Source organism: Parabacteroides sp. AM08-6 (assembly GCF_003473295.1).
GTDB lineage: Bacteria > Bacteroidota > Bacteroidia > Bacteroidales > Tannerellaceae > Parabacteroides.
Genome location: NZ_QRMP01000032.1, coordinates 1 through 47,976, shown reverse-complemented (window position 1 = coordinate 47,976; position 47,976 = coordinate 1). Strand labels below are relative to the sequence as shown.

Annotated in this window: 53 protein-coding genes, 1 tRNA gene and 2 pseudogenes; 26 read left to right on the top strand and 30 right to left on the bottom strand. The window is 38.4% G+C overall.

The window, feature by feature from the left end; translation table 11 throughout:
- Nucleotides 1-164: 164 nt before the first annotated feature.
- From DW103_RS15510 to DW103_RS15500, 3 genes are read right to left on the bottom strand one after another with little or no spacing between them, the layout of a single operon-like run.
- On the bottom strand, nt 165-689 hold the full coding sequence (locus DW103_RS15510) for a hypothetical protein (protein ID WP_122277762.1): 525 nt from the start codon (nt 687-689) through the stop codon (nt 165-167).
- Nucleotides 690-691: 2 nt separating this feature from the next.
- Nucleotides 692-1,177, bottom strand: coding sequence for a hypothetical protein (locus DW103_RS15505; protein WP_122277760.1), 486 nt, complete (start codon nt 1,175-1,177; stop codon nt 692-694).
- Nucleotides 1,165-1,704, bottom strand: coding sequence for a hypothetical protein (locus DW103_RS15500; protein ID WP_122277758.1), 540 nt, complete (start codon nt 1,702-1,704; stop codon nt 1,165-1,167). Before DW103_RS15500 ends, DW103_RS15505 begins: the two co-directional genes overlap by 13 nt.
- A 329-nt stretch (nt 1,705-2,033) precedes the next feature.
- Between DW103_RS15500 and DW103_RS18665 the strand changes: the two are divergent.
- A pseudogene (locus tag DW103_RS18665) lies at nt 2,034-2,612 on the top strand (site-specific integrase).
- 363 nt (nt 2,613-2,975) lie between these two features.
- On the opposite strand, the pseudogene DW103_RS15490 reads toward DW103_RS18665, so the two are convergent.
- From DW103_RS15490 to nusB, 6 genes and pseudogenes are all read right to left on the bottom strand, one after another.
- Nucleotides 2,976-4,208, bottom strand: a pseudogene (locus tag DW103_RS15490) (IS1182 family transposase); the annotation flags it as partial.
- Between the two features lie 201 nt (nt 4,209-4,409).
- The gene (locus DW103_RS15485) at nt 4,410-4,859 is read right to left on the bottom strand and encodes a DUF5606 domain-containing protein (RefSeq protein WP_122277757.1); all 450 of its coding nucleotides are present in this window, start codon (nt 4,857-4,859) and stop codon (nt 4,410-4,412) included.
- A gap of 108 nt (nt 4,860-4,967) precedes the next feature.
- Nucleotides 4,968-5,546 carry a dephospho-CoA kinase gene (gene coaE / locus DW103_RS15480; RefSeq protein ID WP_122277755.1) on the bottom strand — a complete coding sequence of 193 codons (579 nt, stop codon included), beginning with the start codon at nt 5,544-5,546 and terminating at the stop codon, nt 4,968-4,970.
- Nucleotides 5,539-6,552, bottom strand: a complete 1,014-nt coding sequence (locus DW103_RS15475; RefSeq protein ID WP_122277753.1) for a YbbR-like domain-containing protein — start codon at nt 6,550-6,552, stop codon at nt 5,539-5,541. Before DW103_RS15475 ends, coaE begins: the two co-directional genes overlap by 8 nt.
- 12 nt (nt 6,553-6,564) lie before the next feature.
- Complete coding sequence (gene yajC, locus DW103_RS15470) at nt 6,565-6,876, bottom strand: preprotein translocase subunit YajC (RefSeq protein WP_122277751.1); 312 nt, start codon at nt 6,874-6,876, stop codon at nt 6,565-6,567.
- Between the two features lie 63 nt (nt 6,877-6,939).
- Nucleotides 6,940-7,866, bottom strand: coding sequence for a transcription antitermination factor NusB (nusB, locus tag DW103_RS15465; protein WP_122277749.1), 927 nt, complete (start codon nt 7,864-7,866; stop codon nt 6,940-6,942).
- A 225-nt stretch (nt 7,867-8,091) separates the two neighbouring features.
- Here nusB and DW103_RS15460 point away from each other — a divergent pair, with 225 nt between their 5' ends.
- A complete protein-coding gene (locus DW103_RS15460; RefSeq protein WP_122277747.1) occupies nt 8,092-8,451 on the top strand; it encodes a DUF3276 family protein in 360 nt (119 codons plus the stop codon).
- 97 nt (nt 8,452-8,548) lie between these two features.
- Here DW103_RS15460 and DW103_RS15455 read toward each other — a convergent pair whose 3' ends face one another.
- On the bottom strand, nt 8,549-8,719 hold the full coding sequence (locus DW103_RS15455; protein WP_005640945.1) for a DUF362 domain-containing protein: 171 nt from the start codon (nt 8,717-8,719) through the stop codon (nt 8,549-8,551).
- A gap of 152 nt (nt 8,720-8,871) precedes the next feature.
- Here DW103_RS15455 and DW103_RS15450 point away from each other — a divergent pair, with 152 nt between their 5' ends.
- Complete coding sequence (locus tag DW103_RS15450) at nt 8,872-9,579, top strand: porin family protein (RefSeq protein WP_122277745.1); 708 nt, start codon at nt 8,872-8,874, stop codon at nt 9,577-9,579.
- Here the strand turns inward: DW103_RS15450 and DW103_RS15445 are convergent.
- From DW103_RS15445 to rsfS, 3 genes are all read right to left on the bottom strand, one after another.
- Nucleotides 9,566-10,399: a phosphatidate cytidylyltransferase gene (locus tag DW103_RS15445; protein ID WP_122277770.1), complete on the bottom strand. Its 834-nt coding sequence runs from the start codon at nt 10,397-10,399 to the stop codon at nt 9,566-9,568. The genes DW103_RS15450 and DW103_RS15445 overlap by 14 nt on opposite strands.
- 143 nt (nt 10,400-10,542) lie before the next feature.
- Entirely contained in the window at nt 10,543-12,591 is a 2,049-nt protein-coding gene (ftsH, locus tag DW103_RS15440) for an ATP-dependent zinc metalloprotease FtsH (protein WP_122277743.1), read from the bottom strand.
- Between the two features lie 35 nt (nt 12,592-12,626).
- Complete coding sequence (gene rsfS, locus DW103_RS15435; RefSeq protein ID WP_122277741.1) at nt 12,627-12,986, bottom strand: ribosome silencing factor; 360 nt, start codon at nt 12,984-12,986, stop codon at nt 12,627-12,629.
- A 225-nt stretch (nt 12,987-13,211) separates the two neighbouring features.
- Here rsfS and DW103_RS15430 point away from each other — a divergent pair.
- Nucleotides 13,212-13,282, top strand: a tRNA-Gln gene (locus DW103_RS15430).
- A gap of 162 nt (nt 13,283-13,444) precedes the next feature.
- Here DW103_RS15430 and DW103_RS15420 read toward each other — a convergent pair.
- On the bottom strand, nt 13,445-14,839 hold the full coding sequence (locus DW103_RS15420) for a DUF1080 domain-containing protein (RefSeq protein ID WP_122277739.1): 1,395 nt from the start codon (nt 14,837-14,839) through the stop codon (nt 13,445-13,447).
- Between the two features lie 192 nt (nt 14,840-15,031).
- Here DW103_RS15420 and DW103_RS15415 point away from each other — a divergent pair, with 192 nt between their 5' ends.
- Complete coding sequence (locus tag DW103_RS15415; protein WP_122277737.1) at nt 15,032-15,808, top strand: threonine/serine exporter ThrE family protein; 777 nt, start codon at nt 15,032-15,034, stop codon at nt 15,806-15,808.
- Nucleotides 15,802-16,314, top strand: a complete 513-nt coding sequence (locus tag DW103_RS15410; protein WP_199653042.1) for a threonine/serine exporter family protein — start codon at nt 15,802-15,804, stop codon at nt 16,312-16,314. The genes DW103_RS15415 and DW103_RS15410 overlap by 7 nt, the downstream gene beginning before the upstream one ends.
- A gap of 67 nt (nt 16,315-16,381) precedes the next feature.
- Here the strand turns inward: DW103_RS15410 and DW103_RS15405 are convergent, their stop codons facing one another.
- Nucleotides 16,382-17,128, bottom strand: a complete 747-nt coding sequence (locus DW103_RS15405) for an HAD family phosphatase (protein WP_122277733.1) — start codon at nt 17,126-17,128, stop codon at nt 16,382-16,384.
- A 118-nt stretch (nt 17,129-17,246) separates the two neighbouring features.
- Here DW103_RS15405 and DW103_RS15400 point away from each other — a divergent pair, with 118 nt between their 5' ends.
- Complete coding sequence (locus tag DW103_RS15400; protein WP_147381224.1) at nt 17,247-17,852, top strand: hypothetical protein; 606 nt, start codon at nt 17,247-17,249, stop codon at nt 17,850-17,852.
- Nucleotides 17,853-18,230: 378 nt separating this feature from the next.
- Nucleotides 18,231-18,527 carry an HU family DNA-binding protein gene (locus tag DW103_RS15395; protein ID WP_122277729.1) on the top strand — a complete coding sequence of 99 codons (297 nt, stop codon included), beginning with the start codon at nt 18,231-18,233 and terminating at the stop codon, nt 18,525-18,527.
- A 71-nt stretch (nt 18,528-18,598) separates the two neighbouring features.
- Here DW103_RS15395 and DW103_RS15390 read toward each other — a convergent pair whose 3' ends face one another.
- Genes DW103_RS15390 through lysS form a run of 3 tightly spaced genes read right to left on the bottom strand, consistent with a single transcriptional unit; the run spans nt 18,599 to nt 22,721 of the window.
- Nucleotides 18,599-19,942 carry a glucose-6-phosphate isomerase gene (locus tag DW103_RS15390; RefSeq protein WP_122277727.1) on the bottom strand — a complete coding sequence of 448 codons (1,344 nt, stop codon included), beginning with the start codon at nt 19,940-19,942 and terminating at the stop codon, nt 18,599-18,601.
- A gap of 43 nt (nt 19,943-19,985) precedes the next feature.
- A complete protein-coding gene (locus DW103_RS15385) occupies nt 19,986-20,981 on the bottom strand; it encodes an NAD(P)H-dependent glycerol-3-phosphate dehydrogenase (RefSeq protein ID WP_122277725.1) in 996 nt (331 codons plus the stop codon).
- 9 nt (nt 20,982-20,990) lie between these two features.
- The gene (gene lysS / locus DW103_RS15380; protein ID WP_122277723.1) at nt 20,991-22,721 is read right to left on the bottom strand and encodes a lysine--tRNA ligase; all 1,731 of its coding nucleotides are present in this window, start codon (nt 22,719-22,721) and stop codon (nt 20,991-20,993) included.
- A gap of 205 nt (nt 22,722-22,926) precedes the next feature.
- On the opposite strand from lysS, the gene DW103_RS15375 reads away from it, so the two are divergent.
- Nucleotides 22,927-26,040: an ATP-binding protein gene (locus DW103_RS15375; RefSeq protein ID WP_122277768.1), complete on the top strand. Its 3,114-nt coding sequence runs from the start codon at nt 22,927-22,929 to the stop codon at nt 26,038-26,040.
- Here DW103_RS15375 and nadD read toward each other — a convergent pair.
- The 3 genes from nadD to DW103_RS15360 all read right to left on the bottom strand — a co-directional run bounded on the left by nadD (nt 26,029) and on the right by DW103_RS15360 (nt 28,236).
- The gene (gene nadD, locus DW103_RS15370; protein WP_122277721.1) at nt 26,029-26,622 is read right to left on the bottom strand and encodes a nicotinate (nicotinamide) nucleotide adenylyltransferase; all 594 of its coding nucleotides are present in this window, start codon (nt 26,620-26,622) and stop codon (nt 26,029-26,031) included. The genes DW103_RS15375 and nadD overlap by 12 nt on opposite strands.
- Before the next feature lie 132 nt (nt 26,623-26,754).
- On the bottom strand, nt 26,755-27,345 hold the full coding sequence (gene gmk / locus DW103_RS15365) for a guanylate kinase (RefSeq protein WP_122277719.1): 591 nt from the start codon (nt 27,343-27,345) through the stop codon (nt 26,755-26,757).
- Nucleotides 27,346-27,363: 18 nt separating this feature from the next.
- Nucleotides 27,364-28,236 carry a YicC/YloC family endoribonuclease gene (locus tag DW103_RS15360; RefSeq protein WP_199653040.1) on the bottom strand — a complete coding sequence of 291 codons (873 nt, stop codon included), beginning with the start codon at nt 28,234-28,236 and terminating at the stop codon, nt 27,364-27,366.
- 317 nt (nt 28,237-28,553) lie between these two features.
- Between DW103_RS15360 and tsaB the strand changes: the two genes are divergently transcribed.
- Together tsaB and DW103_RS18290 are read left to right on the top strand one after the other, a co-directional pair.
- Nucleotides 28,554-29,252 carry a tRNA (adenosine(37)-N6)-threonylcarbamoyltransferase complex dimerization subunit type 1 TsaB gene (tsaB, locus tag DW103_RS15355; protein WP_122277715.1) on the top strand — a complete coding sequence of 233 codons (699 nt, stop codon included), beginning with the start codon at nt 28,554-28,556 and terminating at the stop codon, nt 29,250-29,252.
- Between the two features lie 98 nt (nt 29,253-29,350).
- Nucleotides 29,351-29,497, top strand: coding sequence for a hypothetical protein (locus tag DW103_RS18290; RefSeq protein ID WP_199653038.1), 147 nt, complete (start codon nt 29,351-29,353; stop codon nt 29,495-29,497).
- A 65-nt stretch (nt 29,498-29,562) separates the two neighbouring features.
- Here the strand turns inward: DW103_RS18290 and DW103_RS15345 are convergent, their stop codons facing one another.
- The 6 genes from DW103_RS15345 to DW103_RS15320 all read right to left on the bottom strand — a co-directional run bounded on the left by DW103_RS15345 (nt 29,563) and on the right by DW103_RS15320 (nt 36,759).
- Complete coding sequence (locus tag DW103_RS15345) at nt 29,563-30,756, bottom strand: sodium ion-translocating decarboxylase subunit beta (protein WP_122277711.1); 1,194 nt, start codon at nt 30,754-30,756, stop codon at nt 29,563-29,565.
- 4 nt (nt 30,757-30,760) lie between these two features.
- Nucleotides 30,761-31,192: a biotin/lipoyl-containing protein gene (locus tag DW103_RS15340; RefSeq protein ID WP_122277709.1), complete on the bottom strand. Its 432-nt coding sequence runs from the start codon at nt 31,190-31,192 to the stop codon at nt 30,761-30,763.
- Nucleotides 31,193-31,214: 22 nt separating this feature from the next.
- The gene (locus DW103_RS15335; protein WP_122277766.1) at nt 31,215-32,105 is read right to left on the bottom strand and encodes an OadG family transporter subunit; all 891 of its coding nucleotides are present in this window, start codon (nt 32,103-32,105) and stop codon (nt 31,215-31,217) included.
- Nucleotides 32,106-32,126: 21 nt separating this feature from the next.
- Nucleotides 32,127-33,680 (bottom strand): acyl-CoA carboxylase subunit beta, encoded by a 1,554-nt coding sequence (locus DW103_RS15330; RefSeq protein ID WP_122277707.1) that lies wholly within the window; start codon nt 33,678-33,680, stop codon nt 32,127-32,129.
- 120 nt (nt 33,681-33,800) lie between these two features.
- Nucleotides 33,801-34,208: a methylmalonyl-CoA epimerase gene (gene mce, locus DW103_RS15325; protein ID WP_122277705.1), complete on the bottom strand. Its 408-nt coding sequence runs from the start codon at nt 34,206-34,208 to the stop codon at nt 33,801-33,803.
- A 142-nt stretch (nt 34,209-34,350) separates the two neighbouring features.
- On the bottom strand, nt 34,351-36,759 hold the full coding sequence (locus tag DW103_RS15320) for a TonB-dependent receptor (protein ID WP_122277703.1): 2,409 nt from the start codon (nt 36,757-36,759) through the stop codon (nt 34,351-34,353).
- 162 nt (nt 36,760-36,921) lie between these two features.
- On the opposite strand from DW103_RS15320, the gene DW103_RS15315 reads away from it, so the two are divergent.
- The 7 genes from DW103_RS15315 (at nt 36,922) to DW103_RS15290 (ending at nt 41,435) form a co-directional block, all read left to right on the top strand.
- A complete protein-coding gene (locus DW103_RS15315; protein WP_122277701.1) occupies nt 36,922-37,485 on the top strand; it encodes a nitroreductase family protein in 564 nt (187 codons plus the stop codon).
- The gene (locus tag DW103_RS15310) at nt 37,482-38,249 is read left to right on the top strand and encodes a Rossmann-like and DUF2520 domain-containing protein (protein WP_122277699.1); all 768 of its coding nucleotides are present in this window, start codon (nt 37,482-37,484) and stop codon (nt 38,247-38,249) included. The genes DW103_RS15315 and DW103_RS15310 overlap by 4 nt, the downstream gene beginning before the upstream one ends.
- Entirely contained in the window at nt 38,242-38,763 is a 522-nt protein-coding gene (locus DW103_RS15305) for an HAD family hydrolase (protein ID WP_122277696.1), read from the top strand. The genes DW103_RS15310 and DW103_RS15305 overlap by 8 nt, the downstream gene beginning before the upstream one ends.
- Before the next feature lie 29 nt (nt 38,764-38,792).
- Entirely contained in the window at nt 38,793-39,380 is a 588-nt protein-coding gene (locus DW103_RS15300; RefSeq protein ID WP_122277764.1) for a Maf-like protein, read from the top strand.
- Between the two features lie 123 nt (nt 39,381-39,503).
- Nucleotides 39,504-40,766, top strand: a complete 1,263-nt coding sequence (locus tag DW103_RS15295; protein WP_122277693.1) for a site-specific integrase — start codon at nt 39,504-39,506, stop codon at nt 40,764-40,766.
- 89 nt (nt 40,767-40,855) lie between these two features.
- Entirely contained in the window at nt 40,856-41,002 is a 147-nt protein-coding gene (locus DW103_RS18285; protein ID WP_199653036.1) for a hypothetical protein, read from the top strand.
- A gap of 43 nt (nt 41,003-41,045) precedes the next feature.
- A complete protein-coding gene (locus DW103_RS15290; RefSeq protein ID WP_122277691.1) occupies nt 41,046-41,435 on the top strand; it encodes a DUF5053 domain-containing protein in 390 nt (129 codons plus the stop codon).
- 56 nt (nt 41,436-41,491) lie between these two features.
- Here the strand turns inward: DW103_RS15290 and DW103_RS15285 are convergent, their stop codons facing one another.
- Nucleotides 41,492-42,091, bottom strand: coding sequence for a hypothetical protein (locus DW103_RS15285; RefSeq protein ID WP_147381223.1), 600 nt, complete (start codon nt 42,089-42,091; stop codon nt 41,492-41,494).
- A 46-nt stretch (nt 42,092-42,137) separates the two neighbouring features.
- Complete coding sequence (locus DW103_RS15280; RefSeq protein ID WP_122277687.1) at nt 42,138-42,782, bottom strand: S24 family peptidase; 645 nt, start codon at nt 42,780-42,782, stop codon at nt 42,138-42,140.
- Between the two features lie 152 nt (nt 42,783-42,934).
- Between DW103_RS15280 and DW103_RS15275 the strand changes: the two genes are divergently transcribed.
- The 8 genes from DW103_RS15275 to DW103_RS15240 all read left to right on the top strand — a co-directional run bounded on the left by DW103_RS15275 (nt 42,935) and on the right by DW103_RS15240 (nt 47,104).
- On the top strand, nt 42,935-43,144 hold the full coding sequence (locus DW103_RS15275; RefSeq protein ID WP_122277685.1) for a hypothetical protein: 210 nt from the start codon (nt 42,935-42,937) through the stop codon (nt 43,142-43,144).
- Between the two features lie 174 nt (nt 43,145-43,318).
- Nucleotides 43,319-43,669 (top strand): hypothetical protein, encoded by a 351-nt coding sequence (locus DW103_RS15270; RefSeq protein ID WP_122277683.1) that lies wholly within the window; start codon nt 43,319-43,321, stop codon nt 43,667-43,669.
- Nucleotides 43,666-44,247 carry a SprT-like domain-containing protein gene (locus DW103_RS15265; RefSeq protein ID WP_122277681.1) on the top strand — a complete coding sequence of 194 codons (582 nt, stop codon included), beginning with the start codon at nt 43,666-43,668 and terminating at the stop codon, nt 44,245-44,247. The genes DW103_RS15270 and DW103_RS15265 overlap by 4 nt, the downstream gene beginning before the upstream one ends.
- Before the next feature lie 11 nt (nt 44,248-44,258).
- Nucleotides 44,259-44,978: a Lin1244/Lin1753 domain-containing protein gene (locus DW103_RS15260; RefSeq protein WP_122277679.1), complete on the top strand. Its 720-nt coding sequence runs from the start codon at nt 44,259-44,261 to the stop codon at nt 44,976-44,978.
- Nucleotides 44,947-46,302, top strand: a complete 1,356-nt coding sequence (gene dnaB, locus DW103_RS15255) for a replicative DNA helicase (protein WP_122277677.1) — start codon at nt 44,947-44,949, stop codon at nt 46,300-46,302. Before DW103_RS15260 ends, dnaB begins: the two co-directional genes overlap by 32 nt.
- 10 nt (nt 46,303-46,312) lie before the next feature.
- Nucleotides 46,313-46,669 carry an HNH endonuclease signature motif containing protein gene (locus DW103_RS15250; RefSeq protein ID WP_122277675.1) on the top strand — a complete coding sequence of 119 codons (357 nt, stop codon included), beginning with the start codon at nt 46,313-46,315 and terminating at the stop codon, nt 46,667-46,669.
- An 11-nt stretch (nt 46,670-46,680) separates the two neighbouring features.
- Entirely contained in the window at nt 46,681-46,911 is a 231-nt protein-coding gene (locus tag DW103_RS15245) for a hypothetical protein (RefSeq protein WP_122277673.1), read from the top strand.
- Nucleotide 46,912: 1 nt separating this feature from the next.
- Nucleotides 46,913-47,104, top strand: a complete 192-nt coding sequence (locus DW103_RS15240; RefSeq protein ID WP_122277671.1) for a hypothetical protein — start codon at nt 46,913-46,915, stop codon at nt 47,102-47,104.
- 400 nt (nt 47,105-47,504) lie between these two features.
- On the opposite strand, the gene DW103_RS15235 is transcribed toward DW103_RS15240, so the two are convergent.
- On the bottom strand, nt 47,505-47,976 hold a 472-nt coding region (locus DW103_RS15235), incomplete at its 5' end, for a hypothetical protein (protein WP_233545712.1).

Here is a 47,976-nt window from a genome sequence, read left to right as displayed (position 1 = left end):
ACAATAAAAATGGCATATGAGATGATTTTTGATTGTCATGCTCATAGGCCATCTTTGGTTTAAAGGACATTTACTGAATATCCCTATTTATAAGTATGATTGCTCTTTCCTTTGGAGATGAGTACCATAAATTGCGACCGTTATTATACTTGTATTATGTATGATTATAGTCCTAAATACTCCAAAGGAATTTCCTTGAAAAAATAGCGGCACCCAACACTTATGATATATTTTTTAACATCTCTGTATTCCTCTTTGAGGAACCAATCGCTAAGAAAATAGCAGTATTCAACCTTTATCTTTAGTGGTTGAAGAAGTTTAGTATACTGTTTCTTTTTAAAATCACAAGTTTGTAGTTTCTCATCAACACTACCCGCACAACTCTGAAATTTCTTTTCAATAATAAACAGAGTTGATGTAGAGTGTACTAGAATAGCATCATCTGGTAACATTTTCTTTGAGATATACTTTTTGTAGTCAACGCCCTTAGGTTCTAATAAATCTTTATAAAGTGAGGATTTCTGAAACAAGGTTGCTACTTTAGCATTTCCATTATAAATAGCATTACCTTTTACTGAATATTGAGGGTGGTTTGCAAAGACATCACGTAATTCAGTTGTTTGTTCGAAATGTAATCCATGTACATTTGTTTGAGACCCTCCTCCTACAGTATTGGGATTTTTAGGCATAACTAGAAACCTTTAGATAAACAAATATCATTCAACTCTCTCCATTTCTTACCTTTACTAAAGTTTGCTGCTTTATTGTAATGCATCTGCTCTTTCAGTACTTGGTAGATCCCCAATCGCTTTATCCTTTTCCCCAATTTGGTACCTTTTTTATTCTCTTCAGCGATCATCCCCATGTAAATAATGGTAAAGTCTATTGCTACATTTAGTGCATCTTCACCATATTTATTAGTTATTTCCTTTATCTTTTCTAGGACAGTCTCTTCTATCTCTTTTGTTGTTAGATTATAGATTTCAACATAATCATTATACAAAATGTCAAAACCATATTTTGCACCATAATTCGCCAACCTCTGGAAGTATTGAAAATCTTTTGGTGCATATCTTGTAACATTAGGGCGAGTTAGATACACGCACCATTCATCGAAAGCTCCTTTATCATATTCGAGTTTACTTCCATCTGAAAATGTTGTTATTATTTTTCCCATAATTCAATTATATTATTAAATAACATTTCTCTTCCACTTCTATTCCAATATGTTATGTCTTGTTCTATAAATAACCATTTAAGAACTTTCAAAATTAAATCTGTTGGCAAGCCTTTCTGAAATTGACAACTTTCATATTCACTCAACGTTACATCTTCACAATGATATATTCTTGTTATTAACATGATAAGAGTTTCAAATTTGTGAATATCCTCATCTTTTTTTAGCAGTAAATCATCAAATATATCATTGTGGCTTGGACGATTTCCTGTCGAAATAGTATTTCCATGTTTGCCATAACGGAAATTGATTCCAGAAACTCTTACCTCAAAATCAACTCCCTTATTTAATTGCGTTGGACGTTTAAGATAAATTTGGTTTCCATCTCTTAGTGTATCAACATAATAATAGTAGTATGTGACCTCCGAGCTAGACCCATGATTCTCTTTTAGAAAAAGAGATATTAATTGTTCACGATATTCTTCACGGCTATGTCCGTTAATTGAGATGGTTTCTGTGTATTCCATAACATCACTTTTCGCAAAGAAAGGAAAAAGTTCTGGAATGCCCTAATAAAACTGGAAAATATTCGTCAGTCTCGCAAAGTGAATATGTCGAACTTAATAGCTGTCAGGTTAACTATTTACCATCAATTTTCGACGCAACTGTACGGGGAAGCTACTGAAGTTTGCCAAGTTGTACTACCAGTGAACTATTAATGCACTATTGAATGAAAGGGAGATTCATTTATTTGGCAAGTTGTTGCGGGGGTAATGTTCGCTAACTTTATTTCTTATGTACGCATTGATTAGTAGAATTTTAATAAATAGATGGATTTATGGGATGCTCAAGAGTTATGATTCCAATTAAAAAGAGGATATTATGGGTTAAAAATAACTATGTGCCAGGTGATTATATTGAATGGGATATAATGTTTGCATTGGTTGGGAAGCTATATCGAGATAAAGAAGATATTGTTTGTCTTTGCTGCTTGGTTGTGGCTCTTTTGGGGGAATATAAGACCTTCTGATGTTAACGTAGGTATGTCGTTGGATAGTGAAAAGTTTATCATTAGAAATGTAAGAAAATTAAGAAAATGAGAATTTTCAAAAGCATATTGTAGACTGTTGCAGGGATCTTAATGCCATAGATAAAAATGAAAAATGCTTTATTAGTGGGAAACGAGTCGTATACAGTACTCAACATCTTATTTAAGTCCATCAAGTCAAAATATGGATTGATAATTGAGCATTTTTCTACTTACTCTATGCAAAACATTTGGACGTAAAGCTGTTGGATCAGCAAAAGGAAATTCAGAATTTGCTCTTATCAAGCTATCTGAACTATTTAATTATTCCGATGTACAAACAACAAGACGTTATTTAGGTTTACTTCAGAAGAATTATTGGAGACGTACTATTTATTAGACTTTTAACATACTGATAAGCTGATTTTTTAAAATAGAGAGCTTTCAATGAGCTTTTTTCAGACAAATGTACTATCTTTGTGACGTTGCAAATAGCAACAAGACATATTTAGAAAGCGCATTTCGCACTATTCCGTTTGAATGAACTTCGACAATTCATGAGCATAATCGGGATAAGTCTGAAAAACGCTTTCTTTGGCTTGTATTATCAATCTTGATATACAGTCAAAGTGGAGCTGTATTCTCTCTTATTCATTATGCAGGTAGTCGAAGACCTATTCAAAGGATAAGTGGAATGGAAGGAGGGCACTGAAAAAGTCCTTTTCTTTCAGCACCTCCTTCTGCTGATATGCTAAATTAAGTTCGCTAAATCTGATAACCAGATTTAATCTGTATGGAGTAAGTCTTGCTTTTGGCTCCCTCCTTGTAACAGCCCTGCCTTCTTGAGCACGTCCTGCATTTACCTGTATCAAAATAGTATACCATAGACTGGTTCTGCCCTTGCTTCTTTTTACCTTGGCAGGCCTTTCTGATTGCCATATGTCCAGCCGGGCATACAAACATTCCGGCATCCTTATTAAACTCGAACTTATCCTCTTCTTTACGTGCACCATTGCTGATGGTCGGATGTAGTTTTGCTACTAACTCAAAACCTTTTTCCTCATCTTGGGCAAGGATGATATTATCCTTTCCTGAGTAGGCTGTATCTCCTACAACACTCTCAACCTCCATGCCGTTGGTACGGCTTTGCTCAATGAGTTCAGGCAACTGGGGGCCGTCACCCTTGTCTCCCGAAGTTACCGTAGCCCGTGATAATACGTTCGTCGCTCATGGCGATATGTGTCTTATAACCAAAGAAGGAGCTGTCTTCACTTTTATGCCCCACTCGCGCATCCTCGTCTTTGGATGTGGTATAATGGTCTTCGATATCAGCCAATGTCTCTTTCAGCATATTCAGGCGTTCCTTGATTTTGGGGACATTGGAAAGTGCTTGATTGCAAGCGACAGCTTCCAGCAACCCACGGGTATAATCCAGCTCGTGCTCCATGTTGTCATCCTCGTTCTTGGCCGGAAGGCTGTCCTTTATGGTATCATCGGCATCATAAAGGCTTTTGCGTAATTGCTTGGAACGCAACTTAAGTATCTCAACGGGGGAATACGGATTGCTGCGGGAGACCGTATGTGTAGCATCAACGATTATGGTCTTGGATTTGATGATTCCCTTTTCTATGGCAATTGCCACAGTATTGCCAATAAGCAGATTCAATAAATCTTTGTCTTTCAATCTTAGTTTGCGGAACTTGCACAGGGAACTGGGATCAATTAAATCTAATTCTTCCGGTGCCTGCCAAGGAAATATTTAAAGGACATGTCGTAACGGGAACGCTCCACAACATCTACATCAGATATATCATAGACGACCTTCAGCAGAAGATACTTGAACATTCTTACGGGACATTCTGCCGTACGGCCATTGTTCAGGCAATATTTGTCTATAAGTTCGCGATGGACAAATGAAAAGTCTATAAGGTCATTTATTCGTCTCAGAAGATTCTCCTGAGGGATTATCAGATTATATAAATCTGAGTAATTACTGAATTGGATGCTCTGTTAGGTAGGTAGCATATTAAGGGGATTTATATCTATAAAGATACAAGAAAATCGGCACATATCCAAGACTTATACTGGATATGTGCCGAGAAATTTTGTAACTAAGAAGGAGAAAGGACTTTTTCAGTGCCCTCAATAGAAACAGCGGGCTTTTTTTATAAGGATTATCCTGAGCTTTGTCGGATTTAAAATTGTTTATTCTGCATTATTTTCTTTTGTTTCCTCAACCGGAGTTTCTTCCGCTGCTGCAGTTTCCTCTGGTGTGAACTCGGTGATACCTGCAGAAATCAACAGATTATACCAGTTGATTAATTTCTTTATATCGCTTGGATATACACGTTCACGGTCGAAGTTGGGCAATACTTCTGCAAAGTATTTACGCAATTCGTCTGGCTTGGCGAAAAGATTAACAGATGCCTTTTCTCCGTTTTCCTTATTTTTTACGTTTGTCAGAACTTCGTATAAGGGAACTTCTGCTTCATCTGTGTAAATGGCAATATCTCCTAAAGAGATTACTTTATCTTTTGCGTATGCCGGAATTCTCTTTTTATCTGCCAACGATTCAACAATCAGCATGTTTTTCCCATGGGAAATCAGTTTATACAATCCCGGTTTTCCCGAGATAGACAAAATCGTCTTCAACATAATACTTCGTTTTTCTAATAGTGTTTAACTTTTGAGCTGCAAATGTAGTATAAGTATAGAATATTCGAGATAGTTTTGTATATAAAATTGTATAAATCGGGTGATTTGTTATCCTACCAGCATTTGAATGAAAGCTGCTACTTGGGGGATTAATGCTTGTTTGCCATCATTGTAAATAATGTAGTCGCACTTCTCTTTTTTTATTTCATCAGATAATTGGTTGTCGATGCGCCGGATAATCTCTTCGCGGGATATATTGTCTCTGTTTTGGACACGGGAAATACGGATTTCCATGGGGGCATAAACCAGCAAAGTCGTATCAACGGAGTGATTGAAGCAGGATTCAAAGAGAATGGCAGATTCAATTGCGCATATTTTGACATTTTGTCTCTCTGTCCAATCCATAAAATGACGGTTTACTTCAGGATGAATAATGGCGTTTACCTGTTTTAAATATTCTTCGTTTTTGAATATCTTAGATGCCAGTAGTTTTTTATTCAGACCATTCGGTGTATAGAGCTCTTTTCCTAATAAATCGGTGAGTTTACGGTGTATGGCGGGAGATGTTTCTGTAAGTTTTTTACTTTCTGTATCTGCAATATACACGGGGATACCTGATAATTGTAACAACGTTGCAATCACAGACTTGCCACTACCTATTCCCCCTGTTATTCCGATTTTAATCATTTGATTTAGTTTGCTCCAATATAAATTCGATTTTGTCGGGAGTGATGGTTGTTGCATCTACCCAATTAGGTTTTTGGGTTAATTGAAGAGGTATGCTTCCCGATGTATTTTGTTCTAGGTCTGAAAATGATATGTTTACTGCAAATTCATTCGCGGAAACATCTTTAAAACGTGATAGTGGGATACTACAGTTTACTTTGACGGTAGAAGGAAAAGTCCTTAGGATGTAATGAGACGGTAAATCATTACAAACAACAGGAATATCCAATGTTTTTTCCGTAAATTCTTCAATCGGGATAGTAATCGTGATATTGGCCGGGTCGAAAGTTGCACCTTCTATTTTCTGCAATTGAATATTTCGTGTAATTGTTTTGTTTCCCTTTTTAATTTCGGTGAAAACGGTTTGTACCTCTTTTAATGTATCTAAAACAACATCACTTGCATAAACGTTAATTTTATTGGGAGAAATCATAAGTTCTCCAGATATTTTAAAACCAGCATCTGTATGTATGCTCCCATTAAAAATGACAGGTATTTCTTTTTTTACACGTGTGCTGTAAGCCACATCAATGTGTTGTGGTTCAAAACCTATTAATGAAGTTGTTGCAATTAATTGTTTTTTGATATCACTTTCGATTTCTTTTTTATCGATAATCAGTTTACCGCTTTTTTCCGGCATTGTTTTCATATTGGCTTCGATTGGCACAAAAGAACGTCCGAAAGAGTAGTTTAATAATACGCTACCCTTGTCTTTCACCCGGACAGTAATTTTCTCCGGCGGTGTTCCGGTAAAAGCAATATTCGGAGGTACATTTTTGTATCTGACCGGAATATTGATATCTATTTCATATTCCTGCTGGAGGCTTTGAAGCAGCCAGAAACCTAAAGCCAGTAATACAAAACAGAAAAAGATCAAGGCTTCTTTCCATTGCTGACGACGCAAAAAAGCCTTAATCTCTATCCGGGCAGATTTGAATGTTTGTTTTATTTGTCCAAATCCGGCCATATGTCTCTTTGTTTATTTTTGCTGCGCGTCTTCCGATGAAGCAAAAACAGAAGTTTTATCTACACGAATGCGTACACCATCGGAAATTTCAATCAACATATATATATCACCGATTTCTTTAATTTTTCCGTAGATACCTCCGGCAGTAACAACTTTGTCTCCTGTTTTCAACGCTTCGCGGGCTTTTTGTATTTCTTTCTGTTTCTTTTGTTGCGGGCGAATCATTAAGAAATAAAAAATAGCAACAATAATAACCATCATCAGAATGCCAGACCATTGTGATTGGCCAGCAGCAGCCTGGAGTAAAATAGTAAGTAAGCTCATATAACAATAATCATTAATATGTTAATATCAAATTCGATACTTGCACAAATGTAAGGATAATAATTAATCTTTGAGCAATAACTTTTCTTTTTTTAATTCGTTTACAACTGAATCTAATATACCGTTAATAAATGTACCGCTTTTAGGTGTACTGTAATATTTGGCTGTATCGATATATTCGTTCAGTGTAACATTGATGGGGATACTCGGGAATGTCATGATTTCTGCCAAGGCAACTTGCATAATGATAAGATCCATATTTGCGATACGTTCTGTTTCCCAGTTTTTCATGTGTTTGTTGATACGTTCGCGGTATTCGGAACCATTCAGGAGTGTTTGGCGGAATAATTTGATAGCGAAAGATTGGTCTTCCATATCCTTAAACATAGGCAATAATTTTTGTTGGCTACCTTCGCTCTCGTTGAATTGTTTAATTGTTTTTAGCAAGAATGTTTCGACAATTGAAATATCATCATTCCAATAGATGCTTTTATCTTGTAGATAGTCGTCGATAGCTTCGTTACTGCAAATCAGTTTTTTGAATACTGTCCGCCAGAATTCTTTGTCTGTTTCGTATGAATCGTTCTCATTGTTCAAGTATTCTCCGTACAAATCGGAAGAAAGAATAAGTTCTAACACTGTTTTAATGAAATCGTCATCGTTAGCCCATGAAACACCTTGTTCGTTAACATATTTTTGTAGGGACTCGTTTTTTTCAACTTGGGCGGCAAAACGATTGTTTATCAAACGAGTATTAGGATTCATCTCTGCTTCTGTCGGCATATACTTGTTTTTTCTGGCATCCAGTATACGTTTCTGCAGGTTGGTGACTTCGACAATTAGAAGAAGAAGATAATGATATAAATCATATGACTTCCGGAGACTGAAAAGCAATTCATTTTCCGCAACTTTTAGGTCGTTGTTTCCATTTTGATAGTATGAATATACTATCTGTAAAACTTTAATGCGGATTAAAATTCTGTTGATCATCGTTTGAAGGAACTACTTTGTTATAAATTTGGCTGCAAAGGTAGTCATTCTTTTTGTAAAAGTATCTTGCTTCGCTTAATTTTATATGCATTGGCTGTTATTTTGTAATGTTTCATTTTTGAATAGGTATTTTGACACGTTAAAATAGTTGTTGTTTAAAAAAAAATGCACATATTTGAAGCAAGTTATGATAATTGGGTGGGTGTTTAACGAAAGTTTACTATAATGGAAGACTCGGTGAAGAAAACGCAAGTTGAAGGTGGCGATAAAGAGATTTTGTACTCTAAGGCCATCAAGGCAGGGAAAAGGATTTATTACCTGGACGTAAAAAGAAATCTGAAGGATGATTTGTTCTTGGCCGTAACTGAGAGTAAAAAGGTGCAGTCGAAGAATGGAACACAGGTCTCTTTTGAAAAGCATAAGATTTTCCTGTATAAAGAGGACTTTGAAAAGTTCATGGAAGGTATGAATGATGTAATTAATTACATTAAGCAGTGTAAATCCGGAGAACAACCAGTATTGGGCTCGGAGGATGAATCTTTGTCTGAAGATTCCGATGAGATAAAGCTGGATATAGAGTTCTGATGGAGAAACGAAAGAAATAATAAGGGGCTATTTCCACGAATGGAATAGCCCCTTATCTTTATAGGTTCCTCTTGAAAGGGCCTATTTTTTGCTGCGGTTATTCTGCCGGATGGATTGCTTCTGTCGGACATGCATCTGCGCAAGTTCCACAATCTGTGCACATTTCAGGGTCAATGCTGTATTTGTCACCTTCTGAAATTGCTCCTACCGGACATTCGTCAATACAAGTACCGCAAGCGATACAATCGTCACTAATTACGTAAGCCATTTTTTAAACGTTTAAATTGATAACTATTAGTTGGTGCAAAAATAGGGCTTTCTTTGTATTTAAAAAATATCTACCGCTTTATTTTGTACAAATAAATGCATTTTTGCAATAAGTAGGGATGTTTATCGTTATTATTCAAAACTGAAGAAGATTTGAGACGTCTGTTATTTATAATATATGTATGTGTTCTGGGAACTTCTTGCGTACTGGCCCAGAAAGAGAAGGTGAAAAATCAGCCGTATGCGGATCAGAAACTCTTCCATTTAGGGTTTCATGTAGGACTTCATGCGCAGGATTTGTTATTGACGAATAATGGTGTTGCTACTGATGGTGAAATTTGGTATGCTGAAATACCGAGCTATTCACCTGGCTTTAGCGTTGGCGTAATAGGGGATATGTATTTGAATCCTTATTTTAACTTACGTTTTACCCCAACAATTCATTTTGGGGACAAGAAACTTGTTTTTCGTCAGCAAGGGGATGAAGAAGGCGATAGTTTCTCTACTTCTGTTCGTTCCAATTATCTGATGTTTCCGTTGGATGTAAAATATAGTGCTTTCCGGGTGAATAATTACCGTCCTTATCTGATAGGTGGTATTTATGGCGCATTTGATTTGGGACGTAAAAAGGGAACCCCTATATTATTGAAGGGGACAGATTTTGGTATTCAGTTCGGATTGGGTTGTGATATTTATCTGCCATTTTTTAAACTTTGTCCCGAATTGAAGTTTAGTTTTGGCTTGGTTGATTTGCTGGAAAAAAAACGGGATGATTTAGTAGATAAGGATTTGATAAAGTATTCCAATGGTTTGTCGAAGGCAACATCCCGGATGGTTTCGCTTACATTCAATTTCGAATAAAAAGTTCTATATAAATATAAGAGGCCGGAACGGCTAACATTACACTGTCGAAACGGTCGAGCATACCTCCATGTCCAGGCAGAACATTACCGGAATCTTTAACTTTTAGCGTCCGTTTAAAGAGTGATTCTATTAAATCGCCCCATGTGCCGAATAAAACGACAGTAGTTGACAGTCCTAACCAGTTTATCCGACTTATTTCAGGTACATACCAAGCGAACACTTGTGAAGATGCTAATACAAATATGAGACCCCCAAAAAATCCTTCCCATGATTTTTTAGGTGAGATACGTTCGAAAAGTTTTCTTTTCCCAATCATTGATCCTACCAGATAAGCTCCTGTATCATCCAGCCATACAAATACGAACAGAGCCATGATAAAAAGAGGAGAATAGCTCATAATCCCTGGTGTACCTGGTACTGCTCCAATAAAATTTAACATAGAAAATGTTCCAGCACAATAAATTTGAGAAAAAAGTGAAAAAGCCCAGTTGTTAATGGGGTTAGAAGCCTTATAATACAATTCGGCTATCATTGTCAGTATTACAAATAGTAAATAGGGTAGGAATATTTTTCCATCTACCAATCCATTCGCATAGACAAATGTGGAAATAAAAAGATACATTCCTCCGATGGCATTGATTGCCCTTTGTAAAGTCGCATTCTCATAATGTTGAATCAATCCGCAAAATTCCCAAACTGTTAATCCTGTAATCAATGTAAATAATATGAGAAATAAGACAGGATGGATACAGATGGCACTTACCAGTACCACGACGAATATAATGCCGGTTAACGCCCGTATGATAAGATTTTTCAAAGCAGTATTGTTTTGTTCGTTTATTGATTCTATTTTGTGCAAATATAACTATTAAATTGATATTTCATCTTTGATGCGTTTAAAAAGATAAATAAAGACAGGCACAAAGTAAGTAACTTATGCCTGCCTTTATATATTGGAAATCATTGAATACTTGTTTCAGCTTTGTTTTCTGTCGAGCTGTCATTTGAGATTTCGACATTTGTATTATCGTTCTCCTTTTTTTCTGTTTCGTTTTTTTTGCCATTGGCTTTTTCCTGAAGTTCCAGTATTTCTTCTGAACGGGAAACCCAAGCACGTTTACCGAAAATGTTCTCAACATCTTCCGTATAAATTACTTCACGTTCCAACAGAACTTGAGCCAATGTATTGTGACCGGTTGCATATTCTTTCAGGATACTTTTTGCTCGTTCATATTGTTCGTTAATGATTTTTTGAACTTCCTGGTCTATCATGCGGGCTGTCTCTTCGCTGTATGGTTTGGTAAAACCCCAATCTTGCCCGCTTGAATCATAATAATTCAGGTTAGGCAGACGGTCACTCATGCCGAAATACACAACCATTGCGTAGGCTTGCTTAGTCACACGTTCCAAATCATTAGATGCTCCGGTGGAAATTTTACCTAAGAATAATTCTTCAGCGGCACGTCCGCCTAATGTTGCACACATTTCATCTAATAACTGTTCGCGTGTAGTAATCTGTCTTTCTTCCGGTAAATACCAGGCTGCTCCTAAAGCTTTACCTCGTGGTACGATTGTCACTTTTACCAGAGGATTGGCATGTTCGAGTAACCAACTCAATGTTGCATGGCCGGCTTCATGGTTTGCTATACATTTACGTTCTTCCGTTGTTGTTATTTTTGTACGTTTTTCCAAACCGCCTACAATACGGTCGACAGCATTCATGAAATCTTCTTTTTGAACAAACTTTTTGCCACTACGGGCTGCTATCAAGGCCGCTTCATTACAAACATTAGCAATATCGGCGCCGGAGAATCCGGGCGTTTGGCGGGCTAAGAATTCAGTATCTACACTGTCATCTATTTTTATTGGACGCAAATGAACACCAAATATTTCTTTACGTTCGTTCAAATCCGGCAGTTCCACATGTATCTGACGGTCAAAACGCCCCGCACGAAGCAATGCTTTGTCCAGAATGTCGGCACGGTTTGTTGCTGCCAGAATAATCACACCACTATTGGAACCAAAACCATCCATTTCGGTAAGTAGTTGGTTTAAGGTGTTTTCTCGCTCGTCATTACTATTCATATTAACATTTTTGCCACGTGCACGCCCCACTGCATCTATTTCATCAATAAAGACGATACAAGGAGCTTTTTCTTTAGCTTGACGGAATAAGTCACGGACGCGAGAGGCTCCTACACCCACAAACATTTCTACAAAATCAGAACCGGAAAGAGAGAAAAACGGAACATCGGCTTCTCCGGCTACAGCCTTTGCCAACAGTGTCTTACCGGTTCCCGGAGGGCCTACAAGTAAAGCACCCTTAGGTATTTTACCTCCAAGTTCTGTATACTTTTCCGGATTTTTGAGGAAAGATACAATTTCTTCTACTTCTTGTTTAGCTTCAGATAGTCCGGCAACATCTTTAAATGTGACTTTTCTGTCATTATCTTTGTCAAAAAGTTGTGCTTTTGCTTTGCCGACACTGAATACTCCTCCCGGTCCTCCACCCGCGGTCCCCGACATCCGTCGCATCAGGAATATCCATACTATGATAATCAGTAATATCGGACCAAAAGAAACGAGAAAATTCCAAATGGCATCATCTCCTTCTTCAAAGCTAACTTGGGTATCAATATGATTTTGCGCTACCGCTTTATCGTAAAAGTCAGAAAACTTATCGGCTGAAGGTATTTTTACATATATTTTGGGGTTTGTACCCAGTGAAGCACTGTCTTTTCTGAATACAAGGCCTTTTTGTCCGTTTTTGACAGTAGCTTCTACTATGTTTTTTTTATTGTAGACAACCATTTTGTCGAAAACGTTATCCTGTGCCAATTTCTGGAATTCAGTCCAACCCAGCTCTTTTGATGCAGAAGAATCGTTTGTTAGGAACAAGGCGAAAAGCATCAAAAGAATGAGGCCATACATCCAGTACAAATTAAATCGGAACATCTTGGGTTTGATGTTCTTCGGTGTTTTGTTAAACTTGTCGTTTTTATTTTCCATAAGTGATATTCAATACGATTAGCACCGGTTTATTATTAGTCAAGATCAGGAATCTGGGTCACTTTGGCATCCGACCATAAATTTTCCAGATTGTAGAACTCGCGTAGTTCCGGTAAGAATATATGTACAAGAACCGTGCCATAATCCATGCCTATCCATTCGGCGTGTTGGCTTCCATCCGTTGATAACGGCTTTTCTCCGGCATTTTTATGTGCAAAATCCCATACGGAATCTGATAAGGCTGAAACCTGAGTCGGGGTATTCCCTTCACAGATTACCATATATTGGCATATAGCGCCGGATAATCGGGTTAAATCTACGGTTACAATATTTTTGCCTTTTTTTTCCTGTAGGCCTTCAATAATTGTTTTTACTAGTTCTTTTGTTTGATCCATTATTTTTAATTGAGTGATATTCGAAGTTGCAAATATACTTCTTAAATTTATTATCTACATGTTTTCTTTCCATTAATATATATGTATCCATTCTAAAATCAGAACAACAGGATGTGTGAATTGTTTATTCGCTAAATTTTTTTTACATGAATTCTTGTGGATATTGAAAAAGTATGTACCTTTGCACTCGCTAACAAGGGTGTTGGCATAGCGGATTTATTAAATTGTTCAATGGTGTAATGGTAGCACAACAGATTCTGGTCCTGTTAGTCCAGGTTCGAGCCCTGGTTGAACAACTCAAGAAGTAAATCCCTTTTTTATCTGACAAAATTGTTCAATGGTGTAATGGTAGCACAACAGATTCTGGTCCTGTTAGTCCAAGTTCGAGCCTTGGTTGAACAACATATAAAAAGTCCGTTAATCTATTTTGAATAACGGACTTTTCTTTTTTAATCATTTTATATTTTAATTTTTGGTTTATACATATCTTTAGCTGTAAGGCCACATTCTTTTTTCATACGAAGACTGTATTCCAGATTGCTGACATTGGGAGTCACGTTATTACTTCCGAAAGTGAATTTAACGCCGGCTGCTTTTGCTTTCATTATAATCGCTTTGTTTGGAATGTTATATAATTCATTTATTTCCAGAGCTTTCCCGCTTTTAGCTAATGCGTCTACGAATTTATTCATACGAGCTTCCGTCCAAAACTCATCAAACTTTTCATTCATAGGAGTAGGAAGGAAGCATGGATTAACATAAATATCAACCGGTTCGGTCAGTACGGAACAAATACGGTCAACAATCATATCCATGTACTTTTGCTGGTCTTTATCTATCCAGGTTTCTTCTGGTATCCAAAGACGGGTACGGTGTCCTTTGTCATCTGTGAAAGTTAAGGCGTCTGTGAATATATAATCAAATTCATCGCGGGCTTCCTGTGAAAAAGTAGTCAACCACTCACGTCCTTCAGCTTGCATTGCCATAATGAATGGCTGTGAACGCATTTCTTTTAAATACGCATTGATTTCATCGTCGTTTGTGATAGGGAAACCGATACCACAATTAGGAGCAATGGCATAATTAATACCTAATTTCCTGGATTGTTCGGCAGCCATTTCTTTTGTTAGTCCACCTTTTAAATGAACGTGATAATCTAAGACCGGAAAATCTTCCTGATGAAGTTTTATTATTTCATCACTTTGTTCATCTATGGCTTTTGCTTGTTGTGCCTTGATGTCAATATTTTGATTTTCAGGAATATTGACAACAATATTCCGGCATTCAATTTCATTTGGAGTATCGCTGATAATAGCGAATGTCCCTTCTGAGAGTATGGCAGCCGTATTTGGTGCTATGCGGTAAGGATCTACCGGTTCGATGTATTCGACAACCGGTTCTCCGTTTATGTCAATTGTAATAGCCTTACCGTTTACTGTTATGTGCATTTGAAACCATTCGTTTTCTTTTATAAAACTTTTAGTCAGATTGCGAACAGATTCAAGGCTTCCTGTCATTTTCCACCAAACAGGATCTGTACGGTCATTATTGATTGCTACATGATACCCTTTGCTTAGTTGAGAATCTGTATGGAACCAAACGGAACCTTTTGCTCCGGGGCTGGTTTTTAGCTCCATTGTCAGTTCAAAGTCTTTATACTTGCCATTTTTTAAAATGGCTTTTGCTTCTGCTCCAGCCAATGCAAGTGTATTATCTTTTACAGAAACGCCTTCATTGATATTCCATTTACTACAGTCTTTTCCGTCAAACAGTATTCCACTGCCCGATTGATTACAAGACGCAGTCAGAAAGACTGCGAATCCGGCTACAAGAATTGATAAAACTTTTTTCATGATAATGCTATATTAGAATTCATTTTTCTTCCTCAAAGATAATAAAAATAGAATAACATTCTAGAGGATTTTAACGGGATAATGATAGCATATAGTAAATTTTCAACTAAACTTATTTTTCTTTTCTTCTTACTTTTGTGTTTTATAGCATGTTTTTGTGTACTTTTGTACGGAAATAGGTTATCTGATTGTATGGGTGAAAAAGAAGATATACAAGAATTATTGAATTTTTTGCTGGAATATTCGACCAGCCTTATGGGAGTAGGGGTACAAACGGCTCGGGTTGTACATAATACTACTCGTATAGCGAAAGCTTTTGGTTTTAGTCTGGATATGACAATATTTCAGAAAAGTATCATTATGACAATTGTAGATGATGATGATCCATTGCATCCTAAGACCTCCGTCGATAAAATCAAACCACTTGCTCTGAATTTTGAGTTAATATCTACGTTAAGTGCTCTAAGCTGGTATATTTACGACAATCGTCCCACTCTTGATGAAGTTTGGGTAAAGTTTAGAACAATAATGGCAAAGCCTCGTATGTCGCGTTGGTGGGTGCTATTTCTGGTTTCGTGTGCAAATGCTTCATTTTGTCGTTTGTTTGGTGGTGACGGTATCGCAATGGCTGTTGTATTTTTGGCAACTTTAGTTGGTTTCCTTATCCGGCAGGAAATGATGAACCGGCACATGAACCATCTATTTATTTTTGTTGTTTCAGCTTTTGTTGCTTCCATGGTTGGTGGAATAGTTGTTATTAATCACTGGGGAAATACCCCGGAAATAGCTTTAGCTTCCAGTGTACTTTATTTAATACCTGGTGTTCCTCTGATTAATTCGGTTATAGATTTTATGGATGGACACGTATTAGCTGGTTTTTCCAGATTGATTAATGCATGTTTGTTGATTATCTGTATCGCAATAGGGTTGTCTATTACATTATTAATATTAGGAGTCAATTCATTATGAGTGTAGAGTTTCTTGAGTCAATAGTTTACGACGGGTTATTTGCAGCTGTGGCTGCAACCGGTTTTGCCGTTATTTCTAATCCTCCCCGTAAAGCTGTTGTTGTGTCTGCATTTATGGCTGCAGTTGGGCATGGTTTACGTTTTTACTTAATGAAAGGTGGAACGTTGGATATAGCCACTTCTTCTTTTATTGCAGCTTTTGTTATCGGATTGATGAGTATATTTTTTGCCCGGTTGATTCATTGTCCGGCGGAAGTTTTTTCTTTTCCATCTTTACTTCCGATGATTCCCGGAATGTTCGCTTATAAGACAATTCTTGCAATGATGAAATTCCTGCAAGGTAGGGATGAAATGATGGCTATGAGTAATCTGTTTGAGATTTTTAGAAACGGGTTAACGACCCTTCTAGTATTGTTTGCTTTAGTCGTCGGTGCTGCTATTCCGCTTTTTATTTTCTATAAACAATCTTTCCAGATGACGCGTTTAATAAAAAAGGCCGGGCTTTGATAAAAGCTATAATTGGAACATAGAAATGAAAGATGTTCTGTGTTCCATTTCTCTTATATTGACTAAATCAGATATCTTTATTGTTCTCTTGGCAAGCTTTTATTATGTTTTTCCAATCATTGGCGAGACTTGTCATATCCGGGTACAATAAGTCAGCCCCGGCATCTAATAACACTTTATCTGCTAAAGGACCGGTATTAACAGCAATCGTAAAAATACCGGCAGCTACGGCAGCCTGTACTCCCATCGGTGCATTTTCTACAACGAAAGCTTCATTTGCCTGTATGCCGGCTTTTTTCAGCCCCATTAAATAAGGTTCGGGATGAGGTTTTCCGTATATTACATCAAAAGCAGTGACCATCTTTTCTCGTTTGAAATATCCCGGATAGGTGTTTTCTAATTTATTAATTAGACTATGTTGTCCGGAACCTGTAACAACCAGTGCTTGGAGCCCTGAGGATTTTACGGCAGCTAGTACCTCTGCTGCTCCCGACATTGCTTTTCCATCGTTATATTTGTTGAATAAAGTCGCTTTCTCTTCGTAAATGGATTTTTTCTCTTCATCAGTCGCATCTCTGTGGAATGTTTTTTGGTACAATTCATTGATTGTACTTTCTCCTGTCCGTCCTTCATATAAGTAAAATATTTCAGGGGTCGAAATAAGATTGTGGTGCGTAGCTGTTTCGTACCATGAACGCGAATGAAAACGCATAGAATCATATAAAACACCATCCATATCGAAAAGGACAGCTTTAGGTGTGAGGGAAAACTGCTTTTGTTTTAGCAGATATCGGGCAATAGCTTCTTGAATCATATTATTTGTCCTTAAAAAAACATTTGCAAAGTTATAAAAATACTATGGAATTTCTTATCTTTGATACATGTATCCCGGCTAGTCGGGCCATAATAATTATCAATAAAAACTGAAGAATATGAAGAAAGGTCTATTATTGTTCGCGATGATGCTGTTTTCCCTTTCTTTTCAGGCAAAAGCCGAAGATTGGACAGACTTACAGCATGAGGTTTCTCTGAGTTATGGTACCTTGCCGGTGGTGGACTTACTGCACTACTACGAGAATTATTTTAATCCGTCCGGCGAATCTGTTGATTTGTATGATGATAAAGGAAAATTCGGATCTTTGAATATCAGCTATCTTTTTTATCCGGATGATAATCTGGGATTTGGGATTGTGTATTCATATACGAATAGTGACAAGCGTATTTTGAGGAATACGAATGTTGTGGGTGATTTTTACAATTCATTCCATTCGATTTGTCCCTCATTGAAATATAATTGGTATAATTATAATCTGGTGACCCTATATTCTCGAGTGAATGCAGGTATTGCTATTGCGACAACAAAAGCTTCTTTTATTAATGAACAAACTTTGCCGGAAGAGAAAACGGCGACAAAAGTATTTTTTATGTATCAGGTTTCTCCTGTAGGGATAGAAGTTGGCAGACAAATTGCCGGTTTTATAGAAGTTGGTTTTGGGCATATGGGTACAGCGATGGCTGGATTACGCTACAGAATGTAAATAAAGTAATCTCATATAAGATAAAAACCATCAATGTATATTTTAATATACATTGATGGTTTTTTTATTTGGACATAGTTCAAACAGAACTAATTCAATTTAACCCTTGCTAAAAAGAGTTTTTTGATGAAAGAAGTACTTATACAAAAAAGGAAAAAAGGAAAACACAACACGCATTATAATAATTAAGATTTTTTATTCCAACATTTAAGATTTATTTCATAATTTTGCCTTCGAAATGACATAGTTCTGTTTGAACTAATTCAATTTATTGTTTTCTAGGTACATTAATCTGTGTTTTTGTGGATGCAGGAAGCTCTTGTTTATTCGCATGTTTGTATCGGAAAATATTTTTGTTACACTTGAAAGTGAAAATATATGAATAAGATTCAGTTTATTAAAAGGTTGTCTGAACGGACTGGTTATAAAGATACGGAAATAGGCCTAATTGTCGATACTTTTATTGATATTATCGGTGAAGAGCTTTGTAAAGGGAACAAGATTCTTTTTTATGGTTTCGGGCATTTTGTACAATGGAAACAAGTTGAACGTCCTGGACGCAATGTTAAAACAGGCGAACCTTACCAGATTCCTTCACGTATCTCTGTAAAATTTAAAGCCGGAAAATGTTTACTAGAACAACTAAATACAGTTTCAGAGCATAAAAGGAAATAAAAAACTGTCCGGACAAATCTATGACTATGACAGAAATGTCCGGACAGCTTATATTGTAAGCAAAATACTTTTTATAATCGTGCTTTGATAGCTTCGCTTTCCTTCTCGTATCCCGGCTTATTTAACAGGGCAAACATATTCTTTTTGTATGCTTCAACACCCGGTTGGTCAAAAGGATTGACACCTAACATATAACCACTTATACCACAAGCTCTTTCGAAGAAGTAGAATAACTGGCCAATATAGTAAGCGCTTACTTCCGGCATTGTAATCTTTATATTGGGAACGCCTCCGTCCACATGTGCTAATTGCGTACCCAGTTCAGCCATTTTGTTTACTTCGTCAACTCGTTTGCCGGCGAGGAAGTTAAGGCCATCCAAGTTTGCTTCGTCTGTGGGGACAAGCACAGTATGATTAGGCTCTTCAACAGAGATAACAGTTTCAAAGATGGTACGTTCTCCATCTTGAATCCACTGCCCCATAGAGTGCAGGTCAGTAGTCAGGTCGACTGATGCCGGGAAAATACCTTTATGTTCTTTTCCTTCACTTTCACCGTACAGCTGTTTCCACCACTCAGCGATATAATGAAGTTTCGGATGGAAATTTGCTAAGATTTCAATCTTTTTACCACTCTTATAGAGTTCGTTGCGTGTTGCAGCATAAATCTCGGAAATATTATCTGCAAAAGGAATGTTTACATCTGTAGCTTTTTCCATAGAAACAGCTCCGGTTACCAAGTCGCGAATGTTGATACCGGCAACAGCGATAGGTAACAAACCAACTGGAGTCAGAACAGAAAAACGGCCACCTACATTATCCGGAATAATAAACGTTTTGTAACCTTCCTGATCGGCCAGTGTGCGTAATGCTCCTCTTTTTGCATCTGTAATAGCAACGATACGCTGTTTTGCTTCTTCTTTACCTACAGCATCTTCCAATTGTTTTTTCAGCATACGGAAAGCCAAAGCCGGTTCGGTAGTCGTACCTGATTTAGAAATGTTAATCAGACCGAATTGTTTACCTTTCAGTACTTCACAAAGTTCATACAGATAATCTTCTCCGATATTGTGGCCGGCATATACTATAACCGGATTTTTGCGTTCTCCCAGCAACCAGTCAAAGCTGTTGTTTAATGCTTCCACTACCGCTTTTGTTCCTAAGTAACTTCCTCCGATACCGATAGCTACAACTACTTCACATTTAGAGCGGAGTACGTTTGCTGTGTTTTCAATATCTGTCAATTCTGCATCTGTGATGGAAGAGGGGAGGTGCAACCAACCTAAAAAGTCATTACCTGCTCCATTACCGTTTTGCAAAGTAGCGTTGCATGCACTTGCTTTTGTAGCCTGAGCGTATACTTGTTCTTTAGTAATGCTACCCAGTGCTTTGTCGATGTTAAGACTGATGTTCTTCATATTATATCGATATATTAAAAGGCGCATAATATGCGCCTTTACGTTATTTAAATGTTTCTGTCAACTGCCGGATAACGGTAGTCGGCGATTTCTTTTCGTATAAAATGTCATATAACGCATCCAGTATCGGCATATTTACCTGATATTTTTCGTTGATTTCATGGATACACTTGGTCCCGTAATAACCTTCTGCTATCATTTCCATTTCGAGTTGGGCAATCTTCACAGAATAACCTTTACCAATCATGGTTCCGAATGTTCGGTTCCGGCTGAAACGGGAATAAGCTGTCACCAATAAGTCACCTAGATAAACAGAGTCGGTGACATCACGTTCTAATCCGTGAACCGCATTAAGGAAGTTACGCATCTCTTCAATTGCATTGCAGATAAATACTGCCAGGAAATTATCCCCGTACTTCATTCCGTGACAAATACCGGCTACGATTGCGTATACATTTTTCAATACGGAAGCATATTCAATACCTGTAACGTCTTTGCAACAATAATTGTTCAAATATTGATTCTTAAATACTGGAGCAATCGCTTTTGCATGTTCGATGTTCGGGCAGGCCAACGTAATATACGAAAGCCGTTCCAGAGCAATTTCTTCAGCATGACACGGTCCGCCTATTACTGCTATATTGTCGAGCGGGACATTATAATATTCAGAGAAATAATCGGCAACCAACATATTTTCGTCCGGTACGATTCCCTTAATGGCTGAAATAATAAATTTCTTATCCATTGGGGTAGTAATCTTCATCAAATGTTGTTTCAGGAAAGGAGACGGGGTCGCAAAGATAAGCGTATCCGAATCCCGGATTACTTCATTTATATCCGTATAAAAATTAATTTTATTCGTGTCGAATTTAATAGCGGAGAGATAACCGGGATTATGTCCCAGTATCAGGAACTCTTCTACCTGGTCTGACCGGCGCATATACCAGTTAATACTATCTTGTGTAGAAAGTACAATCTTGGCTAAAGCAGTAGCCCAGCTACCACCACCCATTATTGCAATTTTTCCGGGCAAATTCATAGTATAACTTTATTTAGCTGCATTAGCAATCCACGCTTCCACCTCCTTGGCTGCTGGATTTTGCAATTCCAGTTTATATTTTTTATTCATTTCGCAAAGTTCCTGTCTCAGCTTGTTCGGATTTACGTCTTTCAGTGTGTCCACAGTTATGTATCCGGCTTTTTGTAAAGCGGGAACCCAAGCTTCATGAATACCTAATGCCACATATTTGTCGGTAGCATCTTTTTTGACGATTTTTTCAGGACGCATTTGAGGGAAGAATAATACTTCCTGAATAAATGCTTTACCTGTCATCAACATAGTCAGACGGTCGATACCGATGCCGATGCCCGATGTAGGAGGCATACCATATTGCAATGCTTTCAGGAAATCCTGATCAATAAACATCGCTTCATCGTCACCTTTTTCGCTCAATTGAAGTTGGTCTTTGAAACGTTCTTCCTGATCGATAGGGTCGTTTAGCTCGCTGTAGGCATTCGCCAGTTCTTTTCCGTTCACCATCAGTTCAAAGCGTTCGGTAAGGCCGGGCTTGCTGCGGTGCATTTTAGTCAACGGGCTCATTTCTATTGGATAGTCGGTGATGAATGTCGGTTGTATAAAGCTTCCTTCGCAGAATTCACCGAAGATTTCGTCTATCAGCTTACCTTTACCCATAGTATCGTCAACTCCCATTTTTAATTCTTTACATATTTGACGAATTTCATCTTCATTTTTGCCGGTAAGGTCGTAACCGGTTTTCTCTTTGATGGCATCCAGAATGGGCAGACGGCGATAAGGTGCTTTGAAACTGATGGTCTTTCCATCGATTTCAGTTTCCGTACTGCCATTTACAGCGATACAAATACGTTCCAATAACTTTTCAGTGAAGCTCATCATCCAATTGTAATCCTTGTATTGTACATACAATTCCATACAAGTAAACTCCGGATTATGATTTTTGTCCATACCTTCGTTACGGAAATTCTTTCCAATCTCATATACACCTTCAAAACCGCCTACAATCAGCCGTTTCAAATAGAGTTCTGTGGCGATACGCAGATAAAGGTCGATGTCCAGTGAATTATGATGAGTTATAAAAGGACGTGCGCTTGCTCCACCGGGGATAGATTGCAGGATGGGTGTTTCAACTTCTGTATACCCAGCTTCATCCAATACGGTTCGTATCGTTTTGATGACCGTGGCACGTTTAAGAAATGTTTCTTTTACGCCATCATTAACAATAAGATCCACATACCGTTGGCGATAACGGAGTTCGGGATCTTCAAATGAATCGTAGGCAATTCCGTCTTTGTATTTGACAATAGGTAACGGCCTGAGTGATTTGGATAGTACGGTCAGTTCCTGTGCATGGACAGATATTTCACCCATTTGAGTGCGGAATACATATCCTTTAATTCCAATGAAGTCGCCGATATCCAATAGTTTCTTAAATACAGTGTTATATAATTCTTTGTCTTCATCCGGGCAAATGTCATCGCGTGAAATATAAACTTGTATTCTGCCTTCGGAATCCTGCAGTTCCATAAAGGATGCCTTTCCCATGATACGACGGCTCATAATACGGCCGGCAATGCTGACGGGACGAGGCTCTGCATCGTCTTTAAAAGATTCTTTTATTTCTTTGGAAAATGCATTGGTTACATACTCAGCTGCGGGATAAGGCTCTATCCCCATCTGGCGTAACTGTTCCATACTGTTACGTCTGATGATTTCCTGTTCACTCAATTCTAATAGATTCATTATGCTATTATTTTGTATAATACGGCGCAAAAGTACAAAACTTTTCTTACTTATCGGCAAAAGTGAGTGGTAGTTTGCTTGTTCTGTACATAATCCTTTCGTTTTGAGGGTGAAGATTTTTATTATGCTTCTTTTTTCAGGAAAATTGCTTGTCGTTTTTGTTTATGACGTATATTTGCTGAAAATCAACAAAAAAATGATTTGTATGTATTTTTTCGGGGGTAGAAATAAAAGAGTGTTCTTCACTGTTCTTTTATTATTGTCTGTATTCAGCGTGGTCTCTTCGGCAGGTTCTGAGAGAAAGGATTATGTTCTTGTTTTGAACTCGTATACCGAAGCTTCGCCATGGTCGCGTACTATTATTACATCGATTTATGATCAATTGGTGAATGAAAGTGAAGAATTAGCCGTATATACGGAGCATATGAATATGTTGTCGCTTGATACGAAAGAAGAGTTGACTCTTTTTGAAAATCAACTTTTTCAGAAATATGAACAAGTACCGAAGATTATTGTTATATTGGGAAATAGTGCATACACATTATTAAAAGATGTATTAAACAAGAAATGGGGAAGTGAAATACCGACTTTGCTTTTTGTAGAAAAAGATTATATGGGACCTGCTGATTGCTATCTCTATAAAAAGGTGGTTTTACCGTCTGAGCGGATACCTGTATCTCTGGCACTACAGGATAATAAGAAATTGACAGTTATTTACATACCTGAATGTATCCTTCAGACTATTTCGTTGATGAAAACTTTGATACCGGATATGAACCGTTTGTTATTTCTATCTGATAAGAGATATGTCAGTTGCCAGAATCGATTTGAGATAGAAGAGATAATCAAACAAGATTATCCGGATATACAATTAGAATTGTTAACGGCGGATGATATGGATACGGACAGCTTGATAGGCGCTATGCAACAGGCTGATAAACGAACAGGTATTTTGTTCTTTTCCTGGTACAGTATTAAAAATCAATACGGGAACTTGGTCATCAATACGGAAACTTATAGAATGTTGGGCGCTTATACATCTTTACCTATATTCGTCCTTAACGATATTGATTTGCAATCGAGTGGTATGCTGGGTGGATGTATTTTCCCGAATTCGAGTATAAAGAACGTTATTCAGCAAACGTTGTCTGAGATATTGAACGGAAATTCTCCTCATAAAATACAGAAACCTGCCGGGCCATATCCGGTAATGAATTACTCTGTCTTTAAGAGAATAGGACTCCCTCTTTCGGCTGCTCCTGAAAATACAGTTTTTTATATGAAGCCGTTGGGATTCTGGGAACAATATAAAATATATCTGATTTGTGTTCTGTTTTTTGTCGTTATTATTGTTTTTGTGTTGATAATCGGCTATTTGAATAAGAAGAGACAGTTTCAAGATAAGGAAATTGGTTTGATGAGAAGCTATAGCCGATTAGTTAATAATATGCCGATTTCCTATATGAAGCAGAGAATTTTGTTTGATGAAGTGGGTACTCCGCTTGATTTTATTACATTGGATGTGAATATGGCTTTCGAAAAGCAATTTGTGCCACGGCATCGTGTGGTCGATAAAACTGGGAATGATTTACAATATAGCCAGAAGGGCGAATACTTGAGCATTTGTAAACTGGTTCTTAAGGAGAACAAAATAGTTGATTCTCAATTTTATTATCAGCGTACAGATTGTTATTACAGTATGATAATAGTTTCTTCATCCGAGGAAGGTTGTATAGATCTTTTTCTTATTGATACGACAGAACTGTTGAAAACTCAGCAGCTACTTCGTACCTCTAATTATAAATTGTCAATGTCACTGGATGTTGCAAACCTGGTTCCTTGGAAGTGGAACTTAAAGGAAGGTACAATCTTTTGTGATGTGAATCATCCAAAAGAGGTGAAAAGTCCGGGTTCGAGTGCTGAATATTCTTTGGCCGTGCCGGAAGATTTGTATTTTGATCGGATTTATAAGGAGGACCGCGAACGAATAAGAAAAGCTTATCAGGATTTAATAGATGGCAAAATCGATCGGATAAAAGAGGAGTACCGGGTGTATCAGCAACGAAATGGCTTGCATTCGTGGGAGTGGATAGAAGCTTATGCAACGGTGAATGAGAGAGATGCGGATGGCAGTCCAACCTCATTAATCGGTTCGTCGCTAAAGATAACCGACCGTAAAAAAATAGAACAAGAACTGGTCTCCGCACGAAATAAGGCAGAAGAGTCTAACCGGTTGAAGTCGGCGTTTCTGGCAAATATGAGCCATGAGATACGGACTCCTCTTAATGCAATAGTCGGATTCTCTAATATTTTGGCCTCAGCAAATGAAGAGGAGGAAAAAGAAGAGTATGTAAATATTATAGAGAGTAATAATGTGCTTCTTTTGCAATTGATTAGCGATATATTAGATTTGTCGAAGATAGAATCCAATACATTGGATTTTGTGAATGTTGAAGTTGACATAAATGGGTTACTTCGTGAATTGCAGCAATCCATGCAGCTGAGAGCTTCAGAGAAAGTGCAGGTCGTATTTGAAAAAACTCTTCCCGAATGCTATGTTTTGATACCTAAAAGTCGCTTGATGCAGGTGATTACTAATTTAATGACAAATGCAATCAAGTTCACACAAGAAGGATATATCCGTTTCGGGTATTCGATAGATGAAAACAAACGACTTCGTTTCTACGTTTCCGATACCGGCAGCGGTATTCCGGAAGACCAGCAAAAAAGAGTATTCGAACGTTTTGTCAAGCTTAACAACTTTGCTCAAGGATCTGGCTTGGGGCTGTCTATTTGTCAGATGATTGTTCAGTATATGGGGGGAGAGATTTGGCTTGAATCGAAAGTGGAAAAGGGCACTACTTTCTGGTTTACTTTCCCTTATATTCCAGTTGAAAAGAAAATTGTTTCTGTTCCGGTTTATGAAAAAATAAAAGTAGAGAATGATAAAATAGTAATCCTTATTGCTGAAGACAATGTCGGGAATTTTAAATTGTTTGAGTCTATATTGAAGCACGAGTATAATCTTTTGCACGCTTGGAATGGAAAAGAAGCTGTCGAACTTTTTAAGAAATATCAACCCCATCTTATTTTAATGGATATAAATATGCCGGAAATGAATGGATATGAAGCAACCAATGAAATTCGTAAGTTATCAAAAGTCGTACCGATTATTGCTGTTACGGCATATGCCTTCGCTTCCGACGAACAAAGAATTATGGATAGCGGCTTTGATGGCTATACGGCAAAACCGTTAAATGCCAAAGATTTAAAACAACAGATTGTGGATGCTTTAAGGATGAGGTTACTAATTATGTAATACTTCGCGTATCGCTTCCGGCAGGAAAAAACGAATGTCTTTTCCTGCTTCACATGCTTTACGTATGAATGTAGAGGATATTTCAATCAGCGGTGCATCCACCATTTTTATATGGGGATATTGTGTCGGGATTTCGACTTCGAAACCTTTACGTGGATAGATGAAAATCGGGTAATTGGAAAGAAGCGATTCGTATTCCACCCACTGGGTAATATATTTCCAGTTATCCGCTCCTATGATAAAGTAAAATTCTCGGTCGGGATAAGTTTTCTCTAAAGCTCGGAGTGTATTAATTGTATAAGTCGGTTGGGGAAGTGAAAATTCAAAGTCACTGACCTGGAATTTGGGATAATTGGCTATAGATTTCTTTACCAGTTCGTAGCGGAAGTGATCATCCATCAGTTCTTCCTTGGCTTTCAAAGGATTATGGGGTGTGACCAGAAACCATAGCTCATCCAGTTCCGTATATTCGCATAGCCAATTAGCCAGTGCTAGATGACCGATATGAACCGGATTAAATGAACCGGAATAGATGCCGGTTTTCAATCCGGCGCGTTTGTATGTCACTGTTTTTTCTTCCATTGTACAATATTAATAATCTGGGCTCCTAAAACCAATCCTGTACCGATTGCGATTATGTATTCCTCATGAAGAAGCGCGAAAATGCAGGTGACTAAGGCTGCGATAGCGATACATGCAAATATGTACAACCATTTACGGGATAATTTTGTGCTGCTCATTTTTTTCGAGAAAATCTTTGATTACTTTCAATGCTTCTTTCTGAGCTGTCTCCAACTGGTCGTTAACGATGATTACGTCGAATTTGTCGGCAAAGCTCAATTCGTATTCCGCTTTGGCTATGCGGCTGTCGATGACTTCGGGAGCATCCGTACCTCTTCCTTCCAAACGTTTGCGTAAATCGGCAATGCAGGGAGGTTGGATAAATACGGATAAAGCGCGGTCGCCGTAATACTTTTTAATATTGCATCCTCCCACGACATCCACATCGAAAATCACATTATTCCCTTCATTCAGTATGCGTTCTACTTCGCTTTTTAATGTACCATAATATTTGTCGGTATATACTTCTTCGTATTCAAGAAAGTCTCCCGCTTCAATATGTGTACGAAATTCGTCCGGAGTCAGGAAATAATATTCGACTCCATTCTTTTCCGTACCGCGTGGAGCACGGCTGGTAGCCGAAATAGAAAAATGCAGATTCAAATTCTGCTTCAACAAGTAGTTAATAATGGTTGATTTTCCGGAACCGGACGGGGCGGAAAATATAATTAGTTTGCCAGCCATTGTTATTTTGTTTTTCTATTATAATACGTTCAATACCTGTTCCTTGATTTGTTCCAGTTCGTCTTTCATCTGGACCACGATTTTTTGCATTTCCGCATGATTACTTTTAGAACCGAGCGTATTGATTTCACGTCCTATTTCTTGGGCGATGAAACCTAGTTTTTTCCCCTGTCCCTGTCCGCTGTCCATTGTACTGATGAAATATTTCAGATGGTTATCCAGTCGGTTTTTTTCTTCGTTTATGTCTAACTTTTCAATATAGTAGATCATTTCTTGTTCGAACCGGTTTTTATCGTAATCTTGTCCTGCTATTTTTTCAAGGTTATCCATGATGCGGTTCTTCACCTTTTCAATACGTTCTTTCTCGTATAGTTCTACCTCGGAAAGCAGACGTGCGATATTGGCAATCTTTAGTTCGAATAGTTTCTGGAGCATGGCGCCTTCCTGAATACGGAAATCGCACAGATGCTGAATAGACTCCTGAATAGCTTTTTCTACCACTTCCCATTCGGACTCGTCGACTTCCTGAACCTCTGTTTTGATAACATCCGGCATGCGGAGCAATGTCTGAAACCAGTCGGCTGGCAGGGTGATGTCCAACTTTTCAGCAATATTCTTAATTTGAGTATAGTAGTTTTCGACCGCGGAGAAATTAATCTGTGTAGGTGTATCTTTACCAATATATTCAATAAAAATATTGAATTCTACCTTTCCCCGTTCCAAAGTTTGAAGGAGCAAGGTTCGTATTTGCATCTCCTTTTCTTTGTAAATAGACGGTATGCGGGTTGAAAGATCAAGTTGCTTACTGTTTAGTGCCTTTATTTCTACGGTTACTTTTTTAGAAGGAAGTTCGGTTGTAACCTTGCCGAATCCTGTCATGGATTGTATCATTCTTCTGAAAAATTAGTTTGCAAATTTACGGAAAATAATCTGAAAGTTCTTACTATTAGGATTTTTACTTTAGGAAAGAGGTGGATTCATTGTATGATACACCGATATGAACTGTATACCAGACTGAAATAATTTTTTCAGTCCCTCGGTCACTTGTTAGGGTTTGTTCTTTTGTAGACTTTAGAAATAGGAAATGCAACAAAATATTTTCTCCGCGGGGTTATCTATCGTCATATGTTTGTGTACCTTTGTCGCTATAACCGAATTGGCGTTTGGAGGGACTAACTTTCAACAGCCGATTTTCAATTTTAATTCATATGGCATGCATTTTAAATATTGAAACTTCAACATCTGTTTGTTCCGTCGCTGTGTCTGCGGACGGGGAAATCGTTTTTGAGAAAACATCGTTCGATGGACCGTCGCATGCGGCATTGTTAGGGGTATATGTGGAAGAAGCTCTTTCCGTATTGAAACAAAAGGGGGGACAGCTTGATGCTGTGGCCGTGAGTAGCGGCCCCGGGTCTTATACCGGGTTACGTATCGGGGTTTCCGTAGCCAAGGGGCTTTGTTTTGGTTCTGGTATTCCGTTGATTTCCGTTCCTACTTTGGAGATAATGGCTCATACGGCGATTAAGCGAAATAATGAAACGGCCGATTGCCTATATTGTGCTATGCTGGATGCCCGTAGGATGGAGGTTTATGCAGCTATTTACGATGCTTCGCTCCGGATTGTCCGGAAAACGGCAGCTGATATTGTAGGTGTTGATACGTATATCGATTGTCTTAATAAAGGAAAAGTTTGTTTCTTCGGCAATGGTGCAATGAAATGCAAGGACGTTATAACTTCCTCAAATGCTGTATTTATGGATGATATTGTTCCTTTGGCCGTAGAGATTGTTCCTTTGGCAGAGAGAGCGTTTGAAGCCGGGGATTTTGTGGATGTGGCCTATTTCGAACCGTTCTATCTGAAAGAGTTTCAGGCTACGATAGCAAAAAATAAGGTGCTGGGAAAATAATGGAAAACGTATTCAATTGGGCAAAAATCGAAATATACAAGCTTAAACTAAATGTCTATATCTTTTGTTCTATCTTAAATCAAACAGAAAATGAAGATATGAGACGGAAAAATGCAAATGTACTGCTGATTTTGGGGGTTATATTATCGATTGTACTTTTAATGGTTTGGTTGTTTTTAGGAACAACACTGGAAGAAGAATCGAACCCGGAAACAGACCCTCTTACAATTGAGCAGAATATTTGAGTTGAAACAAGAAAAAGGTTTTGTATCACCGGATACAAAACCTTTTTCATATAATATTTGACCTATTATCCTAAGAAACCCAACAGGATACCGGCTGCTACGGCAGAACCAATCACACCTGCTACGTTCGGACCCATAGCGTGCATCAACAGATAGTTTGTCGGGTCGTATTCCAGACCTACATTCTGAGAGATACGGGCTGAGTCGGGTACGGCAGATACGCCGGAGTTACCGATGAGCGGGTTAATCTTGTTGCCTTCTTTCAAGAATAAGTTGAAGAATTTGACGAACAAGATACCGGCACAAGTTGCAATCACAAATGATAAAGCTCCCAGACCGAAAATCTTAATAGAATTCAATGTCAGGAATTGAGTTGCCTGTGTGGAAGCACCTACCGTCACACCCAATAAAATGGTGATTGTGTCAATCAGCGGACCGCGGGCTGTTTCAGCCAGACGGCGTGTTACACCACTTTCTTTCAGCAGGTTACCGAAGAATAGCATACCCAGTAGAGGCAGACCGGAAGGAACTAAGAAGCAAGTCAGCAACAAGCCTACAATCGGGAAAATGATTTTTTCCGTAGAAGAAACGGCTCTCGGCGGTTTCATGCGAATCAAGCGTTCCTTTTTGGTAGTCAACAGTCTCATGAAAGGTGGCTGTATGATTGGAACCAATGCCATATAAGAATATGCTGATACGGCGATTGCTCCCATCAGGTTTGGAGCCAGCTTGGATGAAAGGAAGATGGCGGTCGGACCATCAGCTCCCCCGATAATACCGATAGCACCTGCTTGGTTCGGCTCGAAGCCCATCTGAAGAGCGATAATGTAAGCACCGAAAATACCGAATTGGGCAGCAGCACCAATCAACATCAGCTTCGGATTGGAAATCAAAGCAGAGAAGTCGGTCATTGCTCCGATACCGAGGAAGATTAACGGCGGATACCAGCCGGAAGTAACACCCTGATACAGGATATTAAGCACAGACCCTTGCTCATAAATACCTATCTGTAGCCCGGCATCTTTGAAAGGAATATTTCCAATCAGGATACCGAATCCGATAGGGATAAGAAGCATGGGTTCAAATTCATATTTAATGGCCAGGAAGATAAACAACAGACCCACCAAAATCATAATGATATGACCGGGTGTCGCATTGTATACTCCTGTGTAGGTGAGGAACAGTTGTAGGTTTTCTCCTAAAAACTGGAGAAAACTTTCTTGTGCTCCTGCCGCTTGTAATAATACTGATCCTAACATAATACTATCCGATTACGACGAGATCAGCACCTTCCAGTACAGAATCTCCTTTGTTTACTTTTATTTCTATAATCTTACCGTCACGGTCGGCGTTGATGTTGTTTTCCATTTTCATGGCTTCAAGGACAATTAAACCTTGCCCTCTCTTAACTGTATCACCAACGTTACAGTTTACCTGCAGGATTACTCCTGGCAGTGGAGATTTGACGGCACCTTTGCTTGTAGAGGCTGTCGGACGGGAAACAACCGGTTCGCCGCTTGCCGTAGTAGGAGCTTGAGCCGGACGTTTCAATGTGACCATCTGTTTTTTTGCCGGTTTCTCCATTTTTACATGATAAGGAGTACCGTTTACTTCTACTTCAGCAATATCATCTACTACTGAATTGATATGTACTTTATATACGTTACCGTTAATGGTATATTTAAAACTTTTCATTCTTGTTTGTTTTTAGGGATAATTACTTTCTGGGTACTTCACGCAAACTGTATATCTTTGAACTCCATGGAGAATAAGTCCTTTGTACCTTCCGGATAGTAAGAACTGTATTTTCGATGTCATGATTATCATCGCTCATTTCATACAAAGCGGCTCCAATAGCAGCAAATATTTCTCCGGATTCCTGACCGATGTTAGATGCAATGGTCGTGGTGGAGCCTGCGGCTTTTTGGGCATTGCGCTTACTGGCAGCGATAGAGATTTTACCGATTTGTTTGAAAATAAAGAACAGCAGGAATAATCCGGTGAACACAACAGCCATTGCTGTTAGAGTCATACCGATACCCATGGAGTCATTCTTTTTAAAGTTATCGATTTTCTCATTTGAATCCAATGTCATGTTGTTGGTACTGGGAGTGACTTTTGTCAGTTGCGCCCACTGTTCTTGTCCGTCAACGATGCGCCCGTAACTTATATCGGCTTTTTGTGAAGCCGGGATAATAACTTCATCAATCAGCGTTTTTCCGTCGGCGTCATATAAGGCTATGTAATTTTCTTTTGACGGGTCAAGAGTAAAATTAAGATGGAAAGTACCGCGATTGGGTTCTCCGTCCGCCCAGAACAAAGTATGCTGACGTGGGTGGATAAGGGTCAGGACATCCCCTTTGGGAATTGGATATTTCTTCGGATTATTTTTATCGTTTGTCAAAAAACAACCCTGAATATTAACCGAACCGGCCGAATTGTTGAACAATTCAATCCAAGCATGGCGTTTACCGTAATCATCAACAAAATTGTCTTCATTGATGACCAGCACTTCATTTATTCGCATGGAGGTTGCACGCTGTGCTTTTGCTCCGAAAGAGAACAATAAAGCAAATAGCAGCAATACCCCTATTTTCTTATTCATCATATTCATTTCCTGTTTTAAGAATTATAGAGGCAAGTTGTCATGTTTCTTGGCAGGATTGCTCAATTTCTTAGTCTGCAATTGTTGCAAAGCACGAATAATCCGGAAACGAGTGTTACGCGGTTCGATAACATCATCGATATATCCGTATTGTGCAGCATTGTAAGGATTAGCAAATGCTTTTTTGTATTCGGCTTCTTTTTCTGCAGCACAAGCTTTCGGGTCTTCGGAGGCAGCCACTTCTTTGGCAAAGATAACTTCTACGGCACCGCTTGGTCCCATCACTGCGATTTCGGCAGTAGGCCATGCATAGTTCATATCGCCACGCAGGTGTTTGGAACTCATCACGCAATAAGCACCGCCATAAGATTTACGCAGAGTAACGGTAACCTTGGGAACGGTAGCTTCACCGTATGCATAAAGCAATTTGGCACCATGCAGGATTACACCATTATATTCCTGGCCTGTACCCGGAAGGAAGCCCGGTACATCTACCAAAGTTACCAAAGGAATATTGAACGCATCGCAGAAACGAACGAAACGACCGGCTTTACGGGAGGCATTGCTGTCCAGACAGCCAGCCATCACTTTCGGCTGGTTAGCTACGATACCGACAGTTTGTCCGTTGAAACGAGCAAAACCAACGATGATGTTCTTAGCATAGTCGGCATGTACTTCCAAAAACTCGCCATTATCGATGATAGTACCGATAACTTCGTACATATCATAAGCTTGGTTAGGATTGTCGGGTATAATATCGTTCAGATTGTCATCCAAGCGATCAATCGGATCTTTACATTCGATTAACGGGGTTTCTTCCAAATTGTTCTGTGGCAGGAAGCTGATTAATTTGCGGATTAATTGTAATCCGTCTTCTTCCGTATCGACAGCGAAATGGGCAACGCCGGATTTTGTCGTATGTACACTTGCTCCACCCAGTTCTTCTTGAGTGACATCTTCACCTGTTACTGTTTTTACCACTTTCGGACCTGTCAGGAACATATAGCTTGTTCCGCGAGTCATGATGTTGAAGTCTGTTAAAGCCGGAGAATAAACGGCTCCGCCTGCACATGGACCGAATATGCCGGAAATCTGGGGGATAACACCGGATGCCAGAATGTTACGCTGGAAGATTTCAGCATAACCGGCCAAGGCATTTACACCTTCCTGGATACGGGCGCCTCCGGAATCGTTCAAGCCGATAACGGGAGCTCCCATTTTCATTGCCTGATCCATCACCTTACAAATTTTCATGGCTAGAGATTCTGACAAAGCTCCGCCGAATACGGTAAAGTCCTGTGCATAGATATATACCAGACGACCATCAATGGTACCATAACCTGTTACGATACCATCGCCCAGATATTTGGTTTTTTCAATACCGAAATTAGTACAACGGTGTTGTACGAACATATCGAACTCTTCGAAGCTACCTTCATCCAGCAACATGGCAATACGTTCGCGTGCGGTGTATTTGCCTTTCTTGTGCTGTGATTCAATTCTTTTCTCTCCTCCACCCAAACGAGCAGTTTCGCGTAGGGCGATAAGCTCCTTTACTTTTTCAAGTTGGTTACTCATTGTATTTTTGATTTGTTGTTAGAAATGATTATTCTGTTATAAATGTCCTCATGATAATCTGACAAAAGTAGGCAGCTTATTGGGGCTGTCTACTCATTGTTTGTCTACATCAGTCGAAGATTATTTACCCGGCATACAAAGTTCTGTCAGAACACTGCAGGTCGATTTCGGGTGAAGGAATGCGATACTCAAACCTTCAGCACCGCCACGCGGAGCTTTGTCAATCAACTTAACACCTTTAGCTTCGGCTTCGTCCAACGCAGCTTGCACATCGGGAACTGCGAATGCGATATGGTGGATACCTTCGCCTTTCTTTTCTATGAATTTGGCGATAGTACTGTCTTCGCTGGTCGGTTCCAGTAATTCGATTTTAGTCTGGCCTACTTTAAAGAATGCGGTTTTTACTTTCTGATCCGCAACTTCTTCAATGTTGTAGCATTTGAGTCCTAAAACTTGTTCGTAATATGGCAGACAAGCTTCGATGCTCTTTACTGCAATACCCAAGTGTTCGATGTGTGTAAGTTCCATGTCAATAATAATTTAGTTATTTAATATCGTTTTGTTCTATCTCGACAAAGGTACACTCTTTTTGTTAATGAGGAAATATTTCATTAATATTTATCAGCATCATTTAGGGATGTTTTTTTAACGATAATCAAACTTATCAAAACTAAAAATCGACAATAAGACGCACATTCAGCTGCCGGCCTGTCAGATAGTTTGGAATAGCATATTGTTGGTTGTCAATATTAGTAATCCAATAGTAGGAACTTGTGTTTTTGATATCGAAAAGATTGAATACATCCAAACCGAGCCAAATGTTTTTCAGATGCCTGAAAAGGCCCCGGTCCATAATAGCATCTTCTCCTCCTGCCAATTGGTATGAGAAGCCAAGGTCCACACGTTTGTAGACGGGTGTACGGAAATATCCGTCTTCATAGCCTTTACGGGGAGCAGTGATAGGCAAGCCTCCCGACAATACGCCTTTTAAGTTCAGTTTGACTCTTTTATATCCGGGAAAATAGTCTTGGAAGAACAGTGAAACATTATATCCTTGACTGTTAGGCATTGGGAGATAATTTCCTCCGCGAATACTTTGTTCCGCTTTCATTAAGGAAAAGCTAATCCAAGAGTCAGTACCGGGGACAAATTCACCGAAGAATTTGAAATCGATACCCATTGCATGACCTTTGGCGCAATTCTCTCCGTAATAGCGGATTTTTACATTATCGACGGTATAAGGTACAATATTGTCTAACTTTTTGTAATACATATCCGCGCTGACCTTAAAGTTCCGGTCGGAAGCACGGAATGTATAGTCGCCTCCGAGTATTATGTGAATCGAACGCTGGGATTTCAAATCTTGGTTCAATTGAATGACGCTATTACCGTTTTCATCTGATACGGTTGTCCTCAATTCCTTATAAAAAGGCGATTGATAATAGAGGCCTGAGGCCAGGCGGAATGTCAGATTCTGGTCGAAGTTCGGTATAAAGCCTAAAGAAGCGCGTGGACTGAATATGAATTCCTTGTTGTAACTCCAATAACTGCCTCTGACTCCACCGACCAGCCTGAATAATCCTTGTTTGATCCGGAATCTGAACTCATCTTGCAGGTATGCTGACAGACGTGTACTCTCCAGTTTGTTGTCGGAGAAAAGATTAGCGATAACATTAACCGTTTCTCCTCCTTGAGGAAGTGAGTAGCCGGCAGAATCCCGTTTTTCCCATTCGCTGATTTTGTCGTTTATCTTTTCCATCTGCACTGTCGCGCCCCATTTTAATGTATTGCTTTTCAGTCGGATACTTCCGAAATGTCCTACATTCATAATGTTGGAATGGAGGCGATTACGGGCATGTTCATGGTAACGGGCTACGTTCAGTTGCTCCATGTCTCCACCATTTCCTATATCAGCTGCATCTCCCAACCAGTATTCTCCGGAAATATCATAACTTTCTTCTTCTTTGCTGGTAAAAGCAGAAGCTTGAAGGCCGAGTTCCGTATTCTCATTGGGGGCATGTTTTAGGGTTAAAGCGCCGAATATGGTTTGGAATTTATCTTGTTCTTTTCCATTGAAATATACTTTGAATTTTTTAGCGTTTTCCACGGTTCCGAATGAGGTTTCACGGCTGTATGGAGTAAATTTATAGTTGTTTACCGCCAAATTCCCTAATACATTGATTTCCCATTTTGGGGCTGGCTTGTAAGTTATAAACGTTTGTACATCAATGAAGTTTGGGTCATATTCCGCATCAGTGTCGGTGGTCTTCAAAAGTGAACGGCCGGTTTTATACCGGAAACCGGTGACTTGGGTGAATTTCTTTGTGGAACTGCCTATGTAAGCATTCGCACCTAATAGACTTGCTGAGGCCGAACCTTCGAAGCTTTGGGGCTTTTTGTACGTGATATCCAAGACTGAACTCATTTTGTCGCCATATTGTGCGTCAAAGCCCCCGGATGAGAAGTTAACCGATTCGGTCATGTCCGGATTGATAAAGCTCAACCCTTCCTGCTGTCCGGAACGGATTAATAAAGGCCGGAATACTTCAAGCCCATTAACATAAACGATATTTTCGTCATAGCTTCCTCCGCGAACCGAGTACTGTGAACTCAACTCATTATTGGACGAAACGCCGGCAAAAGTGACTACCAAACTCTCAATACTGCCTCCTGCCGGGTCCGGAAGGAGTTTTACTTTGTCGGCATTCAATGTTTCCAGTGTAGTGGTTTGCCTCCGGGTAGCGGTGGTTACCACCTCGCCCAGTTCAATCGATGTGTAATTCATCTGTACATTAATCCGCATATCTTTTGTCAGTTCCGGAATGATACGTTCTGCCTTGTTATATCCCAGGCACGAATATATTAAAGTGACAGAATCACCTGTTGCAACGGAGACAGAGTAGTATCCTTTTTCGTTACTCATTGTCCCGTTTAGCGTGTTTTTAACCCTGACGTTGACCAATTCAAGAGGACTTCCGTCGGCATCACGTATGTAGCCGGTTATCTTAACACGGTCCTGACCGAAAACACTTGTAGAAATTATTATATATAGCAGTGCAGCTATCGCACGAATTCTCATATTCAAAATTGTTATCTTCTTATTAACGGAAAAAAAGGAGGAAGCGTATATAAAGCAGGCAAAAAAATATCCCTATCTTTGCCAATCGTGAAGAAATTAAAGCTTTTTTTCTCTCTTGCGTGTAACAGAGAGAAAGAACTCCGAATACAAATTTAGAGAAAGATGGAAAGTTTCGCAACATTAATAAAAACGAGAAGAAGTACCCGTAAGTTTACCGACCGGTTATTGAACCCGGAACAAGTGGAAATGATTCTGAGAGCCGCCTTGATGGCTCCGGCTTCCAAACGTAGTAATCCGTGGCAATTTGTAGTTGTGGAAGATAAAGAAATGCTGGCTAAACTTGCCACTTGCAAAAAAGCCGGTTCTGCATTTCTGGAAGGTTGCGCTTTGGCGGTAGTCGTGCTTGCAAATGTGATGGAAAGCGATGTTTGGGTGGAAGATGCCTCTGTTGCTTCCATCTATATGCAGTTGCAGGCTGAAGATTTGGGGCTTGGCAGCTGTTGGTGTCAGATACGGAATCGTTTTACCGCGGACGATACGGATGCCAATCAGTATGTACGAGACTTATTGAATATTCCTTATCAACTGGATGTGTTGTCTATTATCGGCTTTGGTTATAAGGACCAGGAACGTAAACCTTTTGACGAGGCTCATTTGCAATGGGAAAAGGTACATTTGGGAGCTTACTCCGCTCCGGAAGGAAATAAAGCGGGAGAAGAAGCATGAAAATCGTCTTGATAGGAGCCGGGAATTTAGCAACACGTTTATCGCTGGAAATGTATCGGATAGGGATGCCTGTTTGTCAGGTATACAGTCATACGGAAGCCAATGCTAAACAATTGGCAGGAAAACTGGGATGTCCTTGGACGATAATCCCGGAAGAGATTGTTGAGGATGCCGGTTTATATTTGTTTTCCCTGAAAGATGCCGTATTGGCAGAAGTCATCTCGCGTGTTCCTTCCAATAATGGGATTTGGGTACATACGGCAGGTAGCATGCCTATGGATGTGTTTAGCGGGTATGCTGCGAAATATGGTGTTCTCTACCCTTTGCAAACATTCAGTAAGGCCCGTGAGGTCGATTTCTCCATGATACCTTTTTTTCTGGAAGCCAATACGCCGGATGTGGCCGAGGTGTTGTGTGAGGTTGCATCTACCTTGTCGGAAAATGTTCGCTTTCTTTCTTCCGATAAGCGGAAATATTTGCATTTGTCGGCGGTGTTTGCCTGTAATTTTACCAATCATATTTATGCGTTGGCTGCTAAATTGCTGGGAGAGCAGGGGATACCGGCGGATGTTTTATTGCCGTTGATAGATGAAACGGCAGCTAAAATACATAGCATGACTCCGGCGCAGGCTCAGACCGGTCCTGCTGTCCGTTATGATGAGAATGTGATGAATAAACATCTGGCTATGCTGTCGGATTCGGATATGAAATCCATCTATCAGCTTATCAGCCGGAGTATACATAAGGAGGCCCAATATGAGTAGTATTAATTATGACCTGAAAAAGATAAAAGCATTTGTATTCGATGTAGACGGTGTCTTGTCTTGTGATGTAATACCATTGCATCCGAATGGTGATCCGATGCGCACGGTAAATATAAAAGATGGGTATGCCTTGCAGTTGGCTGTGAAAAAAGGTTATCAGGTGGCAATCATAACCGGAGGTTATACCGAAGCTGTAGAGATTCGTTTTTCCCGTTTGGGAATTACGCATATTTATATGAAAAGTGCGGTGAAAGTACACGATTACAATGATTTTTTGAAGAAAACAGGATTGAAGCCGGAAGAGGTCATGTATGCCGGTGACGATATCCCCGATTATGAAGTCATGCAGTTGGTCGGTTTGCCAGTCGCTCCGGCTGATGCAGCTCCTGAAATAAAAAACATCGCGAAGTATATTTCACAAAAAAAAGGGGGTGAAGGCGTAGCTCGGGATGTAATAGAACAGACAATGAAAGCGCAAGGGCATTGGATGGGTGATGAGGCTTTTGGCTGGTGAATGCAATAACAATGATAAATAGAAAGAGTATGCTCTCTAATTTAAACAAATATAAAGTGATACTGGGTTCTAACTCTCCCCGGCGTCGTGAATTATTGGCTGGTCTGGATGTCAGTTTCGATGTTCAGGTCATTCCCGGAATAGAAGAATCGTATCCCGAAAGCTTAAAAGCCGAAGCTGTTCCCGAATATTTAGCGAGAAAGAAAGCAGCCGCTTACATGGATATGGTTTCGCATTCCGAAAATGTATTGTTGATTACGGCAGATACAATTGTATGGACATTTGATGAAATCATGGGAAAACCGGCTGATAGGGAAGAGGCTATTCAAATGTTACTGAGATTATCAGAACATGTGCATGAAGTTGTAACCGGTGTTTGTGTGATGACAAAAGAGAAGCAAGTTTCTTTTTCCGTTTCTACAGCCGTAAGTTTTACAAAACTAAGCAAGGAAGATATTATCTATTATGTGGACAAATATCGTCCGTTCGACAAAGCTGGAGCTTATGGCGTACAGGAATGGATTGGCTATATAGGAGTCGAAGCTATAAATGGTTCTTTTTATAACGTAATGGGGCTTCCGGTACAACGTCTTTATAAAGAACTACTTGATTTTTAGTTTGTTATATGTGTTTTTGTCTTTCGCTTGATTTTAAAAATACAAACAAAATATGTACTTTTACTGCCTGAAGTTTTACAATTGTTTTACGAGTAAAATCGTATAATCTAAAAATGTTTTACAATGGCAACAGTATCGCATGTTATTCTTAAACAGCAGAAAAAGGATGATGGAACATATAATGTTAAGATAAGAATTACACATAACCGAAAATCTTCTTACATTGCTACTACACATTATGTAGATAGTTCCAGTCTTGATAAGAACTATCAGTTAAAGAAGAGGAATAATTTTATTTATGACGAGGTGATGTTGGATGTGCTTCGGATAAGAAAAATGTTTTCCGGTATTGGCAACAGCATCAATAATTATACAGCAAAAGAACTTGCTAAAAAAGCAGAAGATTTATTAGCTGGAAGAAATTTAGATCAGATAAACTTTTTTGATTATGGGTATAAGGTGATTCGTGATTTTAAGTCTTCCGGTAAACCTTCTTACGAAAATATGGAAGTTGGATTGCGACGGCTGGAGGCTTTTATAGGGTCTAGAGAATTGAATTTTTCGGATATAACGTCTAACTTGTTGCGTCGGTTTGAAGAATGGTTAAGACAACAACCTTCCTTAGTCTCAAAAAAAAAGGAAGTTACTATTTCCAGTGCAGGTGTTAAATTGTACATTGGTAATATTCAACGTATTTTCAATATTGCAAAGGATGAGCTTAATGACGAAGACCGTGGTATTATCCGTATTGCAAATAATCCATTTTCGAAATATCGACTTCCGAAATATAACGCTCCTAGTAAATATGCGTTAAGTCGTGAACAGATAAGAGCCATAACGGAATGTCGTTTTGATATTAATTGCATGGGTAAATTAATAGCCAGAGATGTTTTCATTATGTCTTTCTTGTTAGTAGGGATGAATACAGCAGATTTATACCATCTTTTACCTGAATCTCATGGAAGGTTCAACTATGAACGTAGGAAAACAAGTGCTAAACGTGCGGATAAGGCTTTTTTTTCAGTAAGGATAGAACCGGAACTATTGCCTTACATGGAGCGTTATAAAGACTTGTTAGGGGATAGGGCTTTTAATTTTTTTACCCGATATGCTAGCCATGACCAATTTAATCATAAACTTAACTCGCATATTAAAGCAGTTGGGAATATGATAGGTGTTCCAGAAATAAATATGTACTTTGCCCGGCGTTCATGGGCTACCATTGCCAGAAATGAATGTGGTGTTTCAATGGATGATATTGCCTTTTGCCTTAATCATAAGTCTGGGCACAATATAACAGACGTTTATGTCGCTAGAGATTGGGAGATTGTTGACCGTGCAAATCGGAAAGTTATAGATTATGTTTTTGGTACAAATGTTAAATAATAAACAAATGTTGAAAATAATTCGGTTTTTGCTTGCGTAATAAACAAATGTTGATTATCTTTGTATTGTAATTAAAAACAAAGGAGGTGATGAAGCGTAAAAGTAAAGAACAGAAAGAGGCAGAAGAGGACCTGCTATTTTACCTTGAGTATTACAAAAAATTCGATGCCGGATATCAGAAAAGGATAGCGGATAAAGAAATAAAGGAACTTGAGGATAAATTAAAAAAGAAGTAATCACCAGCCGGGGCAGTTAAAGCCCCGGCTAAATCAAACGAATATGTACGATAAGATAAAAGAATTGGCTATCCGCAAAAGGACAGCGAAGACAAAAGAAGAAAAGGACGCTGTTAAAAATGCAATGTTCTCGTTACAAAATAGTGACCCTATTGCATATGGTGAGGCATTGGAACGTTTGATAAAAGAGACGACCAACCGTCTTGATGAACTAACAGTGTCGGAAAAGATGGGAGAGGTTACGAAAATAGTATCCATGTCTTATATCGCTCAAAATTATTTTGGTAAAACACGTAGCTGGCTGGCTCATAAATTGAATGGAGATATTGTAAATGGTAAGGAGTCTTCATTTACAGAAGAAGAGCTATACACGCTTAAAATGGCATTAAACGACCTGTCAAAGAAATTAGGCTCAATAAGTGCTGTTCTTTAACGCGCTTTGTTTTTTAATTACACCAATCCCCGCATTTGAGTCGTGCGGGGATTTTTTTATAGATTTCTAATGTCACTCCTATCTCTTAAGACTTCCCTATATGTGTCATTCATTGCCGATATTCCTTTTTTTGCTTTAATAAGCAATAGCTTATTTTCATCAGATGTATGTCCTATCGTATTAGTGTCGCGATTAAAAAAGAATATATTTTCGTGTGACTCTCCATTTATTTTATATTTTGCAATAACTGCTTTTCTGTTTATTTCTCCAGGTTCGTATTTTGGGAAATCTATGGCCATTGCAGATTGAAATAATACGGAATCAAGAGAATGACTATCTTTGTTAAATAAATATGTGGCACTGTCTAATAATGCAAAAGCTTCCTTTTTGCTTTTAACTTCCCATGCTCTTGATGAATATTTAGTCATATCAAGGGATATTGATGCACTTATATAACTTAAAGATAGTAGTTTGTTGTATGGAGAGTATAAACTGTCTGGTTCTGAAATTTCTTCAAATTCAATAACGTTTGATGTATTTTCATTTTTGTTTAAATACTCTGTGATTATATCTTTATCACTTTTGATATTATCTTTAGATATACATGATATACTTAATAGCAATGTTCCAATGATAAATAATGAATTGTTTTTCATAATGTTTATTGTTTATTGTTGATTGTTTTCTTGTTTGTAGGCGTATTTAAAATAATCTGTGCATGCTTCCAAGTACAGCGTAAACTTTACGGATTATGCTTACAGGAATGTCCTGAGGTTGGAACTCCGGGCTTTTGTTAGTGGGAATTAGGTGCACAAAACCGGGCTTATCCGAAGATGTCATACGTTTTACTGTGCGGTAATCATCTGTTACAATCCCGTATATTTCACCGTACGGTAGATACTCTATAGGAGAGGTCATTTCTTTCATCGCAATAAAATCTCCGTTGTTTAATTCCGGTTCCATAGAATGACCGGTGATGTTACACCAGATAACACCGGGTTTGTTGTATGGCTCAAAATCAATGTAGTAATCAGGTTTTATTGATTGATTATTGTATACCAAATCGAAACCACCGATAAAGTCTACATTATAATATGGTGCTCCTTTATACTCGTAGTTGATGGATGCTTTTTCTATGGATGTGTTTTTTAGCATTTCCCCTTTACCTGTGATAAGCCAATCTAAATTAAGGTCATTAAATTGGAGAATAAATTCCCTTAATCTGTCGCTTGATATGCTGTTGGCTTTAAGTAATGCTCCTTTTGACCACCCTAACGTTGATTCTGCTCTCGTTATGCTGATATCTTTATTCTTGAGATATTCTAAAATTCCATCCTTTACATTCATGGCATTAATATTAATTATAGTTAATATGGATAATATTTTCTTCTAAATATTTGTTTTGGAGAAAATATTACCCAATCTTTGCATTGTCTTAATCAATCACACAACTAAACCTGATTGATAAAGCTAAACGATTTACAAACATAATAAAGAATATGACACAAGCGAAATTTAAAACGAAAATTCTTTTGAAGGATTCATTACGTGAAATGCCAATAGGTAGTAAGTTGAAAATTAAGAACCGTCAATTTAAAGCTTCAGTTGTTAGGACAACAACGACTGACCTTAAAAGTAAAGAAGGGTATTTGTTTGATGTTTCTGACCGTGGTATGATTGATGAAGTGGTAGTAACAAGATTAAGGTGAAAATTATGAAAGTACTATTCTCTTATCTGTATGTGTTTTTTTCGCTTGGATGCTTGTTTCTTGTGGCATCTGAGACAGAAATAAATAATGGGAATGTCCTTTTTTGGACGTGTGTAAGTGGTGTAGCTGTATACATTATGTTTAAACGGTTAAAAAATCAGGAGGTAATTTGATATGATTGTAGCAATGCCTGAAGAAGTGCTCGAAAAAATCATTAAAAGGGTGATTGGTATCGGGGTAAAAAAGAAAGAAATAGATATAGGTGAAAAGCCGGCATATATTTCTATGAATGAAGCTAGTAAGAGATATGGCCGCGTGATTGTAGAAGGTTGGATTAAAGCCGGAGTTGTAAAACGATATAAAGATAACAAACGTTCAAATTCTCGTATACGAATTAGCGTGTTGGAATTGGAGGCTGCTGCGTGTTGCAATAATCTGTATACAGGCTTGAAAGAGGTGTCTAAATGCGATGTTGACATTATAAATCAAGAGAGGATGAGCCAATTTAAAGATATTGAGTTATGAACCGGGAAGAATGGTTAAATATGGCAGTGGACGAATTACGTCCACTTTTTGAACCGGACTACAAAGTTCCTGATTTGAAAATTTCTATTGGTTTTCCCGCAAAAGGTGGACTAAGCAAAAGACGTGTTTTGGGAGTATGCTGGAAAGCTGAAGCGGCAACCGATAATAAATGCCAAATTTACATTAACCCTACTATTGCTGATATTAGCGGTCCAGATGGCGTTTTATCTGTTGTTGCTCACGAAATGGTACATGCCTGTGGTATTAGTGGGCATGGTAAGGAATTTGCAAAATGCGGGCTTAAAATAGGGTTGGAGGGCAAAATGTCTTCAAGTGCTGCTGGACAAGATTTGCAAGCTCGTTTTAGGTTGATAGAGAAAAAAATAGGCATGTTTCCTCATGCGCCTTTAGTACCTACTAATTGTTTGTCTGCTTCGCAGAAACCTGATAAATGTCGGATACATAAATGTACTTGTTTAGAATGCGGATATACTGTTCGAGTATCGGCGAAATGGCTTGATATGGCTATTCCGAATTGTCCGGTTTGCAATAAGGAAATGCAACGTGAAATGAAATAAAATTATACAATATGTCAAGAAAGGAAACATTTTATTTTTCGCATGATGCGGATGCGATGAATGACCCTAAATGTATGCTGCTTATATCGCAGTTAGGAATGGAGGGATACGGAGCATTTTGGGGATTGGTTGAACTGCTTCGTGTACAACCGGAATACAAAATGTCTATAGAATTGATACCTGCGATTGCTGCAAGGTTCCAAATGTCGGAAGCTAAATTAAAAACGGTTATTTCTTCTTTTGGTTTATTCCATGTTACGGAAGATTATTTTTTCTATTCGCAATCATTGAGAGATAGAATGCAGTTGATGTTAGATAAAAAGAAACAACAAATACTTGCCGGAATTAAATCTGGAGAGGTTCGTAGGATGAAAGCTTTAGCTGCTACAGATGTTGTTGCCAATAAAGAAGGAACGACCTTCGAACGACCTTCGAACGACCTTCGAACAAATAAAATAAAAGAAAGTAAATATAAAAAAGAAAGTATAAAGAAAAAAGCTAAAGCTTTTAACCCCCCAGAACTTTTTGAAGTAGAGGAATATTGCAAGCAACGAAACAACAATGTTGATGCCTCTCGTTGGTGGAATTTTTACCAGTCAAAAGGCTGGATGGTAGGCAAAAACAAAATGAAAGATTGGAAAGCTGCAGTTATAACTTGGGAAAAAGAAGATAAAGAAAAACAACATAATAATCAATCACATGAAAGCTCGAAACAATATACAAAGTTGTAGTATTCCATATAGCGAAAAGGTTGAACAAATCGTGCTTGGAATGTTAATGTTAGAGTCTACTGCTATCAATGAAGTTGACGTACTGTTAAAGCCAGAAACGTTTTACAAGCCTGCTCATGCCCTTATTTATCAGGCAATACAAGCGGTGTCACAAGAAGGTTATTCTCCGGATATGGTTCTTGTATTCAATCGTTTAAACAAAGAAAATAAACTTAATGAGGTGGGCGGGGCTTATTATTTGTCAGAACTTATAAGTCGAGTTGCATCATGTTCTAACTTGTTGGAACATGCCAAGTATTTACACCAATTGCATTTAGCTCGTATGCTTGTCGTAGCCGGGCAAACGATAACGGCTAAGGCATACGATAATAGCCTAGATATCGATGATACTATCTCCGATTCAATCAAGCTAATAGAAGATATTGCGGTGTTTACAACTTACGGCTGTAATTACGTCGATTTAAGGAGTTCTGTTTCCGCCTCTATGGAATTATACCAATTGAGGAAAGAAAGGGTCTCAAACGGGCTAAAAAGTGGTATTTCTACGGGTTTGGATAAGCTGGATAGAGTATTGTCAGGATTAAGAGAACAACAACTAATTATTTTGGCCTCTCGTCCGGCTATGGGAAAAACATCGTTTGCATTAAATATTGCTCTAAATGCGGCAATGTCCGGAATACCTGTTGTTATATTCTCTCTTGAAATGTCTAGTGTTTCATTAACAGATAGATTTATAATTTCAATTGGTCGTTTAAACGCTAATGATTACCGGAATGCGCGGTTGACGGATGATGCGGAATCACAAATGTGTGACGCTGTAGACAAGCTTAGCTCGCTCCCTGTGACGATAGATGATACATCTGGTCTTTCTATGGGACAAATAAAGTCCAGAGCGAAAAACTTGCAACGAAAAGGAAAATGCGGTCTGGTAATAATAGATTATCTGCAACTTATAGATATGCGTTCCGGCAATAAAAGTTATACTCGTGAGCAGGAAGTTACTCAAGCCACAAAAGAAGCTAAGCAGCTTGCTAAATCTCTTAACGTACCGGTTTTATTACTTTCTCAACTTTCACGTAAATGTGAGGAACGAGCCGATAAAACCCCCATCTTGTCAGATTTACGCGAGTCAGGTTCAATCGAACAGGATGCTGATGTTGTTTTAATGATACATCGTCCCGAATACTACGATAAAAATGAAGAAAAAGGGGTTGGGATACTACGTATTGCAAAACAACGTGATGGACAGTCTGGGGATATTAATTTCCGCTATAATGAAAGTTTAACCCGGTTTAGTGATTATGAAAATCAAACTCCATTCTAAATAAAATATCATGGCAACAAAACCAGCAAAAAAAGCTACTAGGATGTATGGTATAAAACAGTGTAAAAAGCAGACTCCCGGATATAATCGTGTCCGCTCTTCAGACGAATATCATACATCTAGGTGGACTCGTTTAAGCCGTATATTCCGCGCTGAACATCCACTATGTGAAATATGTAAAAGTAAAGGTTTGATACGACCTGCCGAAGTGGTAGACCACATTATTCCATATCCTGTTTGTGGTGACTTTTTCGACTCTTCTAACTGGCAATCATTGTGTAGTAAATGTAATGTTGAAAAAGGGAATAGAGACAAAAAAATAATACAAGAATTTAAAAGAAATAGAACTGTTAGTAAAAACATTTAAAACAAATTGATATGAGCCGAAAATCAAGTATAGTAACCGTTGAACCCCCTGCTTATACAACAGATGCTGAAAAACTGGAAATTGCAGGTTTTGAATGTCCTTATTGTTGTGGTCAAGGAAAATGGTCTGAAGAAGTAGGACGTAATGTATACGTGGAACATACTTGTAGGGTTTGTAAAGGAGTGAAAGAATTAAAAGCAATTATAACAATTGGATGGCTACCCAATATAAAACCTGAATAGTATGGATTTAATAGCAATTATTACATATTTACATAAGGAGAAAATATCTAAAAATATATCTCCTTTACATGTTACAGAAATAGAACTTATAAGTGAAGTTTGTAGGAGAATGAGAACAGAAATAGACCTTCTGGTAAAAGATGGGAAAGTGAAAGAGATTAGAACTTTAAATGATAAAGCATATATAATATGAGAATGAATGTGTTTATGACGCAATGCCGTATTGGAAGTATGGTAATGTATAAAAATAAAAAACGATATGTTATAGATATAAATAGAAATACAAAAGAAATTTGTATGAATAATAATCATTGGATACGATGTACTGAAGTAGAATTATTGACTAAATAATAAAAAAATAACTAGTTATGGCAAAGAAAATAAAAACAGGGAAACTTGAATAGATAAATATTATGGCAAAATCAGTGATAGTAGTAACTACAGAAACACAAACAGAACGGGGCAGAGTTGTCTCCATCATCCGCTCAGTCAGTTTGAATGACCAGTTGGTCTATATGGACCGGAAAGAGGGAAGAGCTGTGCTTTACCATTCGGTTGACATGGATTTATTTGCCCATCTGAATAGTTTTTGCTTAGGTCATAGTGGACTTTACGTATGGGAGCATGGTGCAGACAGACGTAAAAATAGAAACTACTTTATCAAGTTGTTCCAGTCTGTCCGGTTCCAGTTGAAGACGCAAAAGTTGAAGCTCGGCATCAAGTTTTTCAAGTTTCGTCGAAAGTATAAGTTCTTGTGCTTTAAATCCGCCCCGTGAGTGGAAATCGTACAGGCTTGCATTGATGGATACTTGGATTTCATTCGAGTTTAAAAATTGATTGACGATTTCAATCATGCCCATCTTTTCGAGCTGGCGGAGGATCATTAGACATTCGTCGTAGGTGATGTCTTGTTCGGCAAAATCATCGTCGACTGAAAAGATGAAATCTGAATAGCCATCAACAAGCAGATAAGTGACAACAAAATCTTTTTTATCAATAGTAATCATAACGCTTAGTTTTAAAAAATATAAAAATAGTTGAATTATGAAAGTAACTAGCTCAGAT

Coding starts and splice junctions, on each gene's coding strand:
- DW103_RS15510 (WP_122277762.1), bottom strand. CDS start 689: ATGCCTAAAAATCCCAATACTGTAGGAGGAGGGTCTCAAACAAATGTA.
- DW103_RS15505 (WP_122277760.1), bottom strand. CDS start 1,177: ATGGGAAAAATAATAACAACATTTTCAGATGGAAGTAAACTCGAATAT.
- DW103_RS15500 (WP_122277758.1), bottom strand. CDS start 1,704: ATGGAATACACAGAAACCATCTCAATTAACGGACATAGCCGTGAAGAA.
- DW103_RS15485 (WP_122277757.1), bottom strand. CDS start 4,859: ATGTTGAAGACGATTTTGTCTATCTCGGGAAAACCGGGATTGTATAAA.
- coaE (WP_122277755.1), bottom strand. CDS start 5,546: ATGATTAAAATCGGAATAACAGGGGGAATAGGTAGTGGCAAGTCTGTG.
- DW103_RS15475 (WP_122277753.1), bottom strand. CDS start 6,552: ATGGCCGGATTTGGACAAATAAAACAAACATTCAAATCTGCCCGGATA.
- yajC (WP_122277751.1), bottom strand. CDS start 6,876: ATGAGCTTACTTACTATTTTACTCCAGGCTGCTGCTGGCCAATCACAA.
- nusB (WP_122277749.1), bottom strand. CDS start 7,866: ATGATCAACAGAATTTTAATCCGCATTAAAGTTTTACAGATAGTATAT.
- DW103_RS15460 (WP_122277747.1), top strand. CDS start 8,092: ATGGAAGACTCGGTGAAGAAAACGCAAGTTGAAGGTGGCGATAAAGAG.
- DW103_RS15455 (WP_005640945.1), bottom strand. CDS start 8,719: ATGGCTTACGTAATTAGTGACGATTGTATCGCTTGCGGTACTTGTATT.
- ftsH (WP_122277743.1), bottom strand. CDS start 12,591: ATGGAAAATAAAAACGACAAGTTTAACAAAACACCGAAGAACATCAAA.
- rsfS (WP_122277741.1), bottom strand. CDS start 12,986: ATGGATCAAACAAAAGAACTAGTAAAAACAATTATTGAAGGCCTACAG.
- DW103_RS15420 (WP_122277739.1), bottom strand. CDS start 14,839: ATGAAAAAAGTTTTATCAATTCTTGTAGCCGGATTCGCAGTCTTTCTG.
- DW103_RS15415 (WP_122277737.1), top strand. CDS start 15,032: ATGGGTGAAAAAGAAGATATACAAGAATTATTGAATTTTTTGCTGGAA.
- DW103_RS15405 (WP_122277733.1), bottom strand. CDS start 17,128: ATGATTCAAGAAGCTATTGCCCGATATCTGCTAAAACAAAAGCAGTTT.
- DW103_RS15400 (WP_147381224.1), top strand. CDS start 17,247: ATGAAGAAAGGTCTATTATTGTTCGCGATGATGCTGTTTTCCCTTTCT.
- DW103_RS15395 (WP_122277729.1), top strand. CDS start 18,231: ATGAATAAGATTCAGTTTATTAAAAGGTTGTCTGAACGGACTGGTTAT.
- DW103_RS15390 (WP_122277727.1), bottom strand. CDS start 19,942: ATGAAGAACATCAGTCTTAACATCGACAAAGCACTGGGTAGCATTACT.
- DW103_RS15385 (WP_122277725.1), bottom strand. CDS start 20,981: ATGAATTTGCCCGGAAAAATTGCAATAATGGGTGGTGGTAGCTGGGCT.
- lysS (WP_122277723.1), bottom strand. CDS start 22,721: ATGAATCTATTAGAATTGAGTGAACAGGAAATCATCAGACGTAACAGT.
- DW103_RS15375 (WP_122277768.1), top strand. CDS start 22,927: ATGTATTTTTTCGGGGGTAGAAATAAAAGAGTGTTCTTCACTGTTCTT.
- nadD (WP_122277721.1), bottom strand. CDS start 26,622: ATGGAAGAAAAAACAGTGACATACAAACGCGCCGGATTGAAAACCGGC.
- gmk (WP_122277719.1), bottom strand. CDS start 27,345: ATGGCTGGCAAACTAATTATATTTTCCGCCCCGTCCGGTTCCGGAAAA.
- DW103_RS15360 (WP_199653040.1), bottom strand. CDS start 28,236: ATGATACAATCCATGACAGGATTCGGCAAGGTTACAACCGAACTTCCT.
- tsaB (WP_122277715.1), top strand. CDS start 28,554: ATGGCATGCATTTTAAATATTGAAACTTCAACATCTGTTTGTTCCGTC.
- DW103_RS18290 (WP_199653038.1), top strand. CDS start 29,351: ATGAGACGGAAAAATGCAAATGTACTGCTGATTTTGGGGGTTATATTA.
- DW103_RS15345 (WP_122277711.1), bottom strand. CDS start 30,756: ATGTTAGGATCAGTATTATTACAAGCGGCAGGAGCACAAGAAAGTTTT.
- DW103_RS15340 (WP_122277709.1), bottom strand. CDS start 31,192: ATGAAAAGTTTTAAATATACCATTAACGGTAACGTATATAAAGTACAT.
- DW103_RS15335 (WP_122277766.1), bottom strand. CDS start 32,105: ATGATGAATAAGAAAATAGGGGTATTGCTGCTATTTGCTTTATTGTTC.
- DW103_RS15330 (WP_122277707.1), bottom strand. CDS start 33,680: ATGAGTAACCAACTTGAAAAAGTAAAGGAGCTTATCGCCCTACGCGAA.
- mce (WP_122277705.1), bottom strand. CDS start 34,208: ATGGAACTTACACACATCGAACACTTGGGTATTGCAGTAAAGAGCATC.
- DW103_RS15320 (WP_122277703.1), bottom strand. CDS start 36,759: ATGAGAATTCGTGCGATAGCTGCACTGCTATATATAATAATTTCTACA.
- DW103_RS15315 (WP_122277701.1), top strand. CDS start 36,922: ATGGAAAGTTTCGCAACATTAATAAAAACGAGAAGAAGTACCCGTAAG.
- DW103_RS15310 (WP_122277699.1), top strand. CDS start 37,482: ATGAAAATCGTCTTGATAGGAGCCGGGAATTTAGCAACACGTTTATCG.
- DW103_RS15305 (WP_122277696.1), top strand. CDS start 38,242: ATGAGTAGTATTAATTATGACCTGAAAAAGATAAAAGCATTTGTATTC.
- DW103_RS15300 (WP_122277764.1), top strand. CDS start 38,793: ATGCTCTCTAATTTAAACAAATATAAAGTGATACTGGGTTCTAACTCT.
- DW103_RS15295 (WP_122277693.1), top strand. CDS start 39,504: ATGGCAACAGTATCGCATGTTATTCTTAAACAGCAGAAAAAGGATGAT.
- DW103_RS18285 (WP_199653036.1), top strand. CDS start 40,856: ATGAAGCGTAAAAGTAAAGAACAGAAAGAGGCAGAAGAGGACCTGCTA.
- DW103_RS15290 (WP_122277691.1), top strand. CDS start 41,046: ATGTACGATAAGATAAAAGAATTGGCTATCCGCAAAAGGACAGCGAAG.
- DW103_RS15285 (WP_147381223.1), bottom strand. CDS start 42,091: ATGAAAAACAATTCATTATTTATCATTGGAACATTGCTATTAAGTATA.
- DW103_RS15280 (WP_122277687.1), bottom strand. CDS start 42,782: ATGAATGTAAAGGATGGAATTTTAGAATATCTCAAGAATAAAGATATC.
- DW103_RS15275 (WP_122277685.1), top strand. CDS start 42,935: ATGACACAAGCGAAATTTAAAACGAAAATTCTTTTGAAGGATTCATTA.
- DW103_RS15270 (WP_122277683.1), top strand. CDS start 43,319: ATGATTGTAGCAATGCCTGAAGAAGTGCTCGAAAAAATCATTAAAAGG.
- DW103_RS15265 (WP_122277681.1), top strand. CDS start 43,666: ATGAACCGGGAAGAATGGTTAAATATGGCAGTGGACGAATTACGTCCA.
- DW103_RS15260 (WP_122277679.1), top strand. CDS start 44,259: ATGTCAAGAAAGGAAACATTTTATTTTTCGCATGATGCGGATGCGATG.
- dnaB (WP_122277677.1), top strand. CDS start 44,947: ATGAAAGCTCGAAACAATATACAAAGTTGTAGTATTCCATATAGCGAA.
- DW103_RS15250 (WP_122277675.1), top strand. CDS start 46,313: ATGGCAACAAAACCAGCAAAAAAAGCTACTAGGATGTATGGTATAAAA.
- DW103_RS15245 (WP_122277673.1), top strand. CDS start 46,681: ATGAGCCGAAAATCAAGTATAGTAACCGTTGAACCCCCTGCTTATACA.
- DW103_RS15240 (WP_122277671.1), top strand. CDS start 46,913: ATGGATTTAATAGCAATTATTACATATTTACATAAGGAGAAAATATCT.